Consider the following 57671-nt stretch of genomic DNA (forward strand, 5'->3'; position numbering starts at 1 on the left):
ATCGCTTGGAAGGCTGGCGTCGATACCGATACGCTTCTGATCCGTGGGATGAAGAGTCGCGGCGAAAGCGAGCTAGAGATTCTCTCACAGCAGTTCGATCGGCTCGTGCTTGACGCGATCGGCAATCCGACGCTTGCGCTCGAAGCGCTCCGACAGTTCACGATCTGTTCACGATCGCATCTGTCGGGTGATTTGATGATCTTGATCGAAGCGTCGGACATGATGATGCCAGCTGGAAGTGGGGACGTCTCGTCACTCAATGACAAACAATTGCATCGGATTGGGATTGTCCAGGATTGGCTATCCGATCCGGCTTTCATGGACGGCGGAGACTCCGTTATTCTGTTTGCTGAGTCCAAGAGTTTGGTTCATCCTCGGGTCTCAAGACTTCCGCAGGTGCTGAATGTCGAAGTCTCGTCGCCGACCGCTGAACATCGATTGCACTACATTCAGCATTATTCTCAGCAGGCTCAGTATCCGCCCAAATTTTGGAGCAGCGCGTCCGATTTGGCGGGATTTACTGCCGGTTTGTCAATCCACGCCTTGCGACAACTCCTGTTGCGAGCTTCTTACACCCGCGAGCGACTGACGCCCGCTGATGTGGTGGTCAAGGTTCAGGAGTTCATCCAATCTCAACTTGGCGAGGAGGTCGTCGAGTTCAAAAAACCGACCCATCGTCTCGCGGACGTGAAAGGTAATAATCGTCTTAAAGCTTTTCTGCAAAGGGAGTTACTGCCCAGGTTTCGAGCTCCCGGGGAGAAAGCATTGGCTGGAGCTGCTGTGGCTGGTCCAATTGGTGGCGGGAAAACGTTCATTTTCGAGGCCGTTGCCAGCGAAATGGATGTCCCGGTGCTGGTTCTAAAGAGCATCCGAAGTCAGTGGTACGGCCAAACGGACGTTATCTTTGAGCGATTGCGTCGGGTTTTGGAAGCGCTGGAAAAAGTTGTTATATTTGTGGACGAAGCGGATACCCAATTTGGCGGTGTAGGAGCTGAAACCCACTCGACGGAACGTCGACTGACGGGAAAGATTCAAGCCATGATGTCCGATCCGCAGTTGCGGGGGCGAGTCGTTTGGCTGTTGATGACCGCACGAATTCATCTCCTGTCGCCGGATATCCGTCGTCCGGGTCGCGTCGGAGATTTGATTATTCCGGTGCTTGACCCGGAGGGAGAGGATCGTAAGGAGTTCGTAACTTGGGTTGCGGAAAGTGTGTTGGACCAGCCGTCACAGGATGATCTCCGAAGAATTGATGAGTTGACGCCTGGCTATTCGGCTGCCGCTTTCGCTTCCTTGAGATCGCAATTGAAAGGCTGCGAAGCCCAGAACATTGACGACGTGGTCGGTATTGTCAACGACTTGATGCTACCGTCCATCGAATCAACTCGCCGATATCAGACATTGCAGGCTTTGGTTAATTGCACTCGCAGGTCACTCCTGCCAGTGCCAGATGCTAACGACCAGGATCGAGAAGGCTGGCACCAGGAAATTCTAGCGCTGGAGGCGCGTGGAATTCATTGAACAATGTGTCTCGTGTATCTACTGATGCATCGGTTTATGCATTGGTTGCAGGAGGCTGAGGGGTCCTATCCATGCCAACAATTCTTCTCGTGGATGATTCCGCCACCGACCGCCGTATGATTGGGGGTGTGTTGGAGCGAAATGGGTTTGCAGTTCGATACGCGGAAAATGGTAGCGGGGCTCTGAAGCAACTTTCCCGCACACAACCGCAAGCCGTGCTGACCGACATGCAAATGCCTGAAATGGATGGCCTCGACTTGGTCAAGGCGATTCGTTCTCGGTTTCCGGAAGTTCCCGTGATCTTGATGACGGGGCACGGCAGCGAAACTTTGGCCGCGCAGGCGCTCCAGCACGGAGCAGCCAGCTATGTTCCCAAGTCGCAATTCAACAAGGTGCTCGTCGATTCCGTCAAGCACGTTTTGGAACTCGCGCGAGGCGATGCAAACTATCGTCGCTTGATTGATCATACTCTGATCAGCGACTTTCAGTTCGAATTGCCAAATGACGAAAGCCTGGTTGAACCACTTGTCGCTTTGGTGCAGCAGATGATCAGTGGTTTGCAGACCTGTGATGCTGCGGGACGACTGCAGGCTGGGGTAGCACTGGAACAAGCTGTGCTCAATGCAATGCACCATGGCAATCTGGAACTAACGTCGCAACAACTCAAGGAAGATTTGACTCGCGAGGAAGGTGAGCAGTCCATCATTGATCAACGACGTGCAGAGGAGCCGTATCAATCGCGAAAGGTTTTTGTGCGTGTTTTGATCAATCGCGACGAAGCGAGATTTGTGGTTCGCGATCAAGGCCCCGGTTTTGACGTGCAAAGCAAGCTCGACGTGTCGTTGGGGGACGACGAGAGTGCCGGGCGGGGGCTCGTGCTGATGTGGGGACTCATGGACAAGGTGGTTTACAACAACGTGGGCAATGAGGTTGTTTTGGCCAAACGAGGTGATCATCTTGCGCCCGTCGCAACTTCAGATGCCTCCCTTGACGAAGAGGAAGATGCTGAAAGCAAGGGCGGTCAAATCGAGCCATCCGATGCGGCAGAAATAGGTCAAAAGTTGGGGGAATTGGTTCCCTTGGACGGTAGCAAGTCGATTGTCTTGACCCAGCCCCGGCTGAGTGTTGGTCGTGACCCTTCCTGCGATATCGTATTGTCGCATTCGGACGTTTCGCACCAACATTGCTTGCTCTACATGTACGGGGGATGGTGGTATGTAAAGGATCTTAGAAGTGCCAACGGGACAAGGCTGAACAAGGTGGCCATTGATCAGAAGCGAATCGCACCTGGTGCGATCTTGATGATCGCCACGCATCAATTCGAAGCTCGCTACAGTCCCTGGGATTTGGGCGCCGTGGGAATTACGCCGCCGGTGGATCCGTTTTGAGCTAGCTGGCAACCAGCTTTAACTCTTGCAGTAGATGTCGTGCGATCAAGTCCAGTCGCTGATAATCTTCCTGACAATCATCAAGCGATTCATCTCGTCCTCGTTCCTCCATTGTCCGCGCTGCCGCGATGATGGCCACGTTTCCAAAGATTCTGGAGGATCCTTTGATGGTGTGAGCTGCTCGTTGCGCTCCTTTGAAATCTTTGGCCTCGATCGCATCGTGCAGTTGCTCCAGCAGTCGCGGGCACTCGTCCAAGTACACTTGGATCACCTCCACCAACAGTTCTTTATCGCCATCAACGGATTCGAGTGCGATTTCCATGTCAAACGAACCGACATCGATCGACTGTGATTTTGACCGATCCGTGTTTGGGCTGGCTTCTGGATCATTCGAGGTCATATTCTTCAACGCCTCGTACATCTGTCTTTTTCGTATCGGCTTGGCCAAGTAACCGTTCATGCCGGCTTCGAAGCAAAGTACGTCGTCGCCTTTCTTGACATGCGCGGTCATTGCAATGATCGGAACCTCGTAGCCCATTTTTCGAATCTGACGCGTTGACTCCAAGCCATCCATCACCGGCATTTGAACATCCATTAGCACGATGTCGAAATCGTATTGAGTTGATTTGATCAGGTCGATCGCTTCCAGGCCCGTGTTGGCAATTGTGACACAGTGTCCCCAACGCGTGAGCAGGCCAGACGCCAGCTTTTGATTTGCCCAGCCATCTTCGACCAGCAGGATTTGAAGTGGTGGGATGGAGGGTGTTGTTTCTTCGTCCGCTTGCATTCCGCTGGGCAGCGGTGACTGAAGCCCCAGCGAGCGAAGGATCGCTCCGCGAAGCTCGGTCTGTTTGGTTGGCTTCAACAATCGTTCACTGATCTTCAGTTTGTTTAACTGCGTTGTATCAAAAACACGTGTGCCGGAAGTCAGCATAATGACGGCCGTATCTTGCAGGCCGTCCATTTCGCGTACTCGTTCGATAAAGCCAAAGCCGTCCATTTCAGGCATTTGGTGATCAGTGAGAATCAAGTCGGGGAGTGTATTTGTCTTAGACATTACGGCCAGTTGGTGGAGAGCCACTGGGCCACTTTCGACAGCTTCCGCTTGCATTTTCCAGCCGTCGAGGGTGCTTTTGAGGATTTTGCGATTCGTATTGTTGTCATCGACAATCATTACCCGTAGGCCGGAGAGCGCGGCCAATTCTTCAGGCGAGTACGACTGTTTTTCAGGGTGCAGCGAAAATCTTACGGCCACATGAAACGTACTGCCTCTTCCTAAGTCGCTTTCGACCCAAATTCGACCATTCAAAAGGCTGGCCAACCGCGAGGAAATGGAAAGCCCCAGTCCGGTCCCCCCAAACTCTCGCGTCGTGGATGAATCGGCTTGTTGAAAGGCCGAGAAAATATTTTCCTGCTTGTTCCGCGGAATCCCGATGCCCGTGTCGGCGACGGTGATGTGGAGTCCTACATTTTTATCGTCCTGTTTTTCTTTCGAAACATTCAGTACGACTTCGCCTTCATGGGTGAACTTGATCGCATTTCCCACCAGGTTCACGATGATTTGATTCAGACGTGTTGGATCACCCTCCAATGAATCAGGCACATCATTTTCAACATGCCAAGCCAGTTCGAGTCCTTTGGCATGCGCGCGAAATGCCAGCGCCCTGAGGGTATCTCCTAGCACATCACGTAAGCGAAAAGAAACGTTTTCCAGCTCAACATGATCCGCTTCGATTTTCGAAAAATCGAGGATCTGATTGATGATCGCCAGTAACGACTCACCGGACGACAAAACCGTTTCGAGATAATCGCGTTGTGTTGGTGTGAGCGGCGAATCAAGTACTAATTCGGTCATGCCAATCACGGCGTTCATCGGGGTGCGGATTTCATGGCTCATGTTGGCCAGAAAATCACTCTTGGCACGATTTGCGGCCTCGGCTGCGTTGACGGCTTCACGTTGCGCTTCTTCGGCACGTTTGCGGTTGGTGATATCTCGCGAGATTCCAAAGGTGCCAACAATGTCACCCCGATAGTTTCGCAAAGGCGCTTTCGTCGTGGACACCCACGCACGGTGTTCACCTTTAGCGTTGATTAGTTCCTCTTCTTTTCCGACAAGCGATCGTCCTGTACGCATTACCTCCCGCTCGTCCTGGAAAGCGAGTTCGGCATGGTCCTCTGGAAAAAAATCATGATCGGTTTGTCCGACAGCATCTGCGGGATCATTTAGTCCAAGGAATTGTGCCTGGGCACGACTGATCCGGATGAATCGACCTCCCATGTCCTTGAAATAGATGTTGTCGGGTGTGTTGGCGAGCAACGCATTGAGCAACTGACGTTCTCGGTCCAATTCTGCGACGGCCTGTTTGTAAGCCGATACGTCCCAGAACATGACTTGGGTTCCGACGATCGTGCCGTCTATCGAGCGGATTGGCGTCTTGCGGACTTCGAAATGACGCGTTTCGCCACCGCTGTAATTGGCCTCGACACCAGAAAACATTTCCCCAGTGCGTTCGACCAACATGTCATCATGCCGATATTTTTCCGCCAATTCTTTGGGGAAGAAATCGTAATCTGTCTTTCCTAGCACTTCTTCGCGGCCCAAACCTACCAGCCGACAGTAGGCATGGTTGGCGAAGGTGATTTTTCCAGAGAGGTCTTTGCGGGCGACATGTACCGGAAGGTTGTCAACGAGCGCGAGGTAAAGGGATTCCATGTCCTTTACCGCTTCGACGTCAGGCTTGCTGTTGGATGGTTCGTCCATGACGTATGACTCGAGTGATGTAAAACGCGACCAGCCGCATCGCAATGAAATGGAACGCGAAGGTGACCCCCAGAGCTTCACAATACCGACTGAAGCTAGGAAAGACAATGATCTGGCGGGCGAATGGATTGGGAAGGCTGAGGCTGAAGAGCTTGTTGTGAGTGTCTCGGGAGACGGTTGTGCCGGTGATGTCTGCGATTTGGTATGCTGGACACAGCTGGTTTGTTGCTCACTCGCCTGGCCACGGGAGCCCTGATTCGGTGCAGTTTTCGCTCAAAACGATGATGATCGCAATCTGCCTTGTTGCCGTCATCTGTGCCGTTAACCTGACGTTGCCTTTGGCACTCGTGAGTTTCGTCGTGCTAACGTTGAAGGTGCTGGTGCCGTCGGCTTTGGTTACCGGTATTCTTTATGGGGATTCGGATCAGCGTGCTTTTTCGATTGGAGCATCGGCTTCGTTCCTGACCGTCGTATTAACCGAGCACGGTGGGACATTCGTCTTGCCTTCCGAGCTCGTCGTCATTCCTGTGGCCGTTTGTCTGGGCGGCTGGTCCGCTTTGAAAACACGCGTCTGGCTTGCTCGTCGTGCGACGTCGACAGTCGAGGCGCCTCCCGTTGCGCGGACCGGGGCAGGCGATCACCCGATCGATCTTTAGGCTTCGCGTTTTCGGTTGTACATGGCTTTGATTCGATCGGCGAAATTCGCTTCGATGATCGGTCGTCGGAGGCTGAGCTTTGCCGTCATTTCCCCGTTTTCGATGGAAAACGCTCGTTCGATGAGAGAAAAACGCCGGACTTGCTCGTGGTACGAAACTGGTTTGAGTTGTTTTTCGATTTGCTGAGCGAACAAGTCCTGCACCCGCTGATCGCTCAGAGCCACGGCAATGTCGCTGGTATCGAGGTCAGCCAGTTGATGTTTGAGCTGTTCGAGATTCGGAACAATTAGGGCCGTCAGGTAATTACGTCCGTCACCGATGACCAACGCTTGGTCGATCAAGGGGGCCTCGGTAAGCAATGACTCAAGCAGGACTGGGGCGATATTCTTGCCCGCTGCGGTGACGATCAATTCTTTTTTTCGTCCAGTAATCCAAACAAAACCGTCCTCATCAACGTGGCCCAAATCTCCTGTGTGAAACCACTCGTTAACGATTACCTCACGGGTTGCCTGATCGTTTTTCCAGTATCCCTTCATGACGAGCGGACCCCGTGTTAGGATTTCTCCCTCGTCGGAAATGCACACTTCCACACCTGGAATCGCTTGGCCAGAAGCACCTCGTTTGAATTGTCGAGGGGTACTCATCGAAATCACGGGTGATGTTTCCGTCAGCCCATAACCTTGGAGAATCGGGACCTCTTGCGTTTGAAAGAAATCGAATAGGTGGTCGGGCAGGGCGGCTCCGCCGGAGCAGCAGTACTTAATGTTGCCACCAAGTAAGTGTCTTAATGCACCGGGTGTTTCTGCTTGCCCATGTTGTTGGAGTCCTCGTAACAGTCGATCAAAGAAGTAGGGAACACCATTCATGATGGTTGGTTTGATCTCCGCGCAATCTTGCAACACGGTGTCGCGCGATTGGGCCAGGGCGAGCAAGCAACCGGTGCCGATCCAGGTGTATAAGTCACAGGTTCGCGCGAAGATGTGACTCAATGGAAGAAAGGACAATCGAGTATCGTTGTCGGCCATTTCAAAGGTTTCAATGGTTCCGATCGCATTGCTGACCAAATTTCTTTGTGTCAGCATCACTCCCTTCGGTTCACCTGTCGTACCTGACGTGTAGAGGATAGTGGCCAAGTTGTCTGCCGTACAGTCGGCAATCGCTGCTCGTTCGATTTCCGCTGCGGCTGGCGATTCGCCCGCCCACCATTCGGAAAGTGGAATTTGTTTCTGCGGCAGATCGTGAGTGCTCGCATCATAATGAACCACGATCAGATCTTGAGGAAGTTTGTCGGCAACGGCCGCGATCTTCTCCAGTTGTTCGGAGCCCGATACAAAGATCAGTTTTGATTCGCTATGATTGATTTGGAATTCAACCTGGGAAGCTGCTAACGGCGCATGGATTGGGACGTGAATCGCTTGAGCCAATTGGATGGCCAGATCAGCAAGGATCCATTCATAACGGTTCTCTGATAATTGCGCGACGTGGTCGCCGGGGCGAATTCCGGCGGCAATGAGTCCGGCTGCCAACCGATGAACATCTCCAGCCAATTCTGACCAGCTCTTGGATTCGAAAGATTCTCTGCTTTTAAACCGAATCGCTGTTTGATCGTGACTTTCCGAAACACGACGAATGAACAGCTGAATGATGGTTTCGCCCTTCAATGGATCCATCGATGGTCGCCCCTTAGATCGTTGCGAGTAGGAAGAATACCTAGGATATCGATTTCACATTCTAATGGTCTCGGTGGCTCCGGAACACGGCAGAGTCGCGCAAACTAACGGTAATTCGCGGGTGATTTGTCGAACGAGTGCACGCGCCGGTTGTCGCGACAATTATGAAGATTCGCCCGGATGACTGCTATTCGGCCGTGTCACGAGTACCATAGTTGGCTTGCAAGCTAAACTTAGTGGAGCCAAATTACGAGGCGATCACGAAGGAAAGATAGGCAGGATCCAGCCGCAATATGTCGATGTCCCAGAAAAAATCTGCATTCAACGAACAAGCGTTTCAACCGGATCATTATATAAATCGCGAGTTGAGCTGGCTCGAGTTCAACGCTCGAGTTCTTGAGGAAGCAAAAGATCCCTCGACGCCTCTGTTGGAAAGAGTCAAATTTCTCTCGATTTTCAGTTCGAATCTGGATGAGTTTTTCATGGTGCGCGTTGCCGGCCTGCGGGAACAGGCTTTCGCATCAGAGGCACCACAGGACTATAACCCGGACGGGATGAAGGCGATCGCCCAACTGCGGAAAATCGCGTCCCGAACGAAGGAGCTGGTTCTGGATCAATATGATTGCTGGACGAACGGCGTGCTGCCGGCCTTGTCCGCCGAAGGGATTCACATCCGACCGTTGATGGAGGTTAAGGATACGAGCCAATTGGATCGGTTCTTTCGAGAGACTGTCTTTCCGATTATCACTCCCATGGCAATCGATCCGAGTCATCCTCGTCCCCGCTACCATAATCGTAGTCTTTACATCAGCGTTGCCTTGCGACGTCGGAGTGGTATTGGACCCAAGAGATTGTTCGCCGTCGTCCAGATTCCTCAGGTGTTGCCTCGGCTGATTCCGATCAAAGAGGGTGAGACTTCGTTCGTTTATTTAGAAGATTTGATCGCTTCTCGCTTGCCCGAGTTGTTTGGAGGGTATGAGATTCTGACTTATGCTCCGTTTCGACTGACCCGCGATAGTGACTTAGATCTGATCGAGCAAGAGTCGGATGACATGTTGCGATTGATTGAAGAGCGGCTGAAGGCACGACGGCGTGCGGATGCGGTCAGGTTGGAAATCGCGGCGGATGCCGACGAGGATTTGATTGAGGCGATTGAACATCAGGAAGAGTTGCGAGCGACCTCCGTTCGCGGCGATGAAATGTACGAGGAGGTTTATCGCATCCCTGGTCCCCTGGACCTCACTGGACTCGGCGCTCTCTATGAGTTATCGGAGTATGAGCATCTGAAGGATCCTTCGTTTTCACCGCGAATCGCGACAGGCTTGCGTCGGCGTGGGGAGGATATTTTTGCTGCGATTGGCCGCCGTGATATTTTGCTGCATCATCCGTATGATGACTTTTCTCCGGTTGTCGACTTTGTCGTAAGAGCGGCTCAAGATTCCAATGTACTGGCGATCAAGCAAACGCTTTATCGTACCAGCGGAGACTCCCCTATCGTTCAGGCCTTGATGGACGCTGCGGAGGCAGGGAAACAAGTGACGGCGCTGATTGAATTGCAGGCTCGTTTTGATGAAGAAGCCAACGTGGGGTGGGCCCGGAAATTAGAACAGTATGGTGTGCATGTTGTCTATGGATTCCTTGACCTGAAGACGCACTGCAAGGTTTCACTGGTGGTTCGTCAAGAAGCTGACCTTGTTAAACGATATGTTCATCTCGGTACTGGAAACTACAATCCGTCCACTGCACGACTCTATACGGATCTTGGTTTGTTTACCTCCGATGAGGATATTGGTGCGGATGTGTCGGCATTATTTAATTTGTTGACGGGTTATTCGCAGGGATACAAATGGCGAAAACTCGTGGTCGCGCCCACTCACTTACATCAGCGGACTATTGAACTCATCAATGAACAAACCGAATTGGCCCGTGCGGGCAAGCCATCGCGGATTTTTGCAAAGCTGAATTCGCTGGTGGACCACCGCGTGATCGATGCCCTCTATTGTGCCAGCCAGGCGGGCGTGCCGATCCAGCTGATAGTGCGAGGAATCTGCTGCCTGCGGCCCGACATCGATGGAGTATCGGACAATATTCACGTGACCAGCATCGTTGATCGATTCCTAGAGCACAGTCGGATTTGTGTCTTTGGACCGGACGATACGGCGAAAGTCTTTCTCAGTAGTGCCGATTGGATGCCTCGCAACTTTTATCGCCGGGTCGAAGTAATGTTTCCCGTGGAAGCACCCGTCCTGAAGCGGCAGATCTTGACAGAACTGTTGCCGGCTTATCTTCGTGATAATACACGGGCTCGACGATTGAAAGCTGATGGGAGTTACTCGCGATTGAAATCTGGTCGAGGGCAGCGGTCATTCCGTTCTCAAACCGAATTGTTATCATCGGATGCACTGATTGCACCCCGCCCCATGGTAGTCAACGAGTCGCAGGATACGCAAAATGATAGCTCTCGTGCGTCAACCAAGAAACGTACACGAGCGAAATAATGACTCCAGATCAGGCAGAGGAATCAGGAAATGTCCGTACTACGACGACTGGTTGTACTCCGACATGCGAAGAGTTCGTGGGCCAGTGGTGCGACCACTGACCATCAACGTCCCTTAAATGCACGCGGACAAAGCGATGCGCCCCGCGTTGGGAGGGCATTAATTGAGGCCGGTTGGTTACCCCAGATGATTCTCAGTAGCGACTCACAACGCACTCGTGAGACCTACCAACGGATGGTCTCCGAGTTTCCGACGGAGATTCCTGTCCAATTTCACGCTACTTTGTACCATGCCGGACTGTCCGAAATTCTCGCCGAAGCGCCTGCCGTTTCCGAGGAGGTGACAACACTGTTGGTGCTTGGACACAATCCAGGTTGGCAAGAGGCCGTTCGCCAACTGTCAGGGGAAGAGATCGCGATGAAGACCGCAAATGCTGCCTTGCTCGAAGGCGAGGGTCTCGATTGGATAGACGCTCTGCAGAAAAGAGGCGGCTGGCGTCTTGTGGATACAATCTGCGCCCGAGATCTTTCCTGACGCGTCAGGCCCGTTTTCTGGCGGTCGTGTCCGATCGTATTGAGGAGCGGTCGATTGACTGGTCTCTCAACGCAATGACATTTCGTTGCAGCTGACCAACCGTCAACGAAATGTCGGGTCGAATTTGACTCCCAAATCGCTGCTGATCGAACGGATATTATAGGAGTGTCTTGGATCGACGCCGTTCAGTCAGTGAGAGGTTTCACCTGAAGATTCTTGTAAAGAACCTTGCTCTTGGGATCGTGGGCTTGTAACGCCATTCGATCGCTCGAGAGTTGACGTTCTGGTCGATCCAAATTGGCCGGTTCGGTGTAGTCAGTGATGGTTTCGCCATTGATCTTCACGACGATGTGCTTGCCCTTAACGATAATCTCGTAGGTAAACCACTCGTTGTCCTTGGCCGGTGACTTGAAATTGTCTTTGACATTGTACAAGCCGGGCGTCTTCTTGGGGTCCGTGTGCGTCGCATTCACTTGCGCCTCGTAACCACGATTGGGCCAGCCGGCATCAACGTATTTGGTGTGGAAGTAGATTACGGAGTTTGAGCCAGGAGTCGTCATGACATCTACTTTGAAGTGAAAGTCTTTGAAGGTAGTTTTTCTGTCCTCGCCGACAAAAAAACATGAGCTCGTGGGCCATTCACGACCAATAATCCGTCTTCGACTCGGAAAGCTTTTGGATCTTCATTGATCTTTCAACCGCTGAGATCCTTTCCTCGACTGCGACAGATCTCGAATAAATTGTCGACGATTGAGAATGAAGTCGCTTCCGCTTCGAGTCCGATCGGGGACAGATGCTGCCGTGACCATGCCGCCTGTCGATTTCCGGCGTGAAGATCAATGCTTCATACCACGGTCATGATAGTCATAACTGGATTGCAACAAGACCGTTGACTTACCGGCATTCATCGCAGAGTAATAAAAGTAAACCTTCGCCATCGCACCTTCTGACCGTTGCACTGACCAAAGGCGAACCTCCGTATTGTAGCGTAGGCGTTCGTCTGGCGTGATGGGCAATGATCGCTAAGCAAAAAAAGCCAGCGACAGTTGGAGGAGAACCGTCGCTGGCTTTACCGCTTCGTCTGGGGCATGAAGGGCTGCATCAGATGGCGGCCCGGTGGGATTCATGTCAGTGTTGGAGAGAATAGCTGTCGTCTCACAAATCAAAGCAATCAGTGTGCCAATTTCAAAATGATGATCGGCTGTTGGCCAGATCCTCGCACAACAATGCGGATTTGTTGTTGCCGCGATGATTACCTTCGTTCTTTGCGTTTGATTTTTGCAGCATGATGATGGATTTTGACCACCCGGGATGAGTTGTGGAAACGATCCGATTTAGGACTGATGTTCCAGGTTTAAAAAATAGAGGCCGGCGTAAACCTTGAAATCCACTTGCACGCCTCGCTCACGTTCTGTTTGCAGCCAGCTGGGTACTTCTGTCAGTGGGATGGTATGAACAGTAATCGATTCGTTTTCGACGCCGCCCCCCGCATGGCGTCGCTGCAGCTGAGAGGCACGCATCAAGTGAACGCCCTCGTCAGTTAGTCCAGCCGAGGATACGCCATCCACGAGCAGTTGCAGTCGGCCGGCTTCGTAGCCGGTTTCCTCGAGGAGTTCGCGACCGGCCGCTTCCTCCCAAGATTCTTTGCGGTGCGCCGGATCGTCGCCAACGAGTCCTGCCGGGAGTTCGATCACTGGCCCGGCGACCGGAATGCGATACTGTTCAATGAGCACCAGATGCCGGTCGTCTGTGACAGCGACGACTCCGACGGCGCCGATCGAATTTGGGCGACGTGCATAGGTCCAGTGTCCGTGTTGCACCAGTTGTAAATAATTCGTTTCGGCCAGGATTTCCGGCTTTGATTCGTTCGTTGGTTTCATCAGGAAAGGGTCTTATTCGAATGGTTTTTGGCCGATCAAGGTTCAATGCGAGAACTCCCGACTTCGCTCTGGTAGCCTGACCAAATCAGATCGATAGTGTAGGATGCTGTGCGAGGAACGCTAGGCCGCTGGTTTGGAAAGGTCGGCTGAAAATTGCGTTCGTTTCATCAACTCAGACTTGTCCAAGTGAGTCATCATGAGTTTGTATTTTGCCGCCGGTTCGCCCACGACCGTGCTGACCGACGAGGATTTACAGCAAGCGCTTGCCGGCTGTTTTCAGCAATTAGGGTTGCGCGAGCGAGTGCTGATTATTCCGCCAGATTTTACCCGATTTCACAGTCAGGCTGGCAAGATCACTTGCATGATCCATGAACAGCTCGGGAATCATGTCGTCGATGTGATGCCCGCGCTGGGAACCCACGATGCGATGGAAAGCTGGCAGTTGGAGCGGATGTATCCCTCGATCCCGCCAGGCTTGATTCGTGTGCATGACTGGCGAAAAGATGTCGTGACGATTGGGCAAGTGCCCGCCGAGTTCGTTGCGGATGTGACCGATGGTTTATGGACACGGCCGTGGCCAGCGCAATTGAATCGGCTGCTTTGGGAAGGGCAACACGATCTGATCATGTCGATCGGGCAAGTCGTTCCCCACGAGGTCATTGGCATGGCCAACTACAATAAAAATATTTTCGTTGGGACCGGTGGCAGTACGGGTATTAATGAGAGTCATTTCATCGGAGCTGCGTACGGAATGGAGCGAATGATGGGACGAGCCGATACACCGCTTCGTCGCATCCTAAATCAAGCCGAGTCGCTTTTCTGTCAGCATTTGCCGCTGTTGTATGTGTTGACCGTTGTGGGGGAGGATGAAAGAGGTCAGCTTGTGATCCGCGGACTTTTTATCGGCGATGATCCAGAGTGTTTCGAGCGAGCCAGTGAATTGTCTCTGCAAGTGAATTTTACCTTGATGGATCAGCAGCCTGATACGGTGGTGGCTTATCTCGACCCCGAAGAATTCCATAGTACGTGGCTGGGTAACAAGGCTGTCTATCGGACTCGACTGTTAATTGCCGATGAGGGCGAATTGATTGTGCTGGCGCCCGGAGTGAAAACATTCGGAGAGGACAAACAAATCGATCTGCTGATTCGTAAATATGGCTACAGAAAGACGGAAGAAGTCATGAAGTTCGTCGACGAGCAGGATGACCTGCGGCAGAATCTATCGGCAGCAGCTCATCTGATTCACGGCTCGTCGGAAGGGCGATTTCGAATCACCTACTGCCCAGGTCATCTGACAGAAGCCGAAGTCCGAGGCGTGGGTTATCAGTATGGAGATTTGACGGAGATGATTGAGACTTACAATCCAGAACGACTTTCTGATGGCTGGAATGACGTTGAGGGGAAACGGATTTTCTTCGTCCGAAATCCCGCACTCGGTCTCTGGGCGTCGAAAGCGAGGTTGACCAACGGATGACAAAAGAAATTGAACGTCGGCCCTGGCAACGTGTGATTGATGGAGTTGCTCGAGCAGTGCGGCTGGGCCGAATGCCAGAGGGGATTGAAGAGCATCGAGGACAAATTGTATTTCCCGGTGCCTTCAACCCGATGCACGCGGGCCATCAACGGATGGCCGAACTGGCGGCCGATTGGTTTGATCGGCCGGTCGAGTTCGAGTTGTCGATCCACAATGTCGATAAGCCGACGCTGGAATCCGATGAAATTGCCCGTCGAATGGCACAATTCCAATCCCAGCACATTGTTTGGATTACTCGAACTCCCACTTTTAAGGAAAAGGCGCGCCAGTTCCCGGGAGCAACTTTTGTGATCGGATTTGATACGCTGCAGCGTATGATCGACCCGACCTATTACAATCGGGGGCCCCAGGGACGAGATGCGGCGTTGACAAAAATTTACCAGCAAGATTGTCGATTTGTCGTTTTCGGGCGGGAAAGTGGCGGCCAATTCGGAACGGCAGCCGAGCTTGATCTGCCATCCGAATTGGGCGAACGGTGTCGCACGGTGACCTCCGATGAATTCCGGCTAGATATCTCTTCCACACAACTGCGGCGAGCGAGTGAAGGTCTGGCTGATGTTCCCTGATCGCCAATCAGTCCAGAGCTTGGGAGTTTCCAATTGCCCTCCAGAGGGGTAGGCTCTATACTTGCGGTTCCCCCCACCAATGCTCGCGGTCGACGCCGACGTTGGTTTCTCTAGAAGTTCACAAATACCGTTCGCATGTCAGATTCTGGATCGAGAGCTTCGCATCAAATGGAACGGCCGCTTTTCGCTGGCGTTGACGTTGGCGGTACCAATATCAAATTAGGGATCGTTGACAATCAAGGTCAAACGATCCTGAAGCGGTCGATTGCCACCGATGAGGAGCAGGGACCGGCCGCTGCGATGGAGCGGGTTGCTGACCAAATCAAGAAGATGATGGGCGAGCTGAATCTGTCGGCGGACGGTATCGCTGCTGTCGGATTGGCCACTCCTGGCACGATGGATCTCAAGGCCGGTTTACTGTTGCACCCGCATAATCTGCCACATTGGTGGGAGTTCCCGATCCGAGATTGCCTGCGGGAGTGTTGTCATTTACCCGTCTGGTTTGGAAACGATGCCAATGTGGCCGCTTTGGGTGAATTCTGGGTCGGTATCGGAAGCAATCATTCGAGCATTGCTTTCTTGACACTGGGAACAGGAGTCGGTGGGGGAATTATCATCGATTCTCAGGTCATTGACGGTGAGAATAGCGCTGGTAGTGAGTTAGGTCACACGATCATTGACTTTACCGGGTCAGGACGCATGTGCGGCTGTGGTCAGCGAGGTCATTTAGAGGCGTATGCGAGTGGTAAAGCGGTCGTACAGCGTACTCTCGAACAATTGTCTCAGGGGATCAAAAGTGGATTGTCGGATCGACTTGCTGAAGCTGGTGAATTAACGCCACTGATGGTTGCCGAAGAAGCGGAACGCGGAGATTCTCTGGCGCGAGAAATCGTACTCGATACGGCCAAGTATCTGGGGGTTGGAGCAGTCAATGTGATGCACACGGTTGACCCCAGCGCGGTGATTTTTGGTGGAGCGATGAATTTCGGGGGCTCCGACAGTGAATTAGGAATGGAGTTTCTCAACCGTATTCGACAGGAGGTTCGCGACAGGGCCTTTCCTGTGTTGGTGGAACGCACCCGCATCGATTTTGCGACGCTAGGCGGTGATGCCGGCTATATTGGTGCGGCGGGTATGGCGCGAAATGGGCAGCAAAGTTCTTCGATCAATGAATGACCGTCGGTTGTCGGTCGGTCATTCTTGTTCAATGTCGATTTGATTGTAGGTTTCCAAAACGTTTGAAGCCCTCGGTGTCGCGTGTCAAAAATAATCCACCCGAATTGCCAGAATATTCGCAACTTTTGCATCGTTGCTCACATTGACCATGGGAAGAGCACGCTTGCCGATCGATTGCTCGAATCTACCGGAACGGTCGAGCATCGTGAGATGAAGGAACAGTTGCTCGATGATATGGAACTGGAACGTGCTCGGGGAATTACGATCAAAGCGCGAGCCGTGTGCATGAAGTTTCGCCGAGATGATGGGGAAACGTTTGAGCTGAATTTGATCGACACTCCAGGGCACGTCGATTTCCATTACGAGGTTTCCCGATCTCTCACTTGTTGCGAAGGTGCCTTGCTGCTTGTGGATGCCTTTCAGGGCGTTGAAGCTCAAACCGTTGCCAACGCCTATGCGGCCATGGAACATGATTTGACGATTATTCCCGTCGTCAACAAGATCGATCTTTCGCATGCCCGTACAGACCAAGTTATTGAGGAAATGGAGCAGTCGCTGGGTGTGGAGTCGGATGACGTTTTGCGGGTGAGTGCAAAAAGTGGAATTGGAATTAGCGACTTGCTGGATTCGATTCTCGAACGTGTACCGGCTCCCGAAGGCGATCCTGATGGGGGGCTTCAAGCGATGGTCTTCGACTCGAACTATGATCGTTTTCGTGGTGCCATCACCTATGTTCGAATCATGAATGGAACAATTTGCAAAGGTGAAAAGCTGCGATTCATGCGCGCCGGCACCACGCACGAAGTCATCGAAGTCGGACAGTTTACGCCCCAACGAGAAGCTTGTGATGCCTTGCATGCGGGGCAGGTGGGGTATTTGATCTGTAACATCAAATCAATAGATGCCGTCCATATCGGAGACACGATTTGCCATGCGGCGGATGAGTCGATTGAAGCACTGATCGGATATCAGGAACCGAAGCGGATGGTCTACTGCGGTTTGTTCCCATCCGATGGGCAAGATTTTGAAGAACTGCGCGACGCGCTCAATCGACTCTCGATTAATGACCCCAGCTTTGAGTTCGAACCCGAGACGAGCGAGGCTTTAGGTTTTGGCTTTCGTTGCGGATTCCTGGGTTTGCTGCACATGGAAATCGTACAACAACGCCTGGAGCAGGAATCGGATATCGACTTGGTGCAAACCGCACCCAATGTGACCTATGAGGTTGTCAAAAGTAGGACGGGTGAAACGGTCGAGATTCATCGTCCCCAAGAGGTACCCGATTCGGGCGATATTGACGAATTTCGTCAACCAATCGTGCGCGTCAATCTGGTGCAACCCACCGAGTTCATCGGCCCTGTGATGCAACTCTGTCAGGATCGTCGAGGAATCCTGATTCGGACGGAGTACCTGTCACCCACTCGAGCCATGTTGACCTACGACTTGCCCCTGGCGGAAGTCATCTACGATCTGCACGATAAATTGAAAAGTGTCACACGCGGCTATGGTACGATGGATTATGAGTTCCTCGGCTATCAGCCGGCCGAACTGGTGCGACTTGATATTCTCGTTAACGGCAACCGCGTCGATGCACTCTCCGTCATCTGCGATCGTCGTGATGCGGATCGTCGAGGTCGTGCCGTTGTTAAAAAATTGAAGAATGAGATAGATCGACACATGTTCGAAGTGGCTGTGCAAGCTGCGATCGGATCTCGCGTGATTGCTCGTGAAACGGTGCCTGCCATGCGAAAGAATGTTACCGCCAAATGCTACGGTGGTGATATCTCGCGAAAACGTAAGTTGTGGGCCAAGCAACGCGAGGGAAAAAAACGGATGAAGTCGATTGGGCAGGTCGACATCCCACAGAAAGCCTTTATGGCCGTGCTCGATACGGGTGAGGCCAAAAAGTAAGGTCCGTTTCGAATGGCCCACGCCGCTTCCCATCCGGAAGAGTCTGCAGGACGGCAGCAACGATTTTCCATCGCTCATCGCTGGGCCTTTCTGGCTGTCTGCCTGCTGCTCGTCAGCGGTTGGGCCTGTTCACGTCTTGTCGTTCGTGGCCTTGTGTTTCCGATTCGCGTTGTCGAAGGTTCGATGGCGCCCAACTTGTGCGGCGACCATTATCAGATTCATTGTCCCCAGTGTGGATCGTTTTTTCGGGTAGATGCGCTCCTGCCCCATGACTTTATCCTAACCTGTCCTCAATGCGGGCATCGATTTGAATATGAACCCGGCACTCGAATCCCCGGCGATCGTGTTATTCTCAATCGTTGGGATGGTCTCACCGCGAACATTCAAAGATGGGATCTGGTTGCGGCGACCGACCCATTGCATGCTAGGCGATTAGTGGTCAAGCGAGTGGTTGCCTTGCCGGGTGAGCGAGTGTCCATTGAGCATGGAAATGTACTCATCAATGGAAAGCTGGTGAGGAAATCCTTGCCCCAATTGCGGGCGATGGCGATTCTGGTCTCAGATGAACCAGCCCCTCAGAAACGATCCATTCCGTCGTCTTGGCTTCCACTGAAACCTGAGAAGGGATGGTCTCAGCAGCATGGGATTTGGTCTTACTCGAGAAATACCGCGGTCACAGCAGCTTACAGCTGGCTCGTGTTTTCGCCGAGGGAACGGCTTGGCAGGCAACCCACTGCCGTATTCGATGATTATCCCTACAACCAATCGACGTCGCGGCAACTGCAGGTCGTGAATGATCTGTTGCTGACCGTTGAGCCGGAAACAGAAAATTGCGATGAGCTGAAATTTCGGCTGCAGCAGTCCGATCAAGTTTGGGAAGTCGTACTCGATTTCGATCGCCGGGAAATTCAATGGGTCTCCCAGAATGAGACTCTCATTTCGCCCCGGCTGCCGTCGCAGATCTCCATGGTCGAACTGGCTATTTGTGATGGTCAACTGCTACTTGGAATTAATGGCAAGCCCGTTCTGATGGAAGCCGCTGTGGCAATCTGGGGTGTCCGGTCGCCAGTGATCTCAATCGGGGCAAGATCTGGAAATCTAAAGCTCAAACGATTGTCGGTGGCAAGAGATGTCTTTTATCTGCCTCCAAGGCGGACCCTCTTAGAAAATGATTTTTCCTGGCAATTATCGAAAGAGGAATTTTTCTTGCTCGGCGACAACTGTCCGATCTCAATCGACAGTCGCGACCCGCGCTATGGCCCGTTTGACAAATCGCACCTGCTGGGCACGGTGCGTCGCCTGCAGCGGGCCAGGTGATTACGAACCGAACCGTACGAATTGCCTCTTCGTACTCGAAATGGCGGGTGAACTGCCAAAAGCTAGCTCTGCAAGCGGCCAACGGCTCCTTTTTCCTTGGTTTTGCGCGAGTCGATCCACACTGGCGTTAAGATCCCCAGACAAAATCGAGCCCCAATCCGAACCGCACGGGGCCGAACCAAAGTATCGAACGAATCACATTTCAGCTATTATTTTGATCCTCTGTTGCCGGAGTAGAATTGGGTCGGCACAATCGGCCCAGGCCAGTTCGCCGGTGATGCGACGAATTCGACATCCTCTTGAGAAATGGTTAGGCCGCCAGCAGGCGTATTTATGGCGAAAAACAAAGTAAACAAAGTAAACAAAGTAGCAGCGAAGAAGGGCGGCACTCCGTCGGATTCAGCCAAAGGTTGGCGCGAAGCGATCGAGTCAATTGTGATCGCGATTGTTTTGGCGTTTCTGTTTCGTGCCTTCGAAGCAGAAGCATTCGTGATTCCGACCGGTTCGATGGCACCTACTCTGCAGGGTCGGCACAAGGATGTCAAATGTCCTGATTGCAACTATCGGTATCGCGCGGGTGCGAGCATCGATACGGAGGTGAGAGACGGACCTGTTGTGGCGACGACTTGCCCAATGTGTTTTTTCACAAAGGAACTCGAGCCTGGTACGGCAAGCGACTATTCTCATACCGGCGACCGAATCCTCGTCAACAAGTTTGCTTACGAGAAACCGTTTGGGGATCCGAAACGCTGGGATGTGATCGTTTTTAAATTCCCTGGAAACGCGAAACAAAACTACATTAAACGATTGGTCGGTTTACCGGACGAGACGATCAAGATTCGACATGGTGACATCTTCGTGCAGACTGACGAGGAGGAGTCGTTCAGCATTGCGAGAAAGTCTCCAGAGAAACTCAAGCACATGTTGCAGTTGGTGCACGACACCAAGTATCTGTCGCCTCAGTTGCGAGAATTGGGATGGCCTTTGCGTTGGCAGCCAATGAGTTCAACAACTGGCTGGTCAACCGATGATGGTGGGCATTCCTATCATTGTCAGTCAAAAGGCGAAGAGGATTGGATTCGTTATCGACATTACCCCATCAGTTTCGATCAGTGGAGTCGTCTATTAGAACGATATGAAAGTGGTCAAAGGGACTTGGGGAATATTCGTCCCGAACCGACTTTGATCACTGATTTTTATGCCTACAATTCGCAGACCCGACCTTTGCCTAGTTACCGAGGCTATGGCAATCGAGGTTTTGAACACCCGGCTGACATTGGCCTGCACTGGGTGGGCGATCTGGCGATGGTGGTTGATGTCGACGTCTTGAGCGATCAAGGGCAGATCGTGCTGGATTTGGTAGAGGCGGGACGCCATCACGAATGTCGAATCGACCTTGAAACCGGCGTGGCTACTGTATCGATGGCTGACGGGAAAGCCACCTTCGATGGGGGAAATCGAGAAGCGAAGTCGCAGACTCGCGTGAAGGGAAAGGGCTCTTATCGAATTCGCTTTTCCAATGTGGATGACGAATTACGACTCTGGGTGGATGATCGACTCTGTGAATTTGATGCAGCCACGACGTTTCCCGTTAATCCCGACGATCGGCCGGTCACATCGGACGAAGATCCTGGCGATCTCGCTCCGGTGGGATTTGCGGTCAAGGATGCCGAGGTGAAGGTGAATGACTTTCAAATCCTACGTGATATCTACTACATCGCGACTCGTATGAGCTTTGGTAGTACAACCGATTATCAAACTGATCGACATCGGGATATCATTGAAGAGCTGAAAGATCCTAAGGAATGGCTGCGAAGCGATAACTTGTTTGATCGGAGAAACGAAGTCATCTTCAAGATGGAAGCCGATCAGTTTTTTCCGCTCGGTGACAATAGCCCCTACAGTCGCGATGGACGCCTCTGGGAGAACAAGCATTATGTCGACCGCGATCTATTGATCGGAAAAGCCATTTTAATCTACTGGCCGCACGCATGGAGAGTATCGTTGCCGTTTTTGGAAACCGTTCCGATCTTACCGAACTTTCAGAGAATGGGATTGATTCATTAGTTTGCCTGGAATTGCGTGGAGACAATCCCCGCGGGATTGTCATTGCGATGTGTCGCACTGGCAATCCACGACCGTCAGGGAGGACGAACGTTGAGTGTTTTAAGCGTCAGCGGATTGGTGAAGAACTATGGACGACGCCGCGTCGTTGATGGTGTTTCCTTCGAAGTTGGCAAAGGTGAAATCGTCGGTTTGCTCGGCCCCAATGGGGCTGGCAAGACAACGTCGTTTCGTATGACTTGTGGTATGGTCGAACCTGACGCCGGTCGTGTTGAACTGAATGACGTCAATGTGACTGCCTGGCCCATGTTTCGACGTGCTCGAGATGGTGGGATGGGCTATCTTGCTCAGGAATCAAGCGTCTTTCGGAAGCTGAGTGTCCAGAATAATTTATTGGGGATGATGGAGATGCTCGGTGTGGGGCGGCGTGAGCGAAAGGCCCGCTGCGAAACCTTGTTAGAGCAGTTCAATATTACTCACATTCGCAAGTCTCGTGCTGCCTCTTTGTCGGGTGGGGAAAGACGTCGCTTAGAAATTGCTCGCTGTCTTGTGTCCGATCCAACCATTATCTTGCTTGATGAACCGTTTACGGGTATTGACCCCGTCACGATTGACGGAATTCAGACGATCGTACGTGATTTGTGTGCCAAGGGAATTTCGATCTTGATTACCGATCATCAGGTTCGCGAAACGCTTGAAATTACTGATCGTAGCTATGTCATTCGTAGCGGACGTGTGCTTTGCCATGGTAAGCCGGAAGAGGTCATTAGCCATCCGGAAGCACGCAAGTATTACTTTGGTGAGGGAATTAATCTATCGACTGTTCTGCCCGATCCTCACTTGAAGCAGGCTCAAACTGCTAATCAGACTGACATTGCGGAAGAATCTTTACAATAAAAACGGTTCTTGTGAATCTGTAACTTCATGAAACAATAGCGACCCGAGCTTTCTATTCATCAACGCCGAAATTGACCTCTTCGTGATGGACCTCTGCACGTTCCCGCCGTTCGCTCAAGCAGCCAAGTGGCCGACTTCGCTCGATATCGCTGCAATCGTCGTTTTTGTCGCGATTGTCGTGCTCATGCCACTGATCGGTTTTTGGTTGACCTCGCTTGATATTCTCGCCTACCTGCGGGCACTCAAGGGGGTTCTTGTTAAGATTGCCTATCCGGATTTTGAGATTCCGGCTTGGCTCGAAAATGAAACACCCCCTTGTCTCAAAGCGCTCGGCCTCTCACTGCCCTGCACGGAAGAGGAACTTCGACACGCCTACCGCCAATTGGCGAAGAAGATGCATCCAGACCGGGGTGGAGACATTCAGCGGTTTCTAATGCTTCAGCAACATTTCGAGCAATCGCTCAGTTATCTCCGCCAGCGAGCGGATGATTCTTAACTTCGGAGCCTCTGCTCGAAATGGCTACCGACTCACGGCTGATCTCTAAGTACCTGCGCTGAAAAGGCTTACTGATTGGCGTCCAGAGATCTACGGGCTCTGGAAAAAGCTTGACGGGGTACATGGCCCAATTAGACTGAATCATTGGAGGGATAGGGAAACTGCACAGTCTGTGCTGTTTTCGTGTGGACGCTTGAGGAGGCGCTAATGATGTCATTAAAACCCGAATTCACGAAAAGATGCCAGGCTGCCCTGCGCGCCGACGTCGCATAAGCGATGTCGCGCAGAGTGCCCTGGCATTTTTTTTTGGCCACGCACGGCGGCTGACTCGGATCGGCCTGTCATCCGTTGATATGGCGGAGCGTCGCGTACGGAAATCCTGCTCCCACGTGTAGAAGTTGACCCTGATTTACTTTTGAAAGGTACGGCGGAGCGACTAATGAATCGAATTACCATAGCGACAGCGCTAATCGGCGCTGTGGCGGCCGCACCGAGTTGGGCGGCGGGCATCTTGCCGGGAATCGGCGGGAGCGTGATCCAACTTCAATCGGCGGATCCCGTGACTGGGGTCAATTTGAAACTTTTCTTGGACGATGGTGATGGGGTGTTCGATGTGGCACTCGATACCATTGTGGCTGGAATGACCACTGACGCGGACGGTGTCTACCAGTTCGACGATTTGAACCCGCTTTCTCGATACTTTGTCGAGCGTCCTCCGCAAGAAATCTTGGACATTGCGCAACCGGGTGAAGTAAGTGGATTGTTGGCGCCTTTTCAATCGTCGTTGACGGTTGACGATTTTGCCAATCATCAGACGGCTCAAGCCAACCCGATTACGCCGGCTGCCACATCCTCTTTGAATGATCCTGGTTCTTCGGTCTTGGGATACGAACGGGACATCTACGTTGAACTGTTGGCGGGCATTGGTGAAGTTTCGCTGAGATCGAATGCGTTTGGTGTGGATGTTTCTCAATACGATACATCTTCGGGCGTACAGGGGCGCGGGGTAATCACGTGGGATGGAATTGATGGATCCGGCAGTCTGAAGCCCAGCTTAGGCCTGGGTAACATTGATTTGACGATGAATGGTGACGCCACCGGTTTGCTCTTCAAAACGGGGATTGACCGCACGGGTGCGGGCGAGAAGTTGGTGATCCGACTTTTCAAAGATAGTGCGGATGAGTATTCGGAGGCATCCGCTTTGATTCCCATCACCGATGGTACTGCGACAGCCTCCGCCTTTATTCCCTACAACAGTTTTGTTGGGTCGGTAGAGCCAACTGACATCAACGCGATCCAGATGTTGGTGGGGGAGGGATCAAAGTCAATTGATGCTCAAATTGAGTCCGTCGTGTCGGCCGGACCGACGTCCCAAAACTTTGTCGTGGTGCCCGAACCGGCTTCGCTGCTCATCTTAATCTTGGGCCTTTTCGGCATATTCGCCTTTCCAAGGAACTGATCGATCATGAAAGATGAATTGCCGAAAAGTTTGTTGAGCAACAGAGAGTTCCTTGTGGGTTTGGGAGACTCACGCGGTCGCATTCAGCTTGGAGGCAAAACGGCTAGACGAAACTCGATGCCAGCAACTCTCGTTTCGAAGGTTGAATCGGAAGGAGTCCGAAGTCCAAATCGGAGGCAACGTCGCTGTCCCCAATGGTCACGAAGAACAGATCATTTGCGACGCGTTCCGCGAACTCACCTCCGGGCGAGTTCTTGCCTCTACGGTAGCCCTCGGGTAGCACCGATTCGACGTAATAGGAATCGGCCGCGAGTGATGTGAACTCGTAGTATCCGTTGACGTCGGTTTCCTTGCTTTCGAGATTAACACGTTCCGTGTCTTGCAGCAGCACCTCTGCGCCCGGGATTGGTGGTTCGCCTTCGTCAAAAACGCCGTTATTGTTTTGGTCGAGAAAGACAAACCCGTTGATGGCTGCTTCCAGGACATTGATCGGATCGGTATCGGTTGCGACCGTGTTGGTCGGATCAAGCTCCGTGTAGCCGGCAGGCGCCGTGATTCTGGCTGTGTTTGAGAGGATCCCGGTCGCGTCGCTCGCTACGGTTGCAACCACGGTATAGGTGACTGAGGCATCGATGCCAAGATCCAGTGTGTCGTTGATATTGCCCTCTCCGGCTTCGGTATTACCCGATGCCGATTCGCTGGCGCTGCTGGTGTAACTGACATCTATCAGCTCGGGGGGGAAAATGTCTTCGACGACGGCGCCCACCACTGCATTGGGTCCCTGATTGCTGGCGACGATTTCGTAAGTTAACTCTTGGCCTGGATAGACTTCATCCAAATTGTTGGTCTTCGTGATTACCAAATCCACACCAGGTAGCAAACGGGTCGTGTCGGTTGCCGTGTTTGTTTCTGGGGTTGGATCGGTGACGTTGGGTGGAAGAGTCGCCACGATGGTATTGGAGACGTCCACACTGGCCGACTCGGCGACGACGCCGCTGGCGGTGTAGTTGATGCGTGATCCAGCAGGCAGGCTGACGATATCGCTAATGTTGTCACTACCACTGGGGGTGTTCCCGCTGGCTCCATCCTCGGCGGTGCTCTCGTAATTCACGTTGAGCAATTCGGTCGGAAAATCATCGGTGATTTCCACGTTTGAAACATCGCTCGGCCCGAGGTTGCTCACCGTTATCTGATACACGAGCTCTTGATTGGGAGCGGCTGTCTCTTGGCCATCCGTCTTGGTCACGACAACATCGACTACCCGACCCACATCGGTGGTGTCCGTCGATGAATTGGTTTCGGGATCAAGATCGATTGTGCCTTCGGGTACCTGAATGTCAGCCGTATTATCGATCGTTCCTTCTGCACTCTGGTCGACTGTGGCGGTGGTGATATATTCCAGCGAGCTGTCGGCGGTCATGTTCAGCAAGTCGTCGATGTCGTCAAATCCAACCGCCGTGTTTCCGGTGACCGTTCCGCTCGTAACGGAACTGGTGAAATTCACGTTGTTGATCGTGGCTGGAAACGCGTCCGTGAATCTCGCGCCGACCACATCGCTCGGTCCCTCGTTGGTGATGCTGATCGTATAACTGTATTCCTCGCCAGGAGCGACGGTTGTTCGGTTGTCTGTCTTGTTGACGGTTAAATCTACCGCAGGGGTTAATTGGTTGCTGTCCGTACTCGTGTTATTGCCTTCATCAGGATCGATCACACCTTCGGGGGGTTGGACGGTGGCGGTGTTTTCGAGCGTTCCTGTTGCCGCCGACGAAATGGTCGCATCCACCGTGTACACAATGGTACTGCCGACCGTCATGTCAACCGTATCGCTAATGTCATTCACCCCCTCAACTGTGTTGCCTGATACGGTTCCTGTTGTCGCACTGGTGTATGAAATATTTTCGAGGGTTGCCGGGAAATTATCTGTTACGGTTGCACCCGCCACATCCATCGGGCCCCGATTTTCCACCGTGATTGTGTAGGTGATTTCTGTTCCAGGTATGGCGCTGGTTGCTCCGTCAGTTTTCACGATACTCAGATCGGTACTCGGAAGGTTTGCAAAGTCATGAACACGTGGTCCTGTCACACCTATAAATGCGACTTGAGCGTCGGCCGAAGCGGTGTCACCGCCGATTATGAGTTGAATTGCATCGACGTTGTCAGCTGAGACAGGCGCTGGAAAGTCGCTGAATGGCAAAAATAAATAGCCAGTCGCGGTGCCGCCGGTGATCGGCATTGCAGCAGAGGCTGACGAAACATTGCTGGCATCACCTTGGAATAACTTAACCTCGACAGTGTCACCTGCGCCCGAAGAGTCGATCCCCAACGCCATCGTGAATCCCGTATTAACGCCGCCTTGCGTCAAGTCACGTCCCCCGAGTCCCATGGAGGGAGTGGGGTTTGAATCGTTGTCCGTTCCATCCCACGTGACAATGCTCGAACCTTCCACGCCGGAAGTTGAATCGTATTGAAGCACTGGATTCATCCCAAAAGGATTGACTCGCAGTTGGACTTCTCCGATTCCCGCCGTCATGTTGACATACATGTCTCGCTCAGCGCCAATCACTTCTGACTCGTTGGCAAATGACAGAGTCGAACCATTCGAGGAAGGTACGGGAGAAGATGCCATGACACTCTGTGGCGTCTCGAACTGATCGATCACTAACGTTGATTCACCAGGGCTAATAACGGCACTCGTTTGTTCCAAGAGCAGGAGGCCGTCGACGATTTGCGTCGGTTGAACAACGAAATATTGTTCAAGACCGTCAAGATTCTCAAAGCCATAGACTCCGTCGGGGTCGGTGGTGACTTCCTCTACCAGCGTATCGGTAACGTCGAGGCTGCCGTCTCCATTGTCGAGATACAGTTGCACGGTCGCGTTGCCGACGCCTTCGCCCGGTGCCGGATTACTATCATTATCAGAATCGATAAAAACGGTACCGGTGATCGCTGGGGACGTGCCGGTCACTGCCAACAGTCGACGACCTTCTAGCGATTCCACATTGAGTCGGCGAGGCTTCGTAACGCTCGGTCGTTTCCTGCTCAAGAATCGAAAAAATAGCCTCGAAATCGCATCCTTGCGTTTGGGCATCACCACGTTTCCTCTGTTGAATCACGAATTCATCGGACTTGAAAGAGTCGTCCTACGCGGATCCGATCCGCCTTGATAGCTTCTTCCAGGTCGTTATCGGTTATCGTGATCGTCCAGCTTTGCACTCATGGTCCGTGCGAGAGTATCCTGCAGATTCCATCAGCTTTAACAAGAATGCCTGCAAGCTAGCGCCAGCACCGGGTTGGAGCAGCACCTTGCTCGTGCGTGAATGACGAGTAAGCCGTTCGAGAGCGAGGCGGTCGCTGGCGAGGAATGCCCCTGCGAGGAATGCGAGGGGCGCGTACGCAGAAAAAGGGCGTCCGGGCAAAATGCCGTCTAATAACGTAGATTGAGACCGAAATTCATGCCCTGTAGCCAGTAGTCGCTATCGCGGAAGACGAATTCTGGACGTGCTGGCCCTTCGAGAGTGCCCGTTTGTTGAGTCAGATTGATATCGGTGTCGATGAGTTGTCCCGGGCGTGATAAATGATTCACGTAAAGGAACGTGTAGCCGATTGAGAGATCAAGTCGGGGGGTAATAAAGTATCCAAGTGTTAAACTCACCTCCGGAATCACGGCAAATTGATTGTTCCGGTATTCGCCAATGTTGGTGCCTTGGGTGAGCAAGCCTCCGACTAGTTCGGTGGGCGTGCCTGTCGGTGGTCTGATAACCGTCGATCCGTTCACCCGGGCCAGCTGCTGCATTTCGCCCAGCGATACGGTGGAGTGAAAATCAAGTGTCCAACGACCTTCCACCGAGTGTCCCATCAAACCAATTTCGGCGCCGTTGAATTCATTCTCTACGTCGAAAAAATCGATCTGGGAAGTCTCGTAATCGAAAAAAGGTGATCCGGTATCAAGGTTAATGGTGGAATCGGTGATCAACAGCGATTCCCGCATGCCAAGATAACGGTAGCCGAGCAGCCAGTCGATTCGATAGTTACAACCGCGTTTGAATTGATGGCGTAAAAAGGCTTGCACTCCGTCAATCTCGGTTTCAAGTGCGACGTTCATATTACCTTCAGCCACCAACGGAAAGCCGACAACCCTGGAGCTTTCTACGTTGGTGATTGCGTCGAAGAAGGGGCGAGCGAGAATCGGGATCGCGTTAGAGTCGGCTGAATATTTTGATGTGTTTTGTTGCATGGAGAAACCACGGCCAGCGACGCCCAATTTAGCGCACGAATCGAGCCAAAGCCCGACGGTCAATCGCCCACCTTGGAAGGCATCTGATTGGATGTCGCCTCCGAACAGAACACTGGTGGTCGGCTCGCCAAGCACACCCGCATCGTTATAACTGGTACCGACTGGACTGGTGGTGACCAGTGGAGGCGTCTTGGCATCTTGCCCCCACCAGAGGAGGTATTCAATGCTACCCCAGACTGCGAGACACTCCTTGTCGCATCCCGAGCATGAGGTGTCGCCACAGGAATCGCAGTAACCGTGTTCGGACACAGGCACGTAGTCCGCGTCGGGATTATCGTCCAAAAAGCTGGCGCTGTTCAGTTGTGCATCGGTAAACTCCGCCGGCTCCGCTGCAGTGGACTGTCCCCGCAACGGGTTGCTTCGCGATCGCTGGGCATCAACGTCCGTTGAAAGCGATAGCAGACAGCCAATGACCAGGCCAGTAGAGATTGGGAATCGAATTAAGCGAGCATTCATGGCATCTTCCGTGGTAGCCAACCCTTCGGATACTCAGAAAACCGACTTGGCAGCTGCCAATTGACTGTCGGATTCCAAGCGTAAATATTTGGACTGCACAAACGTTTTCGGCTCGCTGGGTCCTGGCGGTTAAGCAAAAACTGCCTAAGAGGAAAGTTGTACTGATTAATAAGCTGCAAACGATTTTGCTGGTTGTTGCGTATTTAACGCTATCATTGAGAGCATTTGGCGGAGGTCGGCTCAATACGACGCGTCAATCCAGGCAGCATTCTTGACTTAACGTTAAGATAAGTAGATACGCATCGCATTTTTAGCGGAATTTTTCACCCTGTCGAACAGTCGGATTTCCATGTCTGTAGTTGCTGAAAACACAAAACCGTCCGGCTCATCAGAAATTGAATTGAATGAGACGTCGACGAAGCCGCCATTACGACTGGGCTCGCTTTGGAAGGGGAGAGCCAAATGGAATCTGGACCGATGGGCCGGCTTGCTTTCGGTGATCGCGGATCACGAGCAGGCTTACAAACAGCTTAGTGATCAACGATTGCGGAAGGAGAGTTTGTCGCTGCGCTATCGGGCGAAGGCAGGTGAGCCGTTAGTTGGTCTGTTGCCACAGGCTTTTGCGTTGGTCCGGGAATCATCGCGACGAAGTACGGGGTTGCGGCATTTTGATGTCCAGTTGATCGGCGGCATGGCATTGTTTCATGGCTCGATTGCCGAAATGGATACGGGCGAAGGCAAGACGTTAACGGCCACCTTGCCACTCTACTTGCACGCACTGCGGGGGAAAGGATCGCACCTTGCCACCGTTAACGATTATCTTGCCGGTCGTGATGCAGAAAACATGGCTCCCATTTACGAATTGCTGGGCATGAGCGTAGGTGTCGTGCAAACGGAAATGAGCCGGCCTCAGCGACGCGAGGCGTATGGGAGTGATATTACTTACGGCACGGCTAAAGAGTTCGGATTCGATTTTCTCCGAGATCGCTTGGTGTTGCGGCGGCTCAAGCAAGAGCGACTTGAGTTTCTTGACACCTTGGGGAATCAAGGAAAAGCGGAGTCCGGTGAACGACCCGTTCAACGGGACCCCTATTTTGCTCTCGTGGATGAAGCCGACAGCATTTTAATCGACGAGGCAAGGACACCGCTGATCATTAGCGCAATTGGCGACGAGCACGAAGAGTCGATTCGAGCTTCCTATCAGTGGAGTGCAGGAGTTGCTGATCAATTCCACGAAGATGAGCATTATGAATACGACCACGAAAAAAAGAAGGTGGAGTTAAATGCTGCCGGTCGGCAATTGGTTCGAGCATTGACGCAGCCGGAGGAAATGCAGGGGGTCGGCCTGATTGATTCGTACGAGTTTGTGGAGCGATCGGTTAAGGTGAGCCGAGATTTCCTGCTCGATCAGCATTATGTCGTTTCGGATGATGGTGAAATTGTCATTGTTGATGAGTTCACTGGGCGTCTCGCCGAAGGTCGTAAGTGGCGAGATGGGATTCATCAATCGATTGAGGCGAAAGAGAATATCGAGATCACGGTTGATACTGGGCAAGCGGCGCGGATCACGATTCAGGACCTGTTCTTGCGTTATCGTCAACTGGCCGGCATGACCGGAACGGCTTTGACCTCAGCTCGCGAGTTCCGAAAGATTTACAAGAGTCTTGTTGTACGAATCCCCACCAATCGTCCCGCTCAAAGAAAGATCGAGGCTGATCGAGTATTTCAGACGGGAGATGTCAAATGGGAGCAGATTGTGAGTGACATCGACCGGCTTCATGAGCAAGGACGTCCCATCCTGATTGGTACCCGAACGATTGAAAAGTCCGAGTTGTTGTCGGGACTGCTGCACCAGCGTGGTATTGAACACCAGGTGCTTAATGCTCGTCATATTGCCAGTGAGGCCGAAATCGTCGCTATGGCAGGACAGGCGGGACGGGTCACCGTTGCCACCAACATGGCGGGACGTGGTACGGACATCAAGCTCGGAGAGGGAATGTCGGACTTGGGCGGGCTGCATGTGATCATTACCGAGATCCATGACTCGGCTCGGATTGATCGGCAGTTGATCGGGCGTTGTGGTCGTCAGGGGGATCCGGGATCCTACCAGCGTTATTTGGCGATCGATGACGACATCGTCAAAGTCGGCTATGGACCTGCGAAGGCAGAAAAGCTTCAGGGGCGACTTCAACGCGCCGGTGTCGATGTTTCTAGGATGAGTTCGTTATTTCGACGATCTCAGAAAAAGGTTGAGCGGCGTCACCTGCGAGATCGAATGGTTCTGTTGCACCATGAAAAGCAGCGGAAGAAGATGCAAAGAGAGCTTGGGCAGGATCCTTATCTCGATACACCGAGTTAGTCGGGGGTGTTGCGCGGGTGTGGTCCGACGGGGTCGTTAGCGTTGACCAGGCTTTCCTAATGTTGGTTGTCTGCGACGCTCGGTTGATCCGAGCAACCTATAATGTGGCACTTGACGTTTGGTAGAATCGGGCGGATGTTGCGATGAATACCGTTCGATTTGTCGGAATAGTTCGATTGAAGGGACTAGCGAATGGTTGCGGGATGGTCCTGACGAATTGACTCGGGCAAGGCCAATTGTGGTGGATTTAGCTGAAGGAAGTCCGCTGCATGTTGTCCGTTTTGAAGCAAAGAAATACAATTACCCCTGACTTCCTCTCACAAATGCTTTTTGGTAATTCTCCCATCTCGCGCCGCAACATGAGGCGATCATGAGTTCAGAAACAAGCTCCGTCGACTCTGCGACGATCGAAAAGACGAAACAACAAATTCGAGGGTTGGTGCAGGAAATTGCCCAACTGTCTCGTGGTGATCTGGAGCCCGATCAGTATTACGCTGAAGTGATGCACCGGATCGTCACCGCACTGGCTGCCATTGGCGGTGCGGTTTGGACGATCAATAACGAGCGGCAATTGAGGTTGGACTACCAAATCAATCTTAATCAGCATTTGCTCGAACCCCAGTCGGAAGATGCACAGCGACACGTGAGATTGTTGCAGCAGGTGATCTCGTCGGGCGAAGCCAAATTGGTCCCGCCGTTGTCCGGTTCCGGTGATGCGGATTCACCTGGAAACCCAACCAATTCGTTGCTCGTGCTCGCCCCGATGAAAACCGATGATTCGGTCGAAGGCGTACTTGAGATCTTCCAGCGTCCTGATTCGCAAACGGGCAGTCAGCAAGGCTACCTGCGTTTCCTGATTCAGATGAGTGACCTTGTCGGCGATTACCTCAAATCCCGCAAGTTGCGCCACTTTAGTGATCGACAATCAATGTGGGCCAAGATCGATCATTTTTCGAAGGAGGTTCACAACAGCCTGGACGTGCGTGACACGGCTTACACGATTGCCAACGAAGGCCGTCGACTGATTGGATGCGATCGGGTCAGTGTTACGGTAGCCCGTGGTGGGAAGCAGGTTGTGGAGGCCGTGAGTGGCCAAGATACGATGGACAGCCGCTCAAATGTCGTCTCCATGTTGCGTAACTTGGCGACCCGTGTTTGTGCCACCGGTGAAGCACTCTGGTATAACGGCTCAATGCAAGATCTGCCGCCGCAGGTCGAAAACGCACTCGAAGAGTATGTTGACGAATCGCACACCAAAAGCTTAGCGGTGCTGCCGCTCTTTAAGACGGATGAATTTAAACAAAAGAAAGATGATGAGCTGGGGGCTGAAAAAACCGAACAGTATCAATCCGATCATGGCGATGTGATCGGGTCGGTGATCATCGAGCAAATCGATTCAACCCAGTCCCGTGATGTGATTGCACCGCGTGTCGACTTGGTCTGCCAGCATAGTGCTCGTGCGTTGGGAAATTCAATTGAACATAATAGTCTGTTCTTGATGCCGGTTTGGCGGACAATTGGTAAGTCCCGATGGCTGGTGACTGGCAGAAATCTTCCCAAAACTCTGCTGGCATCTGCCGCGATCCTGATTCTATTATTCGTCATGTTTATGGTCCACAAGGACTTCCGAATGGAAGCTCGTGGGACGCTGCAACCCCAAGTTCGTCGCGATGTGTTTTTTGCAGGGGGTGGCGAGGTGGATGCGGTCAATGTCAAGCATGGGTCCGAAGTCAAAGCCGGTGATGTGCTTGTGGTCCTCAAAGATAATGCTTTGGAGCAAGAAATCTTCAAAGTGCAGGGCGAGCTTTATTCGGCGCAGGATCGGCGCCGTGCAATTTATCAACAGCTCGAGCGAGAAGGCAGCAATCCAGAGTTGATGGGGCAGGCTGTCGAACTTGATCAGCGGATTATCGGCTATCAAAACCAATTGTTGATCTTGCTCGACAAGAAAAAGAAACTCAATGTGCTCTCGCCGATTGACGGACTTGTCACCACCTGGGACGTGCTCGACTTGCTCGACGATCGTCCCGTTTCGGTCGGCCAGGTTGCGATGCAGGTCGCCGATCCATCAAAAACATGGGAACTCGAGGTGTTCTTGCGGGATGATCGCCTTGGCCATCTGCTGAAAGCTCAGCGGGAATTAGGCAGGGACGATTTGGATGTGAGTTTCGTCCTCAAGAGTCACACCAACGAAACGTTCGAGGGCACGTTGGGGGAAGTGCAGACGACTGCCACGATGAGCGAAGATCATGGAAATAGTTATCGACTCAAAATCAAAATCGACAAACAAGACATGATCGATCGGCTGAAACAAGAAGAGCCGAATATGGGAACCGAAGTGATCGCAAAGATTTACTGTGGAAAACGCTCCGCGGGCTACAGCCTATTCCACGAATTGATCGAATGGGTGCAGGTCCGGCTCTTCGCGATCTAGGACGCGGTTTTGATCGTAAAGCTGACTGGATAAACGCCTGAAATAAATAAGCGGCACCAAGACGATTTGAGTGCTGAACGAGATACAGAGGAGTTGTTCGAATGAAAACTACGCAGATTGTCGCGTGTCTTGTCGTTGGGCTGCTTTCGACTTCGGTGCAAGCACAAAGCAACGGCCTGTTGGCGAAGCAGGATCCGCAGCAAATTCAAAGATGTTTCCTGGGCGCGATTCATCAAGTAAGCGTGCCAGCCACGGAACCTGGCATGTTAATGTCGATCGAGGTCGAAGCAGGGAATCCCGTCACAGCGGAGCAGCCGCTGGCGCAAATTGACGATCGCGAAGCTGTCATGGCACGGACGGTGGCCAAGAATCAATATTTTGCCGCCAAAAAACAGGCTGAAAATCAAATCAGCGTTGAAGCGGCTCAAAAAGCGTTCGAGGTTGCTAAGGCCGAATTGGACACTGCGGTCGAGGCGAATAAGAAGGTGCCGGGTACGTTTAGTACGACGGAAGTTCGACGGCTTAATCTGACTTGGGAGCGTTCTGGACTCCAGATCGACTTGGCTAGGTTCGAACTGGTGGTTGCCTTTTTGGATGCCAAAGCCAAGTATTCTCAGTACGAACAGTCGGAAGCGATGATTGAAATGCGGAAGTTGAAATCGCCGATCGAAGGGCTCGTCGATAAAGTTTTCCTGAATCGGGGCGACTGGGTCCAAGCGGGCACACCTGTGATGAAAGTTGTCCAAATGGACCAGTTGCGAGTCCACGGACGCGTTCCTTCACGGTTGTATTCCTGGTCTGACGTGCTCAACCACGAGGTGGAAGTGACTGTCACCCTGCCGGGCGGAAAATCAGAAAAGCTACGCAGCAAGATTAGTTTTGCCAGCAACATTGTTGAAGAGGATGGTTCTTTTCGAGTTCACGCCGATATCCCCAACAAAAAGATGGACGGCGGTTGGCTGATGGGTCCCGGGCTGAGTGCTTCCATGCGGTTAGTTGGAAAGTAAACAAGCGATCCCGCCGTTTTTTGTTGTTCGCGCTGCTTTGGCAGGAAAAAAATACTGATTAGATCGTTGTTTCGTAGGATCATGATTCTCAATGGTTTCTCTCGCTGACAGTTTAGTCTCTAGTGCATCCCGCCGGCTTCCGCTGCGGATGCGCCCCGACTTGTCGGTGCGGTACCACAAATATCAAGGGAAACCCTATTGGGTGATAAAGGAGCCGGTAGGACTGAAGTACTACCGCTTTCAAGAAGAGGAGTACTCCATCCTTCTGATGATGGATGGCACCTGCAGTTTCGAAGACGTCAAAGAGCGATTCGAGCAGGAGTATGCACCTCAGAAAATTAGCCTCCAAGATCTTCAGCATTTCATTGGAATGTTGCATCGAAGCGGCTTGTTGATTACCGATGCGGAAGGCCAAGGGCCGCAGCTTCGCAAACGTCGAGACGAGACGGGTCGTAAGGAGATGTTTCAAAAGGTCTCCAACGTTCTCGCGATTCGGTTCAAAGGGGTTGATCCAGACAAGTTTTTGAATTGGCTGGCCCCTTATACGAACTGGTTCTTCACCAAATGGGCCGTTATCTTTTTTGTCACCTTGGGAATTGCCGCGCTGCTGCTGGTCGGAAGTCAATTTGAAACGTTCCGCGCTCGACTGCCGGCATTTCACGAATTTTTCGGTCCGCAAAATTGGATCTACCTAGGCTGCACGCTCGCGATCACGAAAGTTTTACACGAGTTTGGGCACGGGTTGTCTTGCAAACGGTTTGGGGGCGAGTGTCACGAGATTGGTGTGATGATCCTTGTCCTCACCCCATGTCTTTACTGCAATGTGTCGGACTCTTGGCTGCTTCCAAGCAAGTGGCATCGAGCCGCGATCGGTGCTGCAGGTATGTACGTTGAAATTGTTCTGGCTACCATTGCGACTTTCGTGTGGTGGTTTAGCTATGAAGAAACAACGATTAATAACATCGCATTAAGCGTGATGTTTATTTGCTCGGTAAGTACCGTGCTCTTCAACGGTAATCCGTTGCTGCGGTTTGACGGATATTACATCATGGCCGACATTGCCGAGATTCCCAATCTGCGGCAAAAGGCCAGTAAGATTCTCCATCGTTTGATGGGTCAATACATGTTGGGAATCGAACAGCAAGAAGATCCGTTCCTGCCCCAGCATAATCGTTGGTTTTTTGCTCTCTACACGCTCGCCGCGGTCGCCTACCGCTGGGTCGTTGTTTTTTCGATTTTCTTGTTTTTGAACAAGGTTTTGGAGCCTTATGGTTTGAAGGTGCTTGGTCAAATGGTTGCGATGGCCGGCTTGTTCGGTTTGGTCGTGCAGCCGACGTGGCAGTTTGGCAAGTTTCTTCATACGCCGGGGAGAATGCACCAGGTGAAAAAGAAAAACGTTTTTATCACCACCGCGATCATCGCTGCTTTCGTAGCTGCCTTTTGTTACGTGCCGCTTCCCTATAGCGTGAAGTGTGCAGTCGAGGTGGCTCCTAAAAATGAACGCAATGTTTATGCTCTCATTCCCGGGATTTTCGAAGAGCTCAATGTGCGGCCGGGCGATGAAGTTTCGAAAGGCGACGTGATTGCCGTCATGTCGAACGATGACTTGAGACTTGGCGTCAATGATCTCCAGGATGCTGTCCAGCGGTATCAGAGCGAACTCGATGTTATCGAGATGCAACTTGCACAACAGCAGACCGGTCAGGGGGCCGGACGGATACCAGTCATCAAAGCGTTGTTGGAATCGACCAAACAACAACTGGCCGAGCGACGTAAGGATCTAGAGAAGTTGACCGTCAGAGCGCCGGTTGGCGGTACCGTTTTGCCAGCGCCCATGAAAAAGGCGCAGCCAAGTCCGGATGGTCGGCTGCCAGCTTGGTCGGGGTCATTGTTGGATCAGATAAATCAAGGAGCTTTTTTGGAACCGAGCGATGAGATCTGTCGCATTGGCGACCCCAATCAGTTCGAAGCACTGTTGGCGGTTGACCAGTCAGATCTGGATTTCCTCGATGCAGGGCAGGCTGTCCAAATCAAACTCGATGCTTACACTTCGGACGTTGTTCGCACCAAGATTGAAGGCGACGACGACATATCTCGGGAACCAATGAGGTACTCTTCCCAAGGCATGTCGATGCAGGCCGGCGGGACGTTGGCTACGAAGACCGGCGCCGCGGGAATCCCAGTGCCGCTTAGTACCACCTACCAGGTGATCGTGCCGATGCCGAATGATGGACTACTGAAATATGAGGCCGGTTTGCGGGGTCGTGCGAAGATTTCCGCCCAATGGCAGTCGTTAGGAACGCGACTGCGACGACTTCTCACAAGGACGTTTCGCTTTGAGCTTTAGAGCTCAAGGCCAAAACCAAACGGTCATGCCGTCTGATAGTAAAACGACGGTTTGATTCAGAGGTTCGACAGGTGGTGAACTGAAAAAAAGTTGCTCAGAATTGAATGATTCTGCAGAATACTGTAAGAGCTCACTTTCGTGGGGGTTTCTGGCGAGATTCCTTTGTGAGCCACTGACTTGTCATGAAATCGGCAACGACCGGTACAATCGTTAGACTTACCAACTAGACGTTCGAAGGAGAAACGAGGCTATGGCAGACAAACCACAGGCAGATAAGGCGAAGGCTGAAAAGAAGGAACAGCCCCAAGCAGCCGCCGCTCCAGCACAAGCTCCGGCCGCTCAAGCAAGCCAACAAGTTCAGCTCGACGACAGTTCCGTATCCAGTTGTTACGCGAACTTCTGTCGGGTTACCGGCACGCCGGAAGAGTTGATCATCGACTTTGGGTTGAACACTCAGCCCGTGGGTATTCCAGAAAACCCGATTCGAATCAACGATCGCATTATTCTGAACCATTACACGGCAAAGCGACTGCTGGCCGCGCTGAGCATGTCGGTTCAACGACATGAGGCTGCCTTCGGGGTGCTGGAAACAGACGTTCGTAAGCGAGTTCAGGCTCCGGCTCAGGGTGGTGCTGCTCCGGCCAAAGCCTAGGCAAAACCGTTCGTTTGGAAAAAAACTCAACACAGAATCTGACACGTCGGGTTCTGTGTTTTTTTTCAGCCCCGTCGAGTTCGCGATGTAGCGGCACACAGCGAAACGGCACACAGCGAAACGGCACACAGCGAAACGGTTCACAGCGAAACGGTTCACAGCGAAACGGTTCACAGCGAAACGGTTCTGGCGATTCTCGCCCAGCCTTCAAGTCACGATGTCCTCTCGAAATCAACTGGTGACTTGTTTCAACGCATCCCGTGTGCGGTTCGTGAGTTGGTTGTCCTGATCGCCGGTCCCCTTAAGATTAAAGACACTTGCGGCCAGATATCGATTTCGCCAATTGGGAGAGATGTGGAAGTAGTCTTCCAAGGCAGCTGAGCTGAACTTGTAGTCGTGAGAGTCGTGGCCTTTCAGGAAGATCAGCCGGCGAGCTCCTTGGATGACATCCGTGGCGGAATTTCCTTGCTCGAGATATCCAAAGAGTTGCTGAGCCGCCGTGTTTCGATCCGTCGAAATCTGGGCAAAAATGGCCTCCATGCACTCCGATGGATCGGCCGGTATCTCAGCAGCGGCCAGTTGGTCAATTCGAGTTGACCCAACGGCACCACGATCCTTCATCGAGTCGCGAAACATCGGTAAAAATGCGGCATTTTGCAGCAATGTCAATTGCCGAGTGATCTTGTTGGATGATGTCTGGAAGGCATAATGCATCGCATTGGTGGTTGTCATCGAGTGCAACGCAACGATTCCTGGTTGTCGCATAAGCAGCTCACCGGCCGCCGCGAAAATAGCATCATAGATCGATTGGACCGCAACGCCCTCATTGATCATTTTGACCACTTGTTCACTGGCATCTTGAGGGGTGCCCTCGCGTAAGGTACTCAACAGGTCGAGTGACGCTTGGTGGCTCGGCCGACCGGTTAGCCACTCACTTTTGATTCGTTTTTGTCGTTCCAGGTTCTCACGATAAGGACGATCTGCCTTGAGGTCACTTTGGTGGGGGTTGGGTTCACCAGAATGATTTAAGAGTGCGTAGGCTAAGGATCGAAGGACTGGTTCCGAATGTTGCCAACCAATGCACTGGAGCGTTCGCCAACTGTTTGCCACAAAGATCGCCTTGTGACCGATGCTGCGATAATCTCGAATCCCGTACCGTGCGAATTGTTCGAACAATTCATTGGCGCCAACGTTTCTCGCTAAAGTCGCCACTGACGCATCTGCTGCAGCTTCGTCCCAGTGGTCCATTGAGGTCTGGAAATCAGCCAACGCCTTTTCTGGGCTCGGCATCGCCTTGGCGTCGACTGTCGGCATCGTCCAATTGCCTTCGCGAATATCTCTGGCTTGTGAACTCTTAAAGTAGTCGAGTGCCCAGAAAATTGGCAGCCAACGATCTGTGTCGGGGGATGCGAGGCTAGCAAGATGTGCCGAGTTAACCACGAGTACTGCATGAAACTTGAAGCCAACCGAAGGACGCGGTTGCACGTTACGAACTCCGGCCAGAAGGAGGGTCGCCAATATTTCCTGGTAGGAGGTGCCTCGTTGGATTCGATCTGCGAAAACCTCCAAGACTCGATCGCGAGGTGTGGTTTCCAGGAGTCGCACCAGGGGCTCGATTTCCGGCCGCATTTGAACGACGTTTGTCTCGATGAGTTCATCCGCAGCAAGAGGCCGCAGTTTGGATAGGAAACCAAGATCGCCCAGGCTCGCAAGAGCGCCTGTAGCGATGCCGCGTTGAATGAAGGTTCGACGTCCAACGGATCCCATGGTCATTGCTCCTGTCTGGCATTCGATTGTGATTGAAAGGCTGCGGGTAGATGTTGTCGATGAATTGCTTATCGGCGAGAAAAATCGCGATTCCTTGGGACGAATCTTCCAGTCGAGAAAAGGCTGCATGCCAAGTTTATTTATTCCCAACGACCTAAGGTGACATTGCTGTTGAAAGTTTGAACGCCGCGTCGGTAGGCAACCTTTACCGAGTCGCCGGCCGAATTTTTGGCGATTTCTCGCGTCAATTCATCCATCGTCCTTACCGGAGCATCATTGAAGTGAGTGATAATGTCACCAATCTGCAGCCCCGCCTTTGCCGCTGCGGTGTTAACGCGAACCTGAGTCACTCGGCAAGGGTTATCCTCGCAGCCAATGCCCAGGAAACCACCTTGTCGATGATCTACGTCGACAGTTACAAATTCGTTTTTGAACTGTTCGGATTCTTCTGCAGATATTTTTGTACCGTAAATCTTGAGTCTCTGCAGTTTCTGTACGGAACGCAGATGCGTCAGCGACTTGGCGGTGACGGGTGTGTATAGCAAGTCGACAAATTCCAAGTCTGGCATGTCACCTAATTGTGCGACACCGTCATCCGTCACTGCCGTTGAATTAAATTGGACCATTGCCACGTTGTCGAGAGTTGCGAGTTGCGTTAGCCACGCATCGGTGACTTGGTCTCCGTGGAACGAAAGCATCCAGTTTGCGCCTGGTTGCGTCTCGGAATTCTTCGTTAGCCAACGCAGTTGTTTCAAGTCTTCGACAGATCCCCGCCAACCCTTCGAGAATCTGACGGTTGGGAAGGCGATGATTCTTTGTGCCGCAAAGGGTATCTGTTGTATCGAAACGGTGGCTCCCAACTGCTCAAGTTTCAGTTGAGCTTGCCGCTGACGAGTCTCATCAATAGCGGCCATGGCAGACGCTGCTCGTCGTGAGGCAGTTGTCATTCGACGGTTTGAGATTTGTGTCAACGCGGCGTAGGCTGTCGTTTGGACGTCGCCGTCTTTGGAGTTTAACGCCAGCTGTCGTAGGATGTAGATTCCACGTATGATCGTTTCCAGACCCCCCGTTTCGGACGCGCTGACGATGGGGGCAATCGCAGCCGGACCGGCTCGAATCAGACGTTCTGTGGCAACACTTCGAGCCGCGTAGTTGTCGGACTCCAATTTGCCTACCCAAGCACTGATCTGAGCGTCAGTGGCACTATCCGGTTGGGGCTGTCCGTTTGCCACGCTTGATCCGAAGAGGCTAAGCACCAGAATGACAAACCAAAAAAACATTGGCATGGGATCTTCCTTATCCTGTCCTTCACGTTTCGCGACTGGCCGAGGGAAGTTTCAATTGAGCGGCAGGGATTAAACGGACGCCCATTCTATATTATTCTTAGTTTTCACGATCGGACAAAGCCTACTCTGAGAAAGATCGCAAATGTTGGAATCCACCGAGTATAGCTTGTTAGACTTTGGTGCGGGACGCAAGCTTGAACGGTTTGGGGAGCAGATTACTGATCGCCCCTGTCCGGCTGCGGTGAATGCGACGCTTGTCGCCAAAACTGAATGGCGACAAGCGTCTGGCAAGTACGTTCGGATTACCGCGGATCAAGGGCGTTGGCAACCAGCCGATGGTTTGCCCCCCGAGTGGGCATTGAATTGCGGGTCGTTTCGGCTCCAGCTGAAAGCCACTCCGTTTGGTCATTTGGGCGTTTTTCCAGAGCAACAATCCAATTGGGATTGGATTGCCAGGCAGGTCAGGCGACACGGAAACCAGCCTCGCGTTCTCAATCTTTTTGGCTACACAGGAGCCAGCAGCTTGGCAGCTGCCGCCGCCGGAGCTCAAGTGGTTCACGTGGATGCAGCAAAGAATATCGTGCAGTGGGCTCGGCAAAACGCTCTCCTGTCAGAAATGCAAGAGGCGCCGATTCGCTGGATTGTCGAAGATGCTGCCCGTTTTGTTACGAGGGAATTGAAGCGTGGCAACCGTTACGATGCGGTGATCTTGGATCCGCCCTCGTACGGGCACGGTCCGAAATCTGAGAATTGGAAGCTTTCCAGGGATTTAATGCCCCTGTTGAGGGACTGCGCTACTTTAACGGCAAAAAGCCGTTTGTTCGTGCTGCTAACGTGCCATAGCCCGGGCTTTGGTCCCGCTGAGCTTTCTGCCTGTCTGGAGGACACCTTCTTTGGGCGATGTCAATCGGGTGCGATTTCGAGAGGCTTGTCGATTCGAACCGAGGATGGGCGTAAGCTTGATGCAGGTGTGGCCGCGCGTTGGCCCGCTTAACGCCAGTTCTAGTGGCGATGGCTGCTCAAGCTGACACGCCTAGCCGCTGTTCAGGTCGATGCACGTCCGTGTTCTTGTAACCAGCTCCAAGCGTCGCCAACCGTTTGCTCGATCGGTCGGATTTGGTAATTCAATTCCTGGCGAGCTCTCGTGCTGTCATAGTAATGGAAGAGGCTCGACATCCGAATTAACGCGGAGTTGACCTCACCTTCTTTCCCTGTAATTCGAGTTGCAAGGTCGCCACCCATTCCGGCCCCCCAACGCATGAGAGGGCCCATGCGGAACATTGGGGCAGGGCGGTGAGTGACCTTGGCAAACAGTCGCCACGCATCGAGGTAGGTGATGTTGGTGCCGGCCAAAATGTAACGGCGACCGATTTGCTCTTGTTCCGGAATTTGGATGATTGCGTTTGCCACATCGCGGACGTCGCAAACGCTCATACCTCCGACGGGTGCTATTGGAACCCATCGTTGGGCGATTGCCAGGATCATTCGTCCAGAAGATGGTTTCCAATCCCAGGGGCCGAGCATAAAGCCAGGATTTACAATGGTTGCGCGTAAGCCTTGGGACTGCTCATCAACAATCGCCGTTTCGGCTTCGCGTTTGGTGACCACATAGGTGCAGGGGACTTTTGGGCCAATTGGGACGTTTTCATCGACCAGTCTGTCACGGCTTCCGGCAGCCAATGCGTCAACGCTGGAAACATGGACCATTCTTGCTCCAGTTTGCCTTGCAGCTTGAGCAATCAATCGCGTTCCTTCAACATTGATCCGCCGTTGCTGTTCAAGGTTCTTCCAGCCAATATGAATGTCGGCCGCTGCATGAATGACACAATCTACGCCATCGACACAGCGGCTGATCGCGGCTCCATCGCGCAAATCGGCAACCGCTTGTTCAACATCCAGACCTTCCAATGGTTTAGGATCGGTCGATTTACGCACCATCACCCGAACCTGGACGCCCCGATCGAGAAGAGCTCGAACGATATTGTTGCCCAATAAACCGCTACCACCGGTGACGAGATAAGTCATGGATGATCGAAAAACGAGAGTTGTCGAGGAATGGAAACGTGCAGCATAATTGCCGTTGCGATGAGTTGTAAAGTAGCAACATGTCCTGAAAGAGCGATCAAGTTTGCTTCCGTGGATCGTTGTCCGGCATCAGTCCAAGTGACGGAGTCGATTTGTGAAGCCACGTATTGGTTTTTACAACGGTTGGCCGGTCTGACGTTGGGGGTGCGTGGACTGGCAAAATCGTGATAATCTATGACCGATTCCGATGATAGGGTCGGGAATGATCGGCTTTTGTGGCTCTCGCTTCATTTTGAGTCGATCTGTGAGTACATACATCTGGTCACTAGGCTTGAGAGAGCAACGGATGCCAAATATCGAGATTGTTCCAGTTACGACAGGACGTCAACGAAAGCAATTTCTGTCGCTACCGTGGAAACTTTATGCGGACGATCCGCATTGGATTCCGCCTCTGAGGCAAAACCAGAAGGAATTGGTGGGTTTCAGCCGCCACCCCTTTTACAGCTATGCGCGGTCGCAAGCGTTTCTTGCTTATCGAGATGGGGAGCCCTGTGGCCGAGTGTTGGTAATCATCAATCCGGCTCATAACGAACGGTATGATGAGCAGCTTGGTTTCTTCGGGTTTTTCGAGTCGATCGACGAACAAGATGTGGCAAATGGTCTGTTCGATGCGGCGAAAGCATGGCTTGCCGAACAAGATATTCACACATTACGGGGTCCTTGTAATCCATCGCTCAACTACGAAGTGGGTTCGTTGATTGATGGATTTGACAGTTCTCCCCGGTTTATGATGACCTACAACCCTGCCTATCATGCTCGACTCTACGAAAACTGGGGCCTTGGCAAAGTGCAGGATTTGTATGCTTTCTGGGGTCATGTCGATATGTTGGAATCCCTCGACGAGAAGCTCGCTTTTATCGTCCAGGAGGCCACTCGTCGATTCGACATCAAGCTGCGAAGAATGGACACCAAGAGGTTTGACGAGGACGTGCGGATGTTTCTCGATATCTACAACAAGTCGTTGGGTGGAACCTGGGGGTTTGTGCCCATGTCGAGTGGCGAGGTCGATCATTTGGCCAAGTCGCTCAAGATGTTGATCGCGCCTGAGATGACAAGTGTCGCTGAGATCGATGGTAAGCCGGTCGGTGCCGTGTTCGCGTTACTTGATTATAACTCGCGCATTCGGGAAATGAACGGACGGTTGTTTCCATTCGGTTTTCTGAAGCTTTTGGTGAACAAAAAATCCATTAAGAGTATTCGTCTGATCAGCGCAAACGTCTTGCCCGAATTTCAACGTTGGGGCGTTGGTTTATTGTTGGTTTCGCGACTGGTGCCAGACGTGATGAGTTGGGGAGTCCAGGATTGCGAGTTTTCCTGGGTGCTCGAATCGAATCACTTGTCGCGCGCTACGCTCGAGAGAGGTGGCGCCAAGCTTTTGAAGACCTATCGTATTTATGAGTATCCGGCTCCTTCTGCTCCCGAGGTGGGGTCAAGTTGAGAGTAGATTGAGGCAAGCGAAAACGAAATGATTCGTCGTATCTTTACCGCCTGGATGACCGAGGAAACGTTGGTCGAGGGCGATTATCAGGTGATACTGGTCAGTGTCATCACGCTGGTTGTGATCTTTGAAATCTTGGGCTTGATCTCGGCCTATAATGCGCTGATGAGTACGCGCACGTCGCAGGGAACAATCGCCTGGATGCTCGCATTGATCACCTGGCCTGTCTTCGCCGTTCCGTTGTACTGGATTTTTGGCCGCAGTAAATTCCAAGGAAATGTGAATGCGCGTCGTATTCGAGATGTTCGCGTCACAGAGATCGAAAAGGATCTGAGCGAACAGGTCGCGAACTATCGTGTCAATCTGGGATCTGTGATTGGGGAAGCTCGCGCGCTCGAGCGGTTGGCTGATTTGCCATTTCTAAGCGGAAACGATGTTGAGTTGTTGATAAATGGCCGCGAAACTTTCGACGCTATCTTTGCTGCGATCGATGAAGCCGAAGAGTATGTGGTCTGTGAGTTTTTTATCGTGCATGATGACGAGTTAGGCAGGCAGTTGAAGGATCGCTTGATTCGCAAAGCGAAGCAAGGGTGCAATACCTACTTGCTGTTTGACGAAGTCGGATCTCAGGGCATGACGAAGACCTACTTGCGAGATTTAGCCGAAGGCGGGGTGCATGTTAGTCGCATGAACACAAGCCAAGGGCGACACAATCGATTTCAAGTTAATTTCCGTAACCATCGGAAAATTGTCGTTGTTGACGGCCGAGTCGCATTTGTCGGAGGGCACAATGTGGGCGATGAATACGTCGGCAAGCATGATCGCCTGACGCCCTGGCGAGATACGCATCTGAAGATCGAAGGTCCGTCGGTGTTGGGTATTCAACTTGCCTTTGTGGGGGATTGGCATTGGGCAACCAAGTCTTTCCCGAAGCTCTCATGGAAAACCCACGTCAGCAAATCTGCTGACAAGACTGTGTTTGTCTTGCCCAGCGGGCCCGCAGATGATGACGAAACCTGTGGCCTGTTCTTTATGCATGCGATCAACAGTGCGCAAAGACGGATCTGGATCGCCAGTCCTTATTTCGTCCCCGACGAAGGGATCATTGACGCGTTGAAATTAGCCGCCATGCGTGGGGTCGACGTGCGGATCTTGATTCCCGGTTTGGCGGACAAATGGTTTATCAAAATGGCCGCCCTGTCATACGTCGATGAAGTGGTTGCTGCGGGCGTCAGGATGTATGAGTTCGCGCCGGGATTCCTGCACCAGAAAGTTCTCTTGATTGACGATTCGGTTTCGACGATTGGCACTGCAAACTTTGATAACCGATCTTTTCGATTGAACTTCGAGATCTCAGTTTTGGTAATCGATCGTGGCTTTGCAAAGCTGGTCGAAGCCATGTTGGAACACGACTTGTCAACGTCGACTCTGTTGGAAAACGTCGACCGACTTTCGCCTGCGGAAGTGGTGGGTAGTCGTGTTGCTCGACTTTGCTCACCCGTTCTCTAACGTTGCGGTTGAGGCTTAATGCTGTAGAGATGCTTTGTTGTCCGCACAATGAGCTGGTTTCCGCTCACTGCCGCTGAAGCCTGGCAGCCGTGATCCAGCTCGTTTTTTTTCAGCAGTTCAAATTCTGGTCCGGCCTTGAAGACGTGGCAGACGCCGTCCAGATCGAAAGCGTAGATGCGATTACCACTCGAGATGGGTGATGCGCGGAAATTGCCGCCAAGCCGCTTGCGCCAAACGAAATCGCCTGTCTTGCAATCGACGCATGACGCGACTCCATCGTCGCTGATCATGTAGAGGAGATCGCCAATCACTAGCGGCGAAGGACGCTTTGACGCGCCTTTTGATTGCGACCAGGCCACATGCGACTCTGTTACATTGCCGCGACCGCCAGGCCGAATCGCAAGTAACGAAGACTTGGTCTTGCCGATCGCATCGCCGATCGTGATGTAAAGCAAGCCGTCGGCAAACAGCGGACGGGTCGCTGCGTTCATTCCGCCATGACGCACACGCCAATATTCCTCTCCCGTCTGCGGGTTGTAAGAAATGGTTTCAGCCGCGCTGGGACTGATTAACTCCGATCGACCCGCATGCTTGATCACGGTGCACGTGCAATACGCTTTGCGGAAATCTCCGTTTTCCGACCGGTAGTCGATGTTGCGATTTTTTCGCCATGCAGTTCTACCGTCATCTTTGTGGAAGGCAACGATGAATTGTCGGTCAAAGCCATCGTAGGGCACGATCAGATGGTCGCCAGAAATCACTGGTGAAGCACCAGGCCCTCGCCAGTGATCGCATTCAAGGTCGCGGCGCTGCCAAAGCACATCCCCTGATTGCGTGTCTAAACATGCGGTCCCGTAGCTTCCGAAATGAACGTATACACGCCCAGCCTCGATCGCTGGAGTCGGTGACGCGTAGCTGTTTGTCGGGTGGCAAAAGCGGGGTGCTTCATTGGTGAATAACAAGATGTTGTGGATGATCTCACCAGTGCGTTTGTCGACGCAGATCGCTGACATCTCTTTGCCGTCCTCGGACGCAGTCGTGACCCAGATCTGGTTGTCCCAAATAACCGGTGATGACCAACCTTTGCCTGGAATGGCTGTTTTCCATTCCACATGGTTCGATTCGTCCCAACGTGTCGCAACCGTATTCTCGGCGGCTTGCCCATTCCCGTGACTTCCCCGAAACTCGGTCCAGTTTTGCTCTGTGCCCAGACTCGTTGTCGGGAGTAAAAATGCAGCCAGAAGTACAAGCTGGGTTGGAAAGCTGATGGAATTTTGCATGATGGATGTCTCTTGGGAGAGCCGAAACGGATTCATTCGTCGGGAGCCGGTAATTGTCTCGCCGGCGGTTGCCAGCTTATCTTTCAATATAACAATTTCTAGGTTGTCGTACTTGATTCGCGGAAATCCAGGGGGGCGGTCTCAAAATCAACGTTCCCTCAAGCTTTTCCTCGATAAGCTGAAACAAACAATTTACTTGCTGACCTACGCTTGGATCCTGCCGGTCCGTGCTGCAACCATGGCTTGTGAGAAGTCCTGCGGCGAAGCCGTCGAGTCGCCTGTCGGGCGGTTGGGATAACCCCGCTTTGTTCTGCCAGGTGGGTTTGTTTCAGGGTGAAGCCGGTTGCCATGGGGAGTAGCGGAGCAAGCATCTCGCGACGTCGAAAAATCGACCCTGTCGATAGTTTTTTAGGTCGCCGCAGCTCTTTGTGGCGATCGGTGAGAATGAATTGACTCTCCACTTCGTGAGGAGAGATCTAAACTGCAGCTTGTTTGAGCCGATGATAAGATTTGGATGAGTTGACCGAAAAGGATACACTGCATGAGGGCTTCACCCATTCTTTCGGTTCTGGTAGAAGATAGAGCAAGAGGATACATCGCGCAGTGGCGATCCTGATCGCAGTCGGATTCGGCGTCCCGATCATTTGATGGTGCAGCGTTGGCAGGAAACGGGCATTGTTCCAGTTGCTCAGGCTTCCAATGCAGAATTCTTTCGACGCGTGAGTCTTGATTTGAACGGCCTGATTTCTCGCGTCGCCGAGGTTCGCGGATTTCTCAAGGATGAGTCTGGAGCAAACGAGTCGTAATGATTGAACAGTTGATTTGTTCGCCTCGTTTTTCCACGCATTTGGCGGCCACATGGCGGGCGATTATTCGGTCTGCCGATTTCAATCCGCCGCAGTTGTAACGAGCGACGGGACGGGTTACGCGGAAGATGTTCCCATCGCCATATCGATTCGAATTTCTTGGGGCCGCTCTGAGAATCAACGTTTCGGGACTCAGGTGATGGGAGCCTTGATGCGTCAGAATTTTCCCGGTCCAACTTGGTTCGTCCAGATGGACACGAACCGAAACCAAAAGGTCAGCCCCCAAGAGTTCTTGGGGCAAGCCAAGCTGTTCCAAAAGCTCGATCGAAATGGCGATGGATTTATCGAAGCGAGCGAAGCACAGCTGCTGGATTAACGGTTAACGTTGCCGACCGCCGAGATTGCTATTCGGGAAATAACGCGAATGCCCCATGAAGCTCGCGGCTTGTCGGCGAATGCCTGACCCGCTTGGTCGCATTTGTAACTGGGGTGTCTGCTGCTGGGCGGCTTGGTTAGCGTTGTTGTCGATTTCGCGTTGGAGTTCCACTCTATCGCGCGACAACGCGTCCCGTTGGTACTGCAACTCACGGGTGGCATCGTTCGCGAATTGCAAAGTTCGCTCTCTGGGACGGTAGAAACCGTAGAGGCTGTTGAGACCCCCGTTGTCACCACGAAAAAGCGTCACGTAGGGACTGATGGGTGGTCGTCGGGTGCGAATTGGCGCGCGTTGATTGGTTGCTCGCTGAGCCATGGCATCCTGTGTTGCCAGGGTTGCGATAGCACTGATGGCAATGATAACGGTCAGACGAATCATGGTATTGCTCCAGCGATCTATTCGAATTGCCGAGCCCTGTTGCGACTCGTCTTTTCTATTTTAACCTTATCGAGCGACAAAGCTCAAGAAAGGTCTTGGTGGCATCGAAGATCCGATGGTTACGTTTATATCGGCTGAAACAGGCCGGAAGCATTTCGAAACATTTAAGCTTTCCACTTGATCGCAATCTGATCGCGTTAAGATGTTTCGCGTTGTGAAAATACGGGGTTGATGGAGGGTTTGCAGGCCTTGTCTTCCTTTCTCAATCTGAGGGTCAATGGGAGTCGATTACACACATGACGCCGAAGATGATGGTTAGACACCATGCGCTCCTAAGGATCAATTGGAAGCTAACGGTCTTCGCATGTTTTCCAGTCAAGATAGCTGGCAAAAGCAAGGGTGCTTTGACGAGCGGGAGACACGGGCAACGGTGGTCCGTTTCTCTTTCATGTTGGCTGGTAGTCATCCGTTGAGTGCGAGATGGCACGTGTCAGGCTGGTTTTGCCCATCGCGGGTTGGCTAGATGTCACGAACAGGGCGGGAATCGTTCACGCGGAGACGTGAAGAATTAACGGAACTCAGTCCACGGATTGGATAACGATGATCGGAATTCACGGACGAATTCAACGCTGGCACGGCCTGTGTCTTTTGCTGTTGCTCTTACCTGCAGTGGGTTGCCATTCGGCGGCCCGGCATCCAAAAAACCCGGCATTTGGTGTAGACCGGCTCCCGCCGGTCTACGAGACGATGCCTCGCGAACTGTCAAAGGTCGCGTTGCCAGAATACGTCATTGAGCCGCCTGACATTTTGATGATCGAAGGCATTCATATTGTGCCCAAGGCGCCTTACCGTCTGCGAACATTGGATGTTCTTTCGATTCAGGTGAGTGGAGCGCTTCCCGAGGCTCAGATATCCGGAATGTATCCCGTTGAGCCTGGTGGATCGCTCAATCTTGGAGCGGACTACGGAACGGTACAAGTTGCCGGGATGACGGTTGAGGAAGCACAAGAAGCCATCTATGAGCACTTGGGAAAATATCTAACTTCCCCCGGAGTTTCGGTTGCACTTGCTCAAATGGCCGCTTCCCAGCAGATCCTAGGTGACTTCTTGGTCCAACCCGACGGCCAAATCACGCTCGGCGGGTATGGCAACGTCTCGATTGTCGGAACGACATTGGCCCAAGCGAAAGAGGCGATTGAAACGCATCTGAAAAACTATTTGGATGAGCCAGAAGTTGCCGTCAGTGTTCAGGCGTTCAACAGCAAGGTCTATTACATAGTGATGCAAGGTGCTGGGCTCGGTGATGGAATCTTCAAATATCCGATTACCGGTAATGAAACGGTACTAGACGCGATTTCAAACGTCCAAGGCCTGGAACAAGTTTCGTCCAAAAAGATTTGGGTTGCGAGGCCGACGAATGATCCGTGCCAAGTTCAGATTCTTCCGGTCGACTATTTCGCGGTAACCGAACGGGCTTCACCTCACACCAACTACCAAATCATGCCTGGTGACCGTGTCTTTATCGCGGAAGACAAACTCATCGCTTGGGACACCCAGATTGCGAAGGTTACGGCTCCCTTGGAGCGAATTATGGGCTTCACATTGCTAGGTGTCGGTGTGGGGACTCGGCTTTCCGGCAGGGTGCTGACGGGTGGGGGTAACAGAAACAACGCTGGAATCTAGTCATTTCAAAACTGGTTTACGCTCGGAAACCTAGACTCGTTAAATCGACGAAGGAAACGTCGCAAATTATTGCAAGGCGCAAAGTGAATACCATGCGAGTAATGCGAAAAAGAAACTCTCAGTCCTGGATGGCGTGTCTGGTTTTGGTGACGGCCGCTCTTACTACGAGTGGGTGTGCCAGCCTCTACCATCTAACACACTATAACGCGATTAACGAGGCAATTACTGAGCAGCACCGCTCTTATTATCACAGTCCTCACACTGGTCGAATTATTCCAAAAGAACATGGCCAATATTGTACTGTCGAACCGGCCTGTTTTGGCTTCGAGCCAACTTGTTGGCAGAGCTGGCCGACTGACTGCCCAAATTGTCCGCCACCTGATCGCTTGCTTGCCGAGGAAGAGATCACCGCACATCCCAGCGTGGTGGAAACACCGGATGCGGACAGGGGCAAAGGTGATCTCAATTCGTTGCCTGACGCGGTAAATCCACAAGATACGACGATTTTTCCCGAGCTGGCGAAGCCCGCCGATGCTGCCAAGCCCGCCGATGCTGCCAAGCCCGCCGATGCTGCGAAGCCCGCCGATGCTGCGAAGCCCGCCGATGCTGCGAAGCCCGGAGACCTCTTCGGACCTCCATCGAAGGAGAATCCGCTCGAGCAGCTTCTGAAAGAGCCTCTACCGCCAGCCGGCGACGAGGATCCGATAATTCCACAAGGATCGCAGCATTCCCCTGAATCGTTAGATGTATTTGGTGTGAAAGTCGACGGTCCGGTTGCTCCCGAACCGTTGGCAATCTCTTTGGATGCTGAGAAAATGTCGCATCAGGCGGAAGGCACGATCAGCAAGCAAGAATCGGTCGCTTCACTCATGGACGATACGTCTTTGCTGAACTTTGAAGCCGTTTCGGCGGTTGAAATATGGGAAAGCCAGGTCACGCGTCGTCCGGTCGGTCAGCGGATGGAGATCGTAGAACCTGCCATGATTCAACCTCTGAGCGAAACGTTGTTAGGCGACCAGGCTATCAGCTTTGCCGGTGCCGGACAGACGTCGATTATCAGTCGAGAGTCGACACCGATCGTACATTCGGCAAAGGCAGCGAAACGCCATGCGGAATCCAAGGTGAACTCTTCACAACCGATGATTCAATTCGCCAATGAGACGATTGGACACGCGGTGATTCCAGCAGGGAGATCAGCAAAACCAAAGGTCACGTTGTCGACTCAGCCGAAGAGTTCGAAAGGCGGTGTGAAGGTGGCAGTCAAAAAGCCTGCTCTCCAGGTGAGTTCGACCGATGATGCCGTGCCAACATTCAAGATCCTGCCGGCTACCTCGAAGACTCATAACGCGCCAGTTTACCGGCTTTCGGAGCCGGCCGGATCGCCGCTCCGCATGATCCGCTTTATCTCTCGGGAGGAGGAAGCAGCTCTTCCGCCGACCAATACGGCTGATCGTACACCCAACTCGTCGCTCAAATTTCGCTAGTTGAGAGATTCGAGTTGGAAGTCATCGATTTCCACAGACACGCCCTGTTGCAGCATTTGTATAGCGACCAACAGGCGTGTTTGTCCTCGGCGAATAATGACCTTTCCTTCTAGTCCAGCCATCGGCCCGGTTTTTATCCGCACCCGATTGCCGGGGGTCAGTCGACTTTCGACGGTCAAGGCAGCGCCTGCGTCGATCATGGTGGAGACTTGTCGTAGGTCAATTAATAGCTGGGCCTGATCATCCACGGGAAGAATCATGGAAGTGCGATTCGTCTTCAAACCCTGGGTGCGTTCCTCTTTGTCGCCAAACAGAAAAACATATCCGCTAAACAGCGGTATGAATGACTGAATGCGTCTCCCGCGAATCAGGTTGTCTTTGGAAATCAGCGGCAGATAAAAAGGGACGTTCATCGCGAGTAGATGACGCGCGAAGGCCTTTTCTTGACGAGCCTTTGTGTAGACCGCCCACCAACGGCGGTTTCCAGTTGTCGATGCGAGCTGCAGCAGATTGGTGGGATGGATCACTGGCTCTGCTTTGAGTACGGGCATGATTACAACGAGTTCCTCGTCCCGAGTAGTAAAACGAATGCGAGTGCCGCGACGACTAGTCAGCCAAGTACCGGTTCCGCCAAGTGCCAATCTTGACGATCATTCACGCTGTTACCTCTCTGGAGTATTGCACCTGAGGGGGGCAAGTCAAGAAACAGACACATCGAAGCCAGCCCGTCAGGCACCGGTTGACGTGATTGATTGACAGGGTTTGATGTCCGACTAGACTGGAACACTGGGTCATGAAAAATAGAGATTCAGGGCTATACGTTTAGCACGGCAAATAGATAAACGAATCGATTTCAGCGGTGGCTGTGGTTTGCCAATTCGGACGCCATTCGGCCGTTCGTTCACAGTTGCTAAGTCGTTCGTGCAATTCGAGTGAGTGGTTCGTCGGCTTGTCAGGAAGAAACAGTCGTCGTGCGATTATCGCTTTACTCACATTTCCAATCTTCCGTCTAGTAACGAAGAAGCGTTTTGTACGGGTCACTCAGACTGCGCCGGTGCGTGCAGCAAGTGTGTCAACCGACGTGGACGGAGTCTGAGCAATCTCGCCTTCAGCTTGAATTGTGTCAACCAAATGAATAGGCGTAGTCGTTTTATTTCCATCGTTGCCCTCGCGATTTCTTTCGCTTGGGCCTATTGGGATACTATTCGCGAGTTGGTCGCTACCTGGGAACGCGAACCTGATTATTCGCACGGTTTCTTGGTGGTTCCCTTTGCGTTGGGATTCCTTTGGGTGCGGCGAAGCGACCTGCCGAGGATCTCACCAGCACCCAATGCTTGGGGGATCGGTCTGATCGTTGTCAGCGTTGTCTTTCGCTGGGTTGGTTTGCGCTATGCATTCGATTCGTTTGACGGGTACTCGATGATCATCTGGTTGTCCGGTGCGGTGCTGTTGGTCGGTGGTCGCCAACTGTTTTTCTGGACGATGCCCGCAGTCTTGTTCCTGTTTTTTATGGTGCCACTTCCGTTCCAAGTAGAGCGACTTTTGAGTGTTCCACTCCAGCGCGTGGCAACCGCGTTAAGCTGTTTTTCTCTCCAATGCCTCGGGCAGCCCGCGTTTGCTGAAGGAACCACGATTCTTCTGGGGACGCACGAATTGCATGTAGAGCAAGCTTGTTCTGGAATGCGTATTTTCGTCGGTGCATTCGCTTTAGCGTTCGCTTACTTGATCGCCTCGAGACGTGAGTTGTGGGAGCAAGCCTTGTTGTTGTGCTGTGTGGTGCCGATCGCTCTGGTGGCGAATGCGAGTCGAATCACGATCACCGGTCTGTTGTATCGATATGCGACAGATTCTGAAGTGGCTCAGAAGTTTAATCATGATTCAGCTGGTTGGGTGATGATTTTGATTGCTGCAACGCTGTTTGCGCTAACTCAACGCTACCTGATGTGTTTGGTTCGCCAGGTTGAAGTTATGCGGCTTGACGATCTGGTGACTCGGAATCGAGTTGATGCGTGATCTTGATGGCCGATGTTAACGCTTAACGTAATTGAATGAAGAGCTTCAGACACATGGCAGTACCGAAAACGAATCGACACATGGCGAGCCTAGGTGGTTCCGATTCCGACCCGTCGCTCCGACTGTTGGTCTCGATTCTGACTCAGTGGTGGAAGATCCTTCTGCCCGTCACACTTGTTCTACTTGTGCTTTTTCTAAGCCTCGTAATGTGGAGCTTCAGTCCCAAGTATCGGGCCTCAGCGTGGTTGCAGGTCAAGAGTGTACAGCCGTATGTGGCCTTTCCGGATCAGGAAGCTGCGGATCGTGACAGCAATAAAAAGTTTGTCCACACTCAAGTCGAGTTAATACGAAGTCCTTTGATACTCGGACGTGTCTTAAGCCAATCGGACATTGCACGAATTCCAGAAATACGGAATCGACGTGATCCGGTTGATTGGCTCTCGCGACGTGGGTTGATCATTGTCCCCAAAGGGGAGTCGGAACTGTTGGAGGTTGCTTATGAAGGTGCGGATCCTGAAAATGCGGCCAGATTGGTGAACGCGGTGGTGGATGCTTACTTCACGATGCGTCAGGAAAGGCGAGGCGGCCATTCGCAGTCAGTCATGATGTTGCTTGAGAACGAACGAGCCCGACGCGGCGAGGAAATTAAATTGCTGCAATCCGAGGTTCGGCAACTCCAGAAGCAGCTTGTTGCCAAGGACCCGACAATCGGAGCCACCGCTTTGATGGGGACTGACGTGATCCTCAGTGAGAGTCCGCTGAGAAGTGTCCAAGAGAATCTGGCCAAGGCGGAAGTTGATTGCAAGGTGTTGACTGCACAGGTTCAAGCTCTGGAAGACTCTGTTCTGGACGGTGCCAAGGTTCCTGACGTTCTGATCGAACGAGAAATAACAGAACGCGAAGAAGTTCAAAGAGTGTTGGTAGCTCTCAATCAAAAACGGGCTATGCGTGATCGAGTCCGAGCTGCGTCTAACCTGGGAGAAACCGATCCGCGATATCGTAAGTTGTCAACGGAAATTCATTTGCTCGAAGATTCATTGCAGGCCCTACGCGATGCAAACCGCCCACGTATCCGTGAGGAAATGAAGGCATTTGCCGGTTTGAAACGTCAGCAGGAATTGGCGGAACTCAAAACACAGCTCGAAACGCAGAAGCTGATCGTCCAAAGCATGCGAGCGAATTATGACGCGATGGTGAATACCATGAGCCAATCGGGTGGGCAAACACTTGATTTGAAATTCAAGCAAGCAGAGCTTGCGAGAAAGCAACTTGTGTTCGATAGCATTTCTCAACGCTCCGCTCAAATCGGGACGGAAATGTACGCACCTTCAAGAGTCGAATTGGTGCAGCAAGCAACTTTGCCAAAGGTTCCAATTGAAAGGTTGCCTTGGAAGATGTTGATTGGTGCGGCTCTTGTCAGTCTTTGCTTGCCGTTCGGTGTTTGCGCGATTTGGGAACGCTCGGTGCGTCGTGTCACGAGCGTCGAACAGCTCCAGGCCGGCGGGAAGCTGCAAGTCGTCGGTGAGATCGCCTGTCTGCCCGAAAAAAAACAAAACGCAGGTCAGCAGCAAACCGACTCGACTCAACTGGGTCTCTTCGAAGAAAGCATCGACAGTCTGAGAACTGGATTGGTGCTCTCGCAAACTGACGAACGGATACAAGTTCTGGTCGTTTCGAGTGCCGTGTCAGGAGAAGGGAAAACGAGTGTCGCGTCTCAACTGGCGGTCAGTCTCGCTCGAGCTTCCGGGTTGCCAACTCTATTAATCGACGGTGACATGCGATCTCCTGATCTGCATCGCATCTTTCAAGTAAAGGGAAGTCCCGGATTGGCGGAAGTTCTCGCCGATCAGTGCGAATTGGAATCAGCCATTAATCGTGATTGGAGTGAGCACGTCCATATTTTGCCGGCTGGAAAGATGACCAAGAGTCCTCATAAGCTAGTAGGCTGCAGTCGATTCAAACAATTGATCGGCGATGCGCGAGCAAATTACCGTTATATCATTGTTGACACGCCACCTGTGTTAGCCGCAAGTGAGGCGTTGGTGATGGCTCGTGATGCAGATGCAACTCTTGTGTGCGCAATGCGCGACATTAGTCGCGAAAGTCACGTCCGTCTATCCTACCAACGGTTGCTGTCTGTGGGAGTGACGCCCGTTGGTACCGTGCTCAACGGTGTGCCCAGTCGACAGTATGCTCGTCGCTACGGCAGCTATGCCTACGTGAATACGCGTCCTCCTTCTGATTCCTAAAAGAGACAGCAAATAGCACGAGAACGATTCTTTATGTCGGTTCTGCCACAACAAAACTCGATCGTCCCTGAAATAACGAAGCTGCCAGTGAGGTACCGCCGTCAAATAAACTGGCGGCTTACGATCATTTCGATTGTAATTCTTGCCGTGGGGGCTCCTGCGGTGTTTGTTTGGCACCAATACCAACTGAAACGTGTTTCCGCCGCACTACTGAACAAAGCGAATGAGTCGGAGTCAGCTGAGAAGTACGGCGAAGCATCGTCGTATCTTTACCGTTATTTGCAAATGATGGCTCCCGACCAGGACCAAACAGAGATTCTGGCTCGGATCGCCGAGGTCTACGATAAGTCGATCACGACGGGAGTTGGGAAAGATGTTGTGATTCAGTGGTACTATCGGGCGTTAGGCGTTGCACCCGAGCGAACCGATTTACGCAATCGGTTAGCTGAATTATTTCTTCAAACAAAGCAGTACGTGTTAGCTGAAGAGGAAGCCGATAAGGCGCTGCAGCAACTTCCCAACGATCATCGTTCGCACCGCAATCGTGCGTTGGCAAAGGCTGGGCAGTATCTTGAAGGTCGTCCCTTGCCCTTACGCGACGTGATGAATGGATTGGAGCATGCGCACGACCTCGAGCCTGGCAATCTTGAAGTTGCTGAGCGATTGGTAGCCCTGTACCACAAAGGATTGTCAGTGGATGACCCGGCACGTGAGCAACTTGCCGATGGTGTGATGGAAAAAATGGTGCAAAACAATCCGAATCGTCAACAGGCCTATCTGGCGCGCTACCGATATCGCAAAAATATGTCCCTTCCAGGAGCTGAAGCGGATTTGAAGCAAGCGGTTGTGACCGCCCCCAACAATCCGGCCGTTATTTTGGCTGCGGCCGTTGCCGCCGAAGCACGCGGTGATTTCGATCAAGCAGAGGGTCACTTCCGACGCATGATCGAAACCCGGCCAGCCGATTATCGTGGACCGCTTGGGCTGGGCGAAAATCTGATTCGACTGGGACGACAGCGCGAAGCCATTGATGTTTGGCAGCACGCGCTTACGGAAGTTAGCAAGGGTCGCTTGCCCATGCTTGTACGTCTCGCTGATACACAACTGGCTCTGCAAGATCTTGCGGCTGCTCAAATGTCAATCGCTTCCCTTAGTGATGCGATCAGTCGCTTGGCTGCAAATGGACAGGAGAGCCAACGAGATTGGGCCGTCGCATCGCATGGTCTGCTATCCGCGAAGTTGAAGATCGCTCGTGAGGAATTTGAGGATGCAACCATAGTCCTGCGTCGAGTAGCCACGTTGTCGGCCGGGGCACAACGTGGTGAGCAAGGTGCCGATTATCAGGCTTGGTTCTTGTTGGGCAAGACGAATCTACAATTG

44 protein-coding genes (2 of these 44 only partly in view) are annotated in these 57671 nt (G+C 52.4%); 30 read left to right on the plus strand and 14 right to left on the minus strand.

The window, feature by feature from the left end:
• Positions 1–1521, plus strand: partial view of an ATP-binding protein gene (locus P8N76_13580; GenBank protein ID MDG2382695.1) — the 3' portion only. The gene continues 231 nt to the left of window position 1, outside the view; 1521 of the gene's 1752 nt are visible here — the last part of the coding sequence; the start codon falls outside the window, past its left edge; it ends in the stop codon at positions 1519–1521.
• 71 nt (positions 1522–1592) lie between these two features.
• Positions 1593–2909 carry a response regulator gene (locus P8N76_13585; GenBank protein ID MDG2382696.1) on the plus strand — a complete coding sequence of 439 codons (1317 nt, stop codon included), beginning with the start codon at positions 1593–1595 and terminating at the stop codon, positions 2907–2909.
• A gap of 1 nt (position 2910) precedes the next feature.
• On the opposite strand, the gene P8N76_13590 is transcribed toward P8N76_13585, so the two are convergent.
• Positions 2911–5670, minus strand: coding sequence for a response regulator (locus P8N76_13590; GenBank protein ID MDG2382697.1), 2760 nt, complete (start codon positions 5668–5670; stop codon positions 2911–2913).
• On the opposite strand from P8N76_13590, the gene P8N76_13595 reads away from it, so the two are divergent.
• Complete coding sequence (locus tag P8N76_13595) at positions 5669–5926, plus strand: hypothetical protein (GenBank protein ID MDG2382698.1); 258 nt, start codon at positions 5669–5671, stop codon at positions 5924–5926. The genes P8N76_13590 and P8N76_13595 overlap by 2 nt on opposite strands.
• A 4-nt stretch (positions 5927–5930) precedes the next feature.
• Positions 5931–6326, plus strand: coding sequence for a hypothetical protein (locus tag P8N76_13600; protein ID MDG2382699.1), 396 nt, complete (start codon positions 5931–5933; stop codon positions 6324–6326).
• Here P8N76_13600 and P8N76_13605 read toward each other — a convergent pair.
• Positions 6323–7996, minus strand: coding sequence for an AMP-dependent synthetase/ligase (locus P8N76_13605; GenBank protein ID MDG2382700.1), 1674 nt, complete (start codon positions 7994–7996; stop codon positions 6323–6325). The two genes, P8N76_13600 and P8N76_13605, sit on opposite strands and share 4 nt — an antisense overlap.
• A gap of 299 nt (positions 7997–8295) precedes the next feature.
• Here P8N76_13605 and ppk1 point away from each other — a divergent pair, with 299 nt between their 5' ends.
• Both ppk1 and P8N76_13615 read left to right on the plus strand, forming a co-directional pair.
• On the plus strand, positions 8296–10494 hold the full coding sequence (ppk1, locus tag P8N76_13610) for a polyphosphate kinase 1 (GenBank protein MDG2382701.1): 2199 nt from the start codon (positions 8296–8298) through the stop codon (positions 10492–10494).
• Between the two features lie 30 nt (positions 10495–10524).
• Positions 10525–11028 (plus strand): histidine phosphatase family protein, encoded by a 504-nt coding sequence (locus tag P8N76_13615; GenBank protein ID MDG2382702.1) that lies wholly within the window; start codon positions 10525–10527, stop codon positions 11026–11028.
• 185 nt (positions 11029–11213) lie between these two features.
• Here P8N76_13615 and P8N76_13620 read toward each other — a convergent pair whose 3' ends face one another.
• The 3 genes from P8N76_13620 to P8N76_13630 form a co-directional block, all read right to left on the minus strand.
• The gene (locus tag P8N76_13620; protein MDG2382703.1) at positions 11214–11678 is read right to left on the minus strand and encodes a DUF1080 domain-containing protein; all 465 of its coding nucleotides are present in this window, start codon (positions 11676–11678) and stop codon (positions 11214–11216) included.
• Positions 11679–11864: 186 nt separating this feature from the next.
• The gene (locus P8N76_13625) at positions 11865–11936 is read right to left on the minus strand and encodes a hypothetical protein (protein MDG2382704.1); all 72 of its coding nucleotides are present in this window, start codon (positions 11934–11936) and stop codon (positions 11865–11867) included.
• A 426-nt stretch (positions 11937–12362) separates the two neighbouring features.
• Positions 12363–12908, minus strand: coding sequence for an NUDIX hydrolase (locus P8N76_13630; protein ID MDG2382705.1), 546 nt, complete (start codon positions 12906–12908; stop codon positions 12363–12365).
• Positions 12909–13104: 196 nt separating this feature from the next.
• Here P8N76_13630 and P8N76_13635 point away from each other — a divergent pair, with 196 nt between their 5' ends.
• From P8N76_13635 to P8N76_13675, 9 genes are all read left to right on the plus strand, one after another.
• Positions 13105–14382: a lactate racemase domain-containing protein gene (locus P8N76_13635; protein MDG2382706.1), complete on the plus strand. Its 1278-nt coding sequence runs from the start codon at positions 13105–13107 to the stop codon at positions 14380–14382.
• Positions 14379–15008, plus strand: a complete 630-nt coding sequence (locus P8N76_13640; GenBank protein ID MDG2382707.1) for a hypothetical protein — start codon at positions 14379–14381, stop codon at positions 15006–15008. The genes P8N76_13635 and P8N76_13640 overlap by 4 nt, the downstream gene beginning before the upstream one ends.
• 168 nt (positions 15009–15176) lie before the next feature.
• Positions 15177–16184: an ROK family protein gene (locus P8N76_13645; protein MDG2382708.1), complete on the plus strand. Its 1008-nt coding sequence runs from the start codon at positions 15177–15179 to the stop codon at positions 16182–16184.
• 81 nt (positions 16185–16265) lie between these two features.
• Positions 16266–18095, plus strand: coding sequence for a translation elongation factor 4 (gene lepA, locus P8N76_13650; protein MDG2382709.1), 1830 nt, complete (start codon positions 16266–16268; stop codon positions 18093–18095).
• 12 nt (positions 18096–18107) lie between these two features.
• Complete coding sequence (locus tag P8N76_13655) at positions 18108–19412, plus strand: S26 family signal peptidase (GenBank protein ID MDG2382710.1); 1305 nt, start codon at positions 18108–18110, stop codon at positions 19410–19412.
• Positions 19413–19745: 333 nt separating this feature from the next.
• Positions 19746–21479, plus strand: a complete 1734-nt coding sequence (gene lepB / locus P8N76_13660; GenBank protein ID MDG2382711.1) for a signal peptidase I — start codon at positions 19746–19748, stop codon at positions 21477–21479.
• 90 nt (positions 21480–21569) lie between these two features.
• Entirely contained in the window at positions 21570–22373 is an 804-nt protein-coding gene (lptB, locus tag P8N76_13665) for an LPS export ABC transporter ATP-binding protein (GenBank protein ID MDG2382712.1), read from the plus strand.
• 85 nt (positions 22374–22458) lie between these two features.
• The gene (locus tag P8N76_13670; GenBank protein ID MDG2382713.1) at positions 22459–22869 is read left to right on the plus strand and encodes a DnaJ domain-containing protein; all 411 of its coding nucleotides are present in this window, start codon (positions 22459–22461) and stop codon (positions 22867–22869) included.
• A 439-nt stretch (positions 22870–23308) separates the two neighbouring features.
• Positions 23309–24328 carry a hypothetical protein gene (locus tag P8N76_13675; protein ID MDG2382714.1) on the plus strand — a complete coding sequence of 340 codons (1020 nt, stop codon included), beginning with the start codon at positions 23309–23311 and terminating at the stop codon, positions 24326–24328.
• A gap of 103 nt (positions 24329–24431) precedes the next feature.
• Here P8N76_13675 and P8N76_13680 read toward each other — a convergent pair whose 3' ends face one another.
• Positions 24432–27416 carry an SdrD B-like domain-containing protein gene (locus tag P8N76_13680; GenBank protein ID MDG2382715.1) on the minus strand — a complete coding sequence of 995 codons (2985 nt, stop codon included), beginning with the start codon at positions 27414–27416 and terminating at the stop codon, positions 24432–24434.
• Positions 27417–27752: 336 nt separating this feature from the next.
• Entirely contained in the window at positions 27753–29078 is a 1326-nt protein-coding gene (locus P8N76_13685; protein MDG2382716.1) for a BBP7 family outer membrane beta-barrel protein, read from the minus strand.
• 349 nt (positions 29079–29427) lie between these two features.
• On the opposite strand from P8N76_13685, the gene P8N76_13690 reads away from it, so the two are divergent.
• The 5 genes from P8N76_13690 to P8N76_13710 all read left to right on the plus strand — a co-directional run bounded on the left by P8N76_13690 (position 29428) and on the right by P8N76_13710 (position 37877).
• Positions 29428–31437, plus strand: coding sequence for a preprotein translocase subunit SecA (locus P8N76_13690; GenBank protein MDG2382717.1), 2010 nt, complete (start codon positions 29428–29430; stop codon positions 31435–31437).
• A 370-nt stretch (positions 31438–31807) separates the two neighbouring features.
• Positions 31808–33871 carry an HlyD family efflux transporter periplasmic adaptor subunit gene (locus P8N76_13695; GenBank protein ID MDG2382718.1) on the plus strand — a complete coding sequence of 688 codons (2064 nt, stop codon included), beginning with the start codon at positions 31808–31810 and terminating at the stop codon, positions 33869–33871.
• A 101-nt stretch (positions 33872–33972) separates the two neighbouring features.
• A complete protein-coding gene (locus tag P8N76_13700) occupies positions 33973–34878 on the plus strand; it encodes an HlyD family efflux transporter periplasmic adaptor subunit (protein ID MDG2382719.1) in 906 nt (301 codons plus the stop codon).
• A gap of 91 nt (positions 34879–34969) precedes the next feature.
• Positions 34970–37225, plus strand: coding sequence for an HlyD family efflux transporter periplasmic adaptor subunit (locus tag P8N76_13705; GenBank protein ID MDG2382720.1), 2256 nt, complete (start codon positions 34970–34972; stop codon positions 37223–37225).
• Positions 37226–37475: 250 nt separating this feature from the next.
• Entirely contained in the window at positions 37476–37877 is a 402-nt protein-coding gene (locus P8N76_13710; GenBank protein MDG2382721.1) for a DUF3467 domain-containing protein, read from the plus strand.
• Positions 37878–38108: 231 nt separating this feature from the next.
• Here the strand turns inward: P8N76_13710 and P8N76_13715 are convergent, their stop codons facing one another.
• Positions 38109–39644 (minus strand): hypothetical protein, encoded by a 1536-nt coding sequence (locus tag P8N76_13715; GenBank protein MDG2382722.1) that lies wholly within the window; start codon positions 39642–39644, stop codon positions 38109–38111.
• A 140-nt stretch (positions 39645–39784) separates the two neighbouring features.
• Entirely contained in the window at positions 39785–40930 is a 1146-nt protein-coding gene (locus P8N76_13720; GenBank protein MDG2382723.1) for a PDZ domain-containing protein, read from the minus strand.
• Positions 40931–41072: 142 nt separating this feature from the next.
• On the opposite strand from P8N76_13720, the gene P8N76_13725 reads away from it, so the two are divergent.
• Positions 41073–41924 (plus strand): class I SAM-dependent methyltransferase, encoded by an 852-nt coding sequence (locus tag P8N76_13725; GenBank protein MDG2382724.1) that lies wholly within the window; start codon positions 41073–41075, stop codon positions 41922–41924.
• Between the two features lie 50 nt (positions 41925–41974).
• Here the strand turns inward: P8N76_13725 and P8N76_13730 are convergent, their stop codons facing one another.
• Complete coding sequence (locus tag P8N76_13730) at positions 41975–42955, minus strand: NAD-dependent epimerase/dehydratase family protein (GenBank protein ID MDG2382725.1); 981 nt, start codon at positions 42953–42955, stop codon at positions 41975–41977.
• A gap of 304 nt (positions 42956–43259) precedes the next feature.
• Here P8N76_13730 and P8N76_13735 point away from each other — a divergent pair, with 304 nt between their 5' ends.
• Entirely contained in the window at positions 43260–44453 is a 1194-nt protein-coding gene (locus P8N76_13735; GenBank protein ID MDG2382726.1) for an N-acetyltransferase, read from the plus strand.
• Positions 44454–44480: 27 nt separating this feature from the next.
• Positions 44481–45962 carry a cardiolipin synthase gene (cls, locus tag P8N76_13740; protein ID MDG2382727.1) on the plus strand — a complete coding sequence of 494 codons (1482 nt, stop codon included), beginning with the start codon at positions 44481–44483 and terminating at the stop codon, positions 45960–45962.
• On the opposite strand, the gene P8N76_13745 is transcribed toward cls, so the two are convergent.
• Complete coding sequence (locus P8N76_13745) at positions 45959–47242, minus strand: PQQ-binding-like beta-propeller repeat protein (protein MDG2382728.1); 1284 nt, start codon at positions 47240–47242, stop codon at positions 45959–45961. The genes cls and P8N76_13745 overlap by 4 nt on opposite strands.
• A 647-nt stretch (positions 47243–47889) precedes the next feature.
• On the opposite strand from P8N76_13745, the gene P8N76_13750 reads away from it, so the two are divergent.
• Both P8N76_13750 and P8N76_13755 read left to right on the plus strand, forming a co-directional pair.
• On the plus strand, positions 47890–48048 hold the full coding sequence (locus tag P8N76_13750) for a DUF1549 domain-containing protein (protein MDG2382729.1): 159 nt from the start codon (positions 47890–47892) through the stop codon (positions 48046–48048).
• A 52-nt stretch (positions 48049–48100) separates the two neighbouring features.
• Complete coding sequence (locus P8N76_13755; protein ID MDG2382730.1) at positions 48101–48424, plus strand: hypothetical protein; 324 nt, start codon at positions 48101–48103, stop codon at positions 48422–48424.
• Positions 48425–48427: 3 nt separating this feature from the next.
• On the opposite strand, the gene P8N76_13760 is transcribed toward P8N76_13755, so the two are convergent.
• The gene (locus P8N76_13760; GenBank protein ID MDG2382731.1) at positions 48428–48862 is read right to left on the minus strand and encodes a hypothetical protein; all 435 of its coding nucleotides are present in this window, start codon (positions 48860–48862) and stop codon (positions 48428–48430) included.
• Between the two features lie 600 nt (positions 48863–49462).
• On the opposite strand from P8N76_13760, the gene P8N76_13765 reads away from it, so the two are divergent.
• Positions 49463–50545: a polysaccharide biosynthesis/export family protein gene (locus P8N76_13765; protein ID MDG2382732.1), complete on the plus strand. Its 1083-nt coding sequence runs from the start codon at positions 49463–49465 to the stop codon at positions 50543–50545.
• Positions 50546–50628: 83 nt separating this feature from the next.
• The gene (locus P8N76_13770) at positions 50629–52029 is read left to right on the plus strand and encodes a hypothetical protein (GenBank protein MDG2382733.1); all 1401 of its coding nucleotides are present in this window, start codon (positions 50629–50631) and stop codon (positions 52027–52029) included.
• Here P8N76_13770 and P8N76_13775 read toward each other — a convergent pair.
• Together P8N76_13775 and P8N76_13780 are read right to left on the minus strand one after the other, a co-directional pair.
• Positions 52026–52580, minus strand: coding sequence for a transcription termination/antitermination NusG family protein (locus P8N76_13775; GenBank protein ID MDG2382734.1), 555 nt, complete (start codon positions 52578–52580; stop codon positions 52026–52028). The two genes, P8N76_13770 and P8N76_13775, sit on opposite strands and share 4 nt — an antisense overlap.
• A gap of 271 nt (positions 52581–52851) precedes the next feature.
• Entirely contained in the window at positions 52852–53022 is a 171-nt protein-coding gene (locus tag P8N76_13780; GenBank protein MDG2382735.1) for a hypothetical protein, read from the minus strand.
• Positions 53023–53160: 138 nt separating this feature from the next.
• Here P8N76_13780 and P8N76_13785 point away from each other — a divergent pair, with 138 nt between their 5' ends.
• The 3 genes in view from P8N76_13785 to P8N76_13795 are tightly spaced (at most 53 nt apart) and all read left to right on the plus strand, a layout consistent with a single transcriptional unit that may run on beyond the window.
• Positions 53161–54042, plus strand: a complete 882-nt coding sequence (locus P8N76_13785; protein MDG2382736.1) for an exosortase/archaeosortase family protein — start codon at positions 53161–53163, stop codon at positions 54040–54042.
• A 53-nt stretch (positions 54043–54095) separates the two neighbouring features.
• Positions 54096–56291 (plus strand): polysaccharide biosynthesis tyrosine autokinase, encoded by a 2196-nt coding sequence (locus P8N76_13790; protein MDG2382737.1) that lies wholly within the window; start codon positions 54096–54098, stop codon positions 56289–56291.
• Between the two features lie 33 nt (positions 56292–56324).
• Positions 56325–57671 carry the start of a tetratricopeptide repeat protein gene (locus tag P8N76_13795; protein MDG2382738.1) on the plus strand. 2976 nt of this gene lie beyond the right edge of the window, so 1347 of the gene's 4323 nt are visible here — the first part of the coding sequence; it begins with the start codon at positions 56325–56327; the stop codon falls past the right edge of the window.

This window comes from Pirellulaceae bacterium, from assembly GCA_029243025.1.
In the GTDB taxonomy this organism is placed as follows: Bacteria; Planctomycetota; Planctomycetia; order Pirellulales; family Pirellulaceae.

Coding starts and splice junctions, on each gene's coding strand:
- P8N76_13585 (MDG2382696.1), top strand. CDS start 1,593: ATGCCAACAATTCTTCTCGTGGATGATTCCGCCACCGACCGCCGTATG.
- P8N76_13595 (MDG2382698.1), top strand. CDS start 5,669: ATGACGTATGACTCGAGTGATGTAAAACGCGACCAGCCGCATCGCAAT.
- P8N76_13590 (MDG2382697.1), bottom strand. CDS start 5,670: ATGGACGAACCATCCAACAGCAAGCCTGACGTCGAAGCGGTAAAGGAC.
- P8N76_13605 (MDG2382700.1), bottom strand. CDS start 7,996: ATGGATCCATTGAAGGGCGAAACCATCATTCAGCTGTTCATTCGTCGT.
- ppk1 (MDG2382701.1), top strand. CDS start 8,296: ATGTCCCAGAAAAAATCTGCATTCAACGAACAAGCGTTTCAACCGGAT.
- P8N76_13615 (MDG2382702.1), top strand. CDS start 10,525: ATGTCCGTACTACGACGACTGGTTGTACTCCGACATGCGAAGAGTTCG.
- P8N76_13630 (MDG2382705.1), bottom strand. CDS start 12,908: ATGAAACCAACGAACGAATCAAAGCCGGAAATCCTGGCCGAAACGAAT.
- P8N76_13635 (MDG2382706.1), top strand. CDS start 13,105: ATGAGTTTGTATTTTGCCGCCGGTTCGCCCACGACCGTGCTGACCGAC.
- P8N76_13640 (MDG2382707.1), top strand. CDS start 14,379: ATGACAAAAGAAATTGAACGTCGGCCCTGGCAACGTGTGATTGATGGA.
- P8N76_13645 (MDG2382708.1), top strand. CDS start 15,177: ATGGAACGGCCGCTTTTCGCTGGCGTTGACGTTGGCGGTACCAATATC.
- P8N76_13655 (MDG2382710.1), top strand. CDS start 18,108: ATGGCCCACGCCGCTTCCCATCCGGAAGAGTCTGCAGGACGGCAGCAA.
- lepB (MDG2382711.1), top strand. CDS start 19,746: ATGGCGAAAAACAAAGTAAACAAAGTAAACAAAGTAGCAGCGAAGAAG.
- P8N76_13670 (MDG2382713.1), top strand. CDS start 22,459: ATGGACCTCTGCACGTTCCCGCCGTTCGCTCAAGCAGCCAAGTGGCCG.
- P8N76_13675 (MDG2382714.1), top strand. CDS start 23,309: ATGAATCGAATTACCATAGCGACAGCGCTAATCGGCGCTGTGGCGGCC.
- P8N76_13680 (MDG2382715.1), bottom strand. CDS start 27,416: ATGCCCAAACGCAAGGATGCGATTTCGAGGCTATTTTTTCGATTCTTG.
- P8N76_13685 (MDG2382716.1), bottom strand. CDS start 29,078: ATGAATGCTCGCTTAATTCGATTCCCAATCTCTACTGGCCTGGTCATT.
- P8N76_13690 (MDG2382717.1), top strand. CDS start 29,428: ATGTCTGTAGTTGCTGAAAACACAAAACCGTCCGGCTCATCAGAAATT.
- P8N76_13695 (MDG2382718.1), top strand. CDS start 31,808: ATGAGTTCAGAAACAAGCTCCGTCGACTCTGCGACGATCGAAAAGACG.
- P8N76_13700 (MDG2382719.1), top strand. CDS start 33,973: ATGAAAACTACGCAGATTGTCGCGTGTCTTGTCGTTGGGCTGCTTTCG.
- P8N76_13705 (MDG2382720.1), top strand. CDS start 34,970: ATGGTTTCTCTCGCTGACAGTTTAGTCTCTAGTGCATCCCGCCGGCTT.
- P8N76_13710 (MDG2382721.1), top strand. CDS start 37,476: ATGGCAGACAAACCACAGGCAGATAAGGCGAAGGCTGAAAAGAAGGAA.
- P8N76_13715 (MDG2382722.1), bottom strand. CDS start 39,644: ATGGGATCCGTTGGACGTCGAACCTTCATTCAACGCGGCATCGCTACA.
- P8N76_13720 (MDG2382723.1), bottom strand. CDS start 40,930: ATGCCAATGTTTTTTTGGTTTGTCATTCTGGTGCTTAGCCTCTTCGGA.
- P8N76_13725 (MDG2382724.1), top strand. CDS start 41,073: ATGTTGGAATCCACCGAGTATAGCTTGTTAGACTTTGGTGCGGGACGC.
- P8N76_13730 (MDG2382725.1), bottom strand. CDS start 42,955: ATGACTTATCTCGTCACCGGTGGTAGCGGTTTATTGGGCAACAATATC.
- cls (MDG2382727.1), top strand. CDS start 44,481: ATGATTCGTCGTATCTTTACCGCCTGGATGACCGAGGAAACGTTGGTC.
- P8N76_13745 (MDG2382728.1), bottom strand. CDS start 47,242: ATGCAAAATTCCATCAGCTTTCCAACCCAGCTTGTACTTCTGGCTGCA.
- P8N76_13750 (MDG2382729.1), top strand. CDS start 47,890: ATGGTGCAGCGTTGGCAGGAAACGGGCATTGTTCCAGTTGCTCAGGCT.
- P8N76_13755 (MDG2382730.1), top strand. CDS start 48,101: ATGGCGGGCGATTATTCGGTCTGCCGATTTCAATCCGCCGCAGTTGTA.
- P8N76_13760 (MDG2382731.1), bottom strand. CDS start 48,862: ATGATTCGTCTGACCGTTATCATTGCCATCAGTGCTATCGCAACCCTG.
- P8N76_13765 (MDG2382732.1), top strand. CDS start 49,463: ATGATCGGAATTCACGGACGAATTCAACGCTGGCACGGCCTGTGTCTT.
- P8N76_13775 (MDG2382734.1), bottom strand. CDS start 52,580: ATGCCCGTACTCAAAGCAGAGCCAGTGATCCATCCCACCAATCTGCTG.
- P8N76_13785 (MDG2382736.1), top strand. CDS start 53,161: ATGAATAGGCGTAGTCGTTTTATTTCCATCGTTGCCCTCGCGATTTCT.
- P8N76_13790 (MDG2382737.1), top strand. CDS start 54,096: ATGGCAGTACCGAAAACGAATCGACACATGGCGAGCCTAGGTGGTTCC.